Below are 55126 nucleotides of genomic sequence, written 5' to 3' on the forward strand. Positions count from 1 at the left end.
GCTCGGGGTGGTCGCCGGGCGAGCGGTGGAAGTCGGTGACCGGCACGGACCGTTCGCCGTCCAGGCCGTGCAGGTGGACGGTGGCGTCCAGGGCGGCGAGGGCGACGGCCATGTCGGAGGGGTGCGTGGCGATGCAGTGCGGCGAGTGGCCGAGGACGGCGTGGTCGCGGTGGACCCCCTCGCGGGCGCCGCAGCCGGTGCCGGGCTCGCGCTTGTTGCAGGGCATGGCGGTGTCCTGGAAGTAGGGGCACCGGGTGCGCTGGAGGAGGTTCCCGCCGGTCGTGGCGACGTTCCGCAGTTGTCCCGACGCCCCGGCGAGCAGCGCCTGCGACAGGACGGGGTACCGCTCGCGGACGAGCGGGTGCGCGGCGAGGTCGCTGTTGCGCACGGTCGCGCCGACGCGCAGACCCCCGTCGGGCAGGTCCTCGACGGTGTCGAGCGGCAGCCTGCTGACGTCGACGAGGGTCCCGGGCTCCTCCACGCCGTGCTTCATCAGATCGACGAGGTTGGTTCCGCCGGCGAGGTAGCGGGCGCCCGGGCGGGCCGCGTGCGCGGCGGTGGCCTCCTCGACGCTGGTGGCGCGTACGTATCCGTAGGGCTTCACCGGGTCACGTCCTCGACGGCGGCGACGATGTGGGGGTAGGCGCCGCAGCGGCAGAGGTTGCCGCTCAGCCGCTCGCGGATCTCCTCCCGGGTGAGCTCCACCGGGCCCCGCCCGGCCGGGTCCGTGACGTGGGAGGGGTGGCCCGCCGCGACCTCGGCGAACACCCCGACGGCGGAGCAGAGCTGCCCGGGGGTGCAGTACCCGCACTGGAAGGCGTCACGGTCGAGGAACGCCTGCTGGAGCGGGTGCAGCTCGTCGCCGGCGGCCAGCCCCTCGACGGTGGTGACCTCGGCGCCGTCCTGGGCGACGGCGAGGAGCAGGCAGCTGTTGGCGCGCCGCCCGTCGACGAGGACGGTGCACGCCCCGCACTGCCCGTGGTCGCAGCCCTTCTTCGCCCCGGTCAGCCCGAGGTCCTCGCGCAGGACGTCGAGCAGGGTGGCCCGGTGGTCGACGGTGAGGTCTGTCGGCGCGCCGTTGACCCGGAGGGTGACCCGGGACCGGGTGTCGTCGTCGCGGTCCGCGGCGGCCGGGTCGTGGGGCCGGGTGGCGGCCCCGTCCGCGGCCGCGGGGTCGTGGGGCGGGTGCGGGGCGCTCATCGATAGGTCTCGTCGGCCTCGTCGGGGACGGTGTGCACGGCCGCCTCCTCGGCGGACGCGGCGGCGCCCGCGATGCCGACGTCCCGGGCGACGACGTCCTTCTCCTCGTCCTCCCGCACCCCCTCGTCCGGGGCGACGAGACGGCCGGACCGCTCGCGGCCCACCTGGTCGTCGACGGGTTCGCCGTCACCGCCGGGGAGGTCGCCGATGCCGTTGGAGTCGTCGGGCTCCGTCAGGGCCGGGTCGGGCACCTCCTTCGCGAGCCGCTGGTCGAGGGTCTCGCCCTCGCGCTGCTCGCGGGCGGTCGTGCCGACGTGGTCGACGGCGAGGGGCCGCTCGGGCGGGGACCAGCCCTCGTCGTACGGGTCGGCCTCCCGGTCCGACAGCGTGTCCTCGGGGTCGAGGATGCCGTCGTCCTCCCGGCCCTCGGCGTCGTCCGGCTGGTAGACGTTGTCGCCCATCGTGCTCTCGGTGTCCATGGCGTCACTCCCGTGTCTGCTGGTCACGTGTGCTGATCGCGTATCCAGCCTGGATCAGGTCACACATCCCGGCATTCCGGGCGGCGCGGAACGGGAGCGCCGCCCGTGGGCGGCCGCCCCCCGGGTCACTCCGCGTGATCGGCCCCGGAGGCGGACAGGTCCCAGGTGAGGAGCCGCTCGGCCTCCCGGCGGGTGACCTCCGCGAGCGTCTTCGCCTCGCCGGGCACGTCTCCGTGCTCGTCGACGAGCTGGTCGTATATGGGTGAGCCGAGCAGGGCGGGGCGGGTCGTCACGGGAGGTCACTACTCCTGAGGCACGTACGGTTACGGGCTGCCGGGGCGGCCCCGGCGCGGAGTCGTCTGCCCCTGCTCGGCCGGTTCATGCCCGGCCGGTTCCCGCGGGGCCGTGAGCGGTGCCGCCCGTGCCGCGAACCGCTGGAGACGGCGGCCCGCTGGCCCTGCGGCCGGTGGGCGCGACGCGGGCCGGCGAGCGCGTGGAGGTACGGGTCGGGAACCGGCGGCGCGGAGGGTTCCCCGCGCGGCCGGCCGGGCCCCGACTACCACCGGCGGGGGCGCCACCCCGGGTCGGCCGCCCGCATCGCCGCGGTGTCGTCGCGGTCGCGCATGCGGCCGTCGTCGTCGAGCCAGCGGCGGTGCAGGGCGGCGAGGGCCGGACGGTCGAGCTCGACACCCAGGCCGGGGGCGTCGGAGACCGGGAGCCGGCCGCCGCGGAAGACGGGGCGCGGGGTGACGACGTCCTCGGTCTGCCACGGGTAGTGGGTGTCCGAGGCGTGGGTGAGGCCGGGCAGGGTGGCGGCGACCTGGGTCATGGCGGCGAGGCTGATGCCCAGGTGGGTGTTGGAGTGCATGGAGAGCCCGATGCCGTACGTGCGGCAGAGCGCGGCGAGTTCGCGGGTGCGGTGCAGGCCGCCCCAGTAGTGGTGGTCGCAGAGGACGATCCGTACCGCTCCCCGGGCGAAGGCCTCCGGGATCTCCTCGAAGGTGGTCACGCACATGTTGGTGGCGAGCGGCACGCCGGTGCCGGCGGCGACCTCGGCCATGGCGGCGGTGCCGCTCGCCGGGTCCTCCAGGTACTCCAGGACGTCCTCGAGCGCGCGGGCGACGGCGAGCGAGGTCTCCACGGACCAGGCGCCGTTGGGGTCGAGGCGGAGCGGATGGCCGGGAAAGGCCTCGGCGAGGGCGCGGATCGCGGCGATCTCCCGCTCGGGCTCGAAGACGCCGCCCTTGAGCTTGAAGGAGCGGAAGCCGTAGGTCCGCGCGAAGCGGCGGGCCTGTGCGACGACACCCGCCGGATCGAGGGCTGCGCCCCAGTCGTCGGCCGGTCCGCCGGCGCCGGGGTGGGCGGCCCAGCGGTGGAAGAGGTAGGCGCTGTACTCCACGGCGTCGCGGACCTTGCCGCCGAGGAGGGCGTGCACGGGCAGGCCGAGGGTCTTGCCGAGGGCGTCGAGGCAGGCGGTCTCGAAGGCGGAGACGACGGAGAGGCGGAGTTTGGCGGCGGTCCGGACCCCGCGCAGCCCGCTCGCGTCGACGCCGGCGCCGGCCGCCGGGTCGCTCGCTCCGGCCCCGGGACGGGCCGCCCCCGGGCCTGATCCGCCGCCGGCCGCGTCCGCCGCCGACTCGAAGAGGCTGTTCACATGGGTGACCGATCGGCCGGGGAGGGCCTCGGCCAGAGAGCGGGCGATCTCCAGGTAGACGCCGTCGCCGTACGTCTCGCCGAGGCCGACCACGCCTCCCCGGGTGACGACCTCCACCACGAGCCGGGGGGTGAAGGGCTGATGGACGCCCTGGACGTTGAGCAGGGGCGGGTCGGAGATGAGGATCGGGGTGAGCCGGACTTCGTCGACGAGCAGCAGCTTCGCATCCATTCGTGAACGATATTCACGTACACGACCCTCCGGCCAGAGGGCGGACGGAGGTTTCCCGGGCCACCCCTGGACGACATACCGACTGGTCGGTCATCATGAACGCCGACCGAAGCCGACCCGGAGGTACGCCCCATGAGTTCCGCCCCGCCCCCAGGCCTGGACCCGGACCGGCTGCGCCGCTTCCTCGACCGCGAGCGCCCGGGCCTGGTGGCCGGCCCCCTCGAAGCCCGGCTGATCGAGGGCGGCCGCTCCAACCTGACGTACACCGTGACCGACGGCACCGATGGCGGCCGGTGGGTCGTCCGCAGGCCCCCGCTCGGCCACGTGCTCGCCACCGCTCACGACATGCGGCGCGAGCACCGCGTCATCAGCGCCCTGAACGGCACCGACGTCCCGGTCCCCGGCACGGTCGTCCTGTGCGAGGACGAATCGGTCCTCGGGGCGCCCTTCTACGTCATGGAGTTCGTCGAGGGGACCCCGTTCCGCACGGCCCGCCAGCTCGCCCCGCTGGGGCCCGAGCGCACGCGGGCCGCCGTCCTCGGCCTCGTCGACACCCTCGTCGCCCTGCACGCCGTCGACCCGGCGGCGGTCGGGCTCGACGACTTCGGCCGCCCCGAGGGCTTCCTCGACCGGCAGCTGCGCCGCTGGGGCAAGCAGCTGGCCGCCTCACGCGGACGGGAGCTGCCCGGCATCGAGGAGCTGCACGCGGCGCTCGGCCGCGCCCTGCCCACCTCGCCCGCCGCCACCGTGATCCACGGCGACTTCCGGCTCGACAACGTCCTCATCGGCGCCGACGACCGCGTCCGGGCCGTCCTCGACTGGGAGATGTCGACGCTCGGCGACCCGCTCACCGACCTCGGCCTGCTGGTCATGTACAGCACCCCGCTGGACCTGCCGGACTCCCCCGTCTCCACGACCGCGACCGCCGCCGGACACCCGAGCGCCGCCGAGCTGGTCGAGCGGTACGCGTCCGGTTCGGGCCGCGACACGTCCGCCCTCGCCTGGTACACCGCCTTCGCCTGGTTCAAGCTCGCCGTGATCCTGGAGGGCATCCACTACCGGTACACCCTCGGGCAGACGGTCGGCGCCGGCTTCGACCGCATCGGCGACCTCGTCCCCGTCTTCATCGACCACGGCCTGACCACCCTTCAGGAGGGCTGAACCGCCATGGACTTCGCCTACGACGCCCGCACCGAGGACCTGCGCGGCAGGCTCCTCGCCTTCATGGACGAGCACGTCTACCCGGCCGAGGCCGTCGCCCACGAGCAGCACGCCCGCCTCGCCTCCCCCTGGGACACCCCGCCCGTGGTGGAGGAGCTCAAGGCCGAGGCCAAACGGCAGGGCCTGTGGAACCTCTTCCTGCCGGACCCGGAGTACGGCGCCGGGCTCACCAACCTCCAGTACGCCCCGCTCGCCGAGATCACCGGCCGCAGCCCGCACCTGGCGCCCACCGCCCTCAACTGCGCCGCGCCCGACACCGGGAACATGGAGCTGCTCGCCCAGTTCGGCGACGAGGCACAGCGCAAGCAGTGGCTGGAGCCGCTGCTCGCGGGCGAGATCCGCTCCGCCTTCGCGATGACCGAGCCCGAGGTGGCCTCCTCCGACGCGACCAACATCGAGACCCGGATCCGGCGCGCCTCCGACGGCACCGACACGTACGTCGTCGACGGCCGCAAGTGGTACATCTCCGGGGCGATGAACCCGGACTGCCGGATCTTCATCGTCATGGGCAAGACCGACCCCGACGGCGCCGACCCGCGCCGCCAGCAGTCGATGATCCTGGTCCCGCGCGACACCCCCGGTGTCGAGGTCCGGCGCGCCATGCGGGTGTACGGCTACGAGGACCACTCCCACGGCGGCCACGCCGAGGTGATCTTCGACGGGGTACGGGTGCCGGCCGCGAACCTGATCGGCGAGGAGGGCAGCGGCTTCGCCATCGCCCAGGCCCGGCTCGGGCCGGGGCGCATCCACCACTGCATGCGTCTGATCGGCATGGCCGAGCGGGCCGTGGAGCTGATGTGCCGGCGGGCGGTCTCCCGTACGGCCTTCGGCAGGACGCTCGCCCAGCAGGGCGTCGTGCAGAACTGGATCGCGGACGCCCGGGTGACGATCGAGCAGCTGCGGCTGCTGGTCCTGAAGACGGCCTGGCTGATGGACACGGTCGGCAACCGGGGCGCCCACACCGAGATCCAGGCGATCAAGATCGCCACTCCCCGGGCGGTGGTCGACATCATCGACAAGGCGGTGCAGGCCCACGGAGCGGGCGGCGTCTCGCAGGATTTCCCGCTCGCCGAACTGTGGGCCGCCGCCCGGACCCTGCGGCTCGCGGACGGCCCCGACGAGGTCCACCAGCGGTCGCTGGCGCGGCGCGAACTGAAGCGGTACGTGTGACCGGCCGCCCCCGACCGGTCCCGGCGGCTCCGGCCCCGGTCAGGGGCGGAGCGCCCGCAGGAGCAGGTCGGCGAGGTGGCCGGCGACCTGCTCGGGCGTGAGCGGGCCGTCGGGGCGGTACCAGGTGGAGAGGTGGTGGACGGAGCCGAAGTGGTAGTCCACCACCAGGTCGGCCGGGGTCGCGGCGGAGAACACGCCGGAGCGCTGGCCCTCCTCGATCAGGGCGCGGAACCGTTCGTGGTAGCGGCGGCGCTCGGCCCGCACCTGCTTGTTCTTCTCCGGACTCAGGTGGTGCATCGAGCGGAAGAAGATGGCGGCGTCGTCCAGGTTCTCGATGGTCGTGACGACCACGTCGGCGGCGGCCCCGCGCAGGCGCTCCTCGACCGGCGCGTCGGCGCCCGCGAAGGCGTCCAGCCGCTCCTGCTGGAGGCGCAGGACGCGGGCGTAGACCTCCTGGAGGAGATCCTCCTTGGAGCCGAAGTAGTGGTACAGGGCGCCCTTGGTGACCCCCGCGGCCTCCACGATCTCCTGGACGGAGGTCCGGTCGTAGCCCCGCTCCGCGAAGAGCCGGGTGGCGGCGGCCAGCAGCCTCTGGGGGACGGGGGTACCGCTCCCGTCCGTCGTCCTGGCCATGATGCTCCGCCGCCTTCCTTCGTACCCGCCCCGTCCTGCACGACGGGGTTCCCGTCCGTAGATCTTCCCATCCGCCGCGCCGGATGCTAGCGGGCGCCCGTCTCCCAGGCGCGCTGGACCTTGTTCATGGTGCCGAGCCAGCGCTCGGGGTCGGTGGCCCGGTTGCGGTGGTAGTCGGCCACCTCGGGGTGGGGCAGGACGAGGAAGCGGTCGGCGGCGACGGCGTCGAGGAGGGCGTCGGCGACGTCTTCGGGCTCGATGGCCGTGGGGGCGAGGACCAGCTCGCCGGCCGATCCGGCGGCGGTGAGCATGTCGGTGCGCACGCCCTGCGGGCAGATGGCGTGGACCTTGAGGCCGCGGTGCCGGTAGGTGAGCGAGAGCCATTCGGCGAAGGCGAGGGCGGCGTGCTTGGAGACGCTGTACGGAGCGGCGCCGATCATGGTCAGCAGTCCGGCGGCGGAGACGGTGGAGACGAACCGGCCGCTGCCGCGCTCCAGCCAGTCGGGGAGCAGGGCGCGGGCCGCGCGGACGTGGGCCATGACGTTGACGTCCCACGCGGCGGCCCAGACGTCCTCCCCGGCGAAGGCGTCGCCGGGCGAGGAGAGTCCCGCGTTGGCGCACCAGATGTCGACCCTGCCGCCGAGGGCCTCGCGGGCCGCGTCGACGACGGTGGAGGCGTCGCCGGGGACGGCGGTGCCGCCGATCTCAGCGGCGACGGCCCCGGCGCGGCCGGCGTCGATGTCGTTGACGACGACGCGGGCGCCCTCGGCGGCGAAGCGGCGGGCGAGCGCGGCGCCGATGCCGCCGCCCGCGCCGGTGACGACGACCCCGGCGCCGCGTACCGCGTCCCCGGCGCCTCCGCCCGGCTCCGTACCCGTGCCGCTTCCCGTGTTCCCGCTCATGCCGGACCCCACCTCTCCACTGTGACGACCGCAGCAGACTAACCGGTCGGTATGGACTCGTGGAAGACCGGACCGCACGCCTCGTTCCCCGGAGCCGTCAGGGGCGCTAGCGTGCGTGCCCATGTCACGCGCCCCGGCCGGGGACGGTCATCAGGGAGGTTTCCGCATGAGCCTGTCGCGTCGGAGTCTGCTGGCCGCCGGAGGCGCCCTCGGCGCCGCGGCCGTGTCCGCCCCACCCGCCGCCGCGGAGCCCGGCGCGGGGCCCGGCGGGCCCGGCCGTGTGCGGACCGGCTTCGAGCGGCTCGCGGCGGACGGGTACGCCCTGCTGGCCGGCGAGCGGGTCGGCGTCGTCACCAACCCGACCGGCGTCACGCGCGACGCGCGGCACCTGGTGGATGTCATGCACGCGGACGAACGGGTGGACCTCGCCGCCGTCTTCGGCCCCGAGCACGGTTTCCGGGGCACCGCGCAGGCCGGGGGTTCCGAGGGCCGGTACGACGACCCGGCGACCGGCCTGCCCGTCTACGACACGTACCTCAAGAGCGGGCAGCCGCTCGCGGACGTCTTCACCGCCTCCGGTGTCGACACGGTCGTCTTCGACATCCAGGACGTGGGCGCGCGGTTCTACACCTACATCTGGACGCTGTACGACTGCATGGCCGCCGCCGCGCTGGCCGGGAAGCGGTTCGTGGTGCTTGACCGGCCGAACCCGGTCACCGGGCGGGCGGCCCTCGGCCCGGTCCTGGACCGGGCGTTCGCGACCTTTGTGGGCCGGGAGCCGATCGCGCAGGCGCACGGCATGACGGTGGCGGAGCTGGCCCTGCTGTTCAACGGCGAGTTCCTGGCCCGGCCGGTGGAACTGGAGACGGTACGCATGACGGGGTGGCGGCGCGCGGAGTTCTTCGACGCGACCGGGCTGCCGTGGGTGCCGCCGAGCCCCAACATGCCGACCCCCGAGACCGCCCTCGTCTACGCGGGCACCTGCCTCTTCGAGGGCACCAACCTCTCCGAGGGGCGGGGCACCACCCGCCCGTTCGAGCTCCTCGGCGCCGAGGGGATCGACCGGCGGTGGGCGCAGGCCGCGAACGCCCTCGGCCTGCCCGGTGTCCGGTTCCGGGAGGCGTACTTCGCGCCGACCTTCTCCAAGTTCCAGGGCAGGACGGTGGGCGGGGTGCAGCTCCACGTCCACGACCGGGAGGCCTTCGACCCGGTACGGACCGGGATCGCGCTCCTCGTCACCGCCCGCCGCTCGTGGTCCGGGTTCGCCTGGCGGGCGGACCGCTGGATCGACAAGCTGACCGGCTCGACCCGGGTGCGGACCCTGATCGACGCGGGCGCCGGGGTGGACGAGGTCGTCGGGGCGTGGGAGGCGGATCTGGCCGCCTTCCGGGCGGTGCGGCGGGAGTACCTCCTCTACCGCTGAGGGGGCCGGTGCCGGGCCGGTGGTGGGGCACGCTCCACCACCGGAGCGGGTGCGGGCCGGATGTCCCGAGGACCGTGCCGCCGCGCAGGCTTGCCCCATGACACGCAGTCCTTCGCGTTCCGCACGCCGTCGCCGCCTGCCCCTGACCGCCCTGCTGGCCGCCGCCTGCCTCGCCGCCCTCGGCACACCCGCCGCCGCGGGCCCGCCCTCCGCCGTGCGGGCCCCCGCCGCGACCGCCGACCCGGCCCGCGAACTCGCCCGGACCGCCCGCCCGCTGACCGATCCGGTCGCCCTCGACCGGCTGGTCGGCCCGGCGACGGTGGTGGCGATCGGCGAGGCCACGCACAGCTCCGGGGAGTTCTTCACCGCCAAGCACCGCATCTTCGAACAGCTCGTGGAGCACGAGGGCTTCACCACCTTCGCCCTGGAGGCCGGCTGGTCCACCGGACTGCTCGTCGACGCCTGGGTGCGCACCGGCCGGGGCGACATCGAGGCGATCATGCGCGACGAGTTCCAGGAGTCGTACCGGCTCTGGAACACCGAGGAGTACCTCGACCTGTTCCGCTGGATGCGCCGGTACAACCAGTCGCACCCCGACCGTCAGGTCCGGTTCATGGGCAACGACCTCGGCTACGCGGGCCCGAACCTCTTCGACGCCGTCACCGCGCACGTCGGGCGCGCGCATCCCGCGCTGCTGCCCCGCTTCCGCGAGCTGTACCGCGCCTCCCGGCCCGTCGGCCCGATGGAGGCGTGGGTCAAGGGCTACCTGGACCGGCCGCTCGCCGAACGGCAGCGGAGGGCGAAGGAGGTGAACGAGGCCCTCGCCCTGCTGTCCGCGCAGCGGCCCGGGGCCGGTGCGGCGGCGCGGGAGGCGCACGCCTGGGCGGTGCAGCACGCGCGGGCGATCGCGCAGGTCGGCACCGAGTACGCGCACGACTTCGCCGACCCGGCAGGCGTCGCGCGGGCCATGCTCTACCGGGACCGGGTGATGGCCGAGAACACCGTGTGGTGGCAGCGGCGGACCGGCGGCCGGGTGCTGCTGTCCGCGCACAACGGCCACATCGGCTACGAGACGCTCAACCCCGAGCACTACCCGCGCACCCAGGGCGCGTTCCTGCGGGACCTCCTCGGCCCCCGGTACGTGGCGGTGGGCGCCTCCTTCGGGCAGGGCTCGTTCCACGCGCACGACACCGGGGCACCCGGGGAGCCGCTGCGGGTCTTCCACGTCGGCCGGCCCGGTCCGGGCAGTCACGCCGAGACCCTGGACCGGGTCTCTCCCGGCCCGTTCCTGCTCGACCTGAGGCGTACGGCTCCGGGGGCGCGGGCCTGGCTCGCCGGGGCCCGTCCGGCCCACCACATCGGCACCGCCTACCCGTGGCCGGGCGCCACGCCGACGGTGCGGCTGCGCGCCTCGTACGACGCGCTCGTCCACTTCCCGGCCGTCTCGGCGGCCCGGCTGCGCTGAGACGGCCGCCCGAGGGGCCGGGGCACTCCCCCGGCCCCGGAGGGGGCCCGTCCAGGTCTGGCGGAGGCGGCGGGCGGGCATGCTGCGCGTGGAGCCGCCGCCCGCGCACCGCAGAACGTGCGCCCAGGGGCGTCGCGGCCACCTCGACGCGGAGGGACGGTCGGGCCGTGACCGGGATGAGTGTGGAACCGTACCGGGAGCTCACCTTCGACAAGGACGGCGAAGGACCGCCCGGCCAGGCGGCGGAGCTGGTCGCCCTGGCCCGCCGGGGCGTGACGGACCTGGTGGTCCTCGCCCACGGCTGGAACAACACCCCGTCCGGCGCCACCCGGCTCTACTCTGAGTTCTTCGCCCCGTTCCCCGGCCTGTTCCGGGCGGGCGTGGAGGCCGGGTACGCGGGGATCGTGTGGCCTTCGATGATGTTCACGGACGAACCGGTGCCCGACTACCGGGCGCTGGTGACGGTCCTCCCCGGGAAGGAGCGGGTGGCCGCGCGGCTCACCGAACTCCTCGACCTCGCCCCGGCGCGGGAGGAGGCCTTCGCGGAGTTCGGCGCGCTGCTGCGGGAGCTGGCGGACGTGGACCGGGAGACGGTCGCGGCCGGTGAGCCGGTGCCGGAGTTCCTGCTCGCCGACCCGGTCGGGGTCTGCGCGCTGTTCACCGAGGCGCTCGGGGAGCCGGAGACCGGCGAGGAGGCCCTGGGGGACGGGCTGCGCCGGTACTGGAAGGGGGCGCGGGAGGCGCTGCGCCAGGCGACGTACCACGTGATGAAGAAGCGGGCCGGCCACATCGGGGAGTACGGGCTCGGGCCGCTGCTCGTGGAGGTGGCGCGCTCCGCTCCCCGGCTGCGGGTGCACCTGGCGGGCCACAGCATGGGCGCACGGCTCGTCGCGTACGCGCTGCGCGGCCTCCCGACCGGGGTGCGGCCCGTCGCCTCGGTGACGCTCCTTCAGGGGGCTTTCTCGCACTACGCGTTCGCGGCGCGGCTGCCGCACGCCCCGGGGCGCGCGGGTTCCCTGCGGGACATGCAGCTGCGGGTCCGCGGGCCCGTGGTGGCCTGCCATTCGCGGCACGACACGGCACTGGGTGTGATGTACCCGCTGGCGTCCCGCCTCGCGAACGACTCCGAGTCGCTGACGGCGGACGCGCTGGGGCGGGTCGTGGCGCGCGACCCGCGGTGGGGCGCGATCGGGTACGACGGGGTGCTGGCCGTGCCGGGGACACCGGCGCGGACGCTGGCGGAGGTGCTGCGCGAGGGCCTTCCCGGATCGGGGTGCGTGAGCGTGGACGCGGCCGAGGTGGTCCGGGGCCACAGTGACGTGGTCCGCGCGGAGCTGGCCCGGGTGGTGGTGTCGGCGGCCGCGGCGGGGCGGTGACGGGCGGTGGCCCGCGGCCGTGCGGACGCTCCGGTTCCGGCCGGTCGCGCGGCCTCTTCCCGTACCGGTGAGGACTCCCCTCCGGTTTCCCGCCGGCTTCCGGTGGAACACGGCGGCGCTCCCGTTCGTCCCTCTGATGACGCGGAAGGACCATCGACGGAGGTGTCGAGGGATGGCCGGTTTCCGGAGTCTCGCGAGACAGGTGCGCGAGCCGGGGTTCGACACGGCGCTGCGCAGGTATTCGCTGCGGAAGTGTCTGGAGCGGTTCGCGCCGTACGGGCACCGCGCGACCTGGGACCACTTGTGCCGCCGGCACAGGTTCGGCCCGGAGGACCGGGAGCTCGACCCGGAGCGCCTGGTGGCCGCGCTGGACGAGCTGGAGGAGGCGCGGGCGGTGTGGCTCGCGTACGAGGAGCGGTTCGCGGCGCGGCGGCGGCGCGAGAAGCACGAGGGGCTGCGGCGGCTCCGCGCCTTCGACGACTGGCACCGGCGGGTGTGGGGCGGGAACGGCGTGGTGCGGTGCGCCGACCCCGGTCGGCATCCGGCGGATCCGCTGCCGGAGGTGCTGCGGCGGCTGATCGCCGCCTTGGAAGACGGCCCGGGCGAGCGGTGCCCGGTCTGCTCGGGGGCGCGGCTGGAGTGGCGGCACGGTCCGCGGGACGAGTCCTGGTCCGGGCCGGTGTGCGGGGAGTGCGGGGTGGCCGTGCCCAGTGCGGTCCTCACGCCCCGGGCGCTGGCGCGGGCGGACGGCGGGCGGAGACGGCCGCTGGCGCCGGCGGCGTGACAGGAGGCGGGCGCCGGGCGCCGGCGAGCACGCGGGGGCGCGCGGCGAGGACCGGGAACGGGCGGACCGAGCGGGACGCGACGGGGGCCGGGGACCACCGGGCCCGGCGCCGGGGCGGGCGGGCCGTCCCGGGTCTCAGCCGCCGTGGCCGTCGCTCTCCGGGGCCGGGCGGCGCAGTGGGAGCAGGCGGGAGCCCGCCATGCGCTCGCCGAAGGCGTCGTCGGGGTTGGACAGGACGCAGGTCTCCAGGGAGAGGCACCCGCAGCCGATGCAGTCCGTCAGATGGTCGCGCAGACGGCCGAGTTGGCGGATGCGCTCGTCGAGTTCGGTGCGCCAGGCGGCGGAGAGGCGGGCCCAGTCCTCGTTGGTGGGGGTGCGCTCCTCGGGGAGCTGGGCGAGGGCCTCGCGGATGGTGGCGAGGGGGATGCCGACACGCTGAGCGGCCCGGATGAAGGCCACCCGACGGAGGGTGTCCCGGCTGTAGCGGCGCTGGTTGCCCGCGGTGCGGCGGCTGGTGATGAGTCCCTTGCCCTCGTAGAAATGGAGGGCGGAGACGGCGGCCCCGCTGCGGGCGGAGAGCTGGCCGACGGTGAGCTCGTGGATCTTCTCTGGAATCTGCGGCACTCCCCGAACCCTACTGGTCCGTCCGTTGACAGCGACCCCCTCACCCCCACATGCTGAGCAAGCGCTTAGATACCGACCGGAGGGTATGCCGCGTCGGGCGAGTCGGACGTGTCAGAAGGGACGAGGAACATGGCCGAGCCGAGGATCTTCACCTCCGCCGAGGAACTGCGTGCGGGGGTCGGCGAACCGTTGGGCCACAGCGACTGGCTGGAGATCGATCAGAAGCGGATCGACCTCTTCGCCGAGGCCACCGGGGACCACCAGTGGATCCACGTGGACCCCGAGCGCGCCGCCTCCGGGCCCTTCGGCACGACCATCGCGCACGGCTATCTGACCCTGTCGCTGCTGCCGCTGTTCGTCCCCCAGGTGCTCCGGGTGGAGGGCATGAAGATGGGGCTCAACTACGGGACGGAGAAGGTGCGTTTCCCCGCCCCCGTGCCGGTCGGCTCGCGGCTGCGGGCGACCGCCGTCCTGACGAAGGTGGAGGAGGCGGGCGGCGGTGTGCAGGTGACGGCGGCGGTGACCGTGGAGCGCGAGGGCTCCGAGAAGCCGGTCTGCGTGGCCGAGTCGGTCTCCCGCTACTTCTTCTGACCCGCTCCGGGCCCGCTCGCGGACCGTTCCCGGGCGCCGACCATGCGCAGGACGAGGCCGGCGTAGAGCGCGCCGACCTCGTCGGGCGTCCGGCGCCCCCGGACGTTGAACCAGCGCGAGACGTCGATGCAGAGCGAGAGCACCGCGACGGCCGTACCGGAGACGTCCTGCACGTCGAACTCCCCGGCCGTCACGCCCTCCTCGATGATCCGGCGCACGGTCGCGTCGGACTGCCGGCGCAGCTCCACGATCTCGGCGCGGTGCTCGGGACCGAGCGCGTCGAGCTCGTACTGGACGACCCGGGCGGTGGTGTGCCGCTCGGCGTGCCAGCGGACGAAGGAGCGGACGGCGTCGGCGAGCCGCTCGGCGGCCGTGCCGGGGCCGCCGGCCGCCGCGCGAAGGATCTCCAGGGCCTTGTCGTGGCCGATCCGGCTGATCCGGTGGAGGAGCTCCTCCTTGGTCTTGTAGTGGATGTAGAGGGCGGCGGGGCTCATCCCGGCGCGGCCGGCGATGTCCCGGGTGGTGGTGGCGTGGTAGCCGCGCTCGGCGAACGCCTCGACGGCCGCGACCAGCAGCCGCCGGGCGGCCTCGGGCGTGACCTCGCCCCACGGCACGTCCTCGCCGCCGGGCGTCTCCTCCGCCGCGCTCATCGCACACTCCTCCTCGGTCCCGTCAGGACGAACACCATACAACGAAGGTGAGCAAGCGCTTAGACCTTCGGGTGCCGGACCTGCCGCCGGACTCCGGCACGCCGCCCGCGGCGGGGGGCGTCAGAGCTTCTGGAAGGGGTCGTGCTCGGCGAGGAGCTTCTCCAGGCGGGCCTGGTCGACCCGGCTGACGATCTGGCCCGCCTCCTGGCGGTCGCGCACGACCTTGGCGAGCGTGAAGGCGGAGGTGGTGAGGTAGAGGACGGAGACGGCGAGGAACGCCCGCACCCAGGCGCTGGCCTCCAGCTGGTGGACCCCGATGGCCACGGCCGCGAGGGCGATCCCGAAGGAGATGACGGCCTGGGCGTAGTAGGCGGCGGTGTTCTGCTGCTTGACCGGTGTGTCGCTCATGCCGCCCAGCATCGGCCGGAGCGGGCCGCGCCGGTATCCGCGCGGCTACTCAGCCGGGTACTCAGGGAACCGGGGTCCCCGCCGCGTCCGGGGACCCCTCCCCCGCTCAGAAGGCGGAGACTCCCGTGAGGGCGCGGCCGATGATGAGCTTCTGGATCTGGCTGGTGCCCTCGTAGAGGGTCATCACCCGGGCGTCCCGGAGCAGCTTCCCCACCGGGTACTCGTCGATGTAGCCGTAACCGCCGAAGACCTGCAGGGCGTTGTTGGCGCAGCGGACGGCGGCCTCGGAGGCGTACAGCTTGGCCTGGGAGGCGGCGGTGGCGAAGTCCCGGCCCCGGTCGATCAGGTCGGCGACCCGCCAGGTGAGCAGCCGGGCGGCCTCCACGTCGACGGCGATGTCGCTGAGGAGCTCCTGGACGAGCTGGTACGAGGCGATGGGCTTGCCGAACTGCTCCCGCTCGCCCGCGTAGCGCACGGCGGCGTCGAGCGCGGCCTGCGCGATGCCGACGCAGCCGGCGGCGACCGACATGCGGCCCTTGGCGAGGGCGGACATGGCGACGGTGAAGCCCTTGCCCTCGGGGCCGAGGAGGGCGCCGGCCGGGACGCGGACGTCCTCCAGGACCAGTTCGGCGGTGGCCTGGCCGCGCAGGCCGAGCTTGCCGTGGATGGGGCGGCGGGTGAGGCCGGGGGTGTCGGTGGGGACGAGGAAGGCCGAGACGCCCTTGTGCCCGGGGGCGTCACCGGTGCGGGCGAAGATCAGGGCGAGATCCGCCCAGGTGCCGTTGGTGATGAAGGTCTTGGTGCCGGTGAGGCGGTAGCCGTCGCCGTCGCGGACCGCGCGCGTGGCGAGGTTCCCGGCGTCGGAGCCGGTGCCGGGCTCGGTGAGGCCGAAGCAGCCGAGGGCCTCGCCCGCGGTCAGGCGGGGCAGCCAGGCGCGCTTCTGCTCCTCGGTGCCCCAGGCGGCGAGGGTCTTGGTGACGAGACCGAGCGAGACCGAGACGATGCCGCGCACGGAGGAGTCGCCGCGGCCGAGTTCCTCGGTGACGAGGCAGTACGCGAGGTGGTCGCCGCCCGAACCGCCGTACTCCTCCGGGACCGTGAGGCCGAGGAAGCCGAGGTCGCCGAGCTTCTTCACGATGCCCCGGTCGACCTCCTCCGCCCGGTCCCAGGCGACCGCGTGCGGGGCGACCTCACGGGCGACGAAGTCTGCGGCGAGCCGCCGTACGGCCTCCTGCTCCTCGCTCAGCTCCAGATGCACGCCGCACCACCCCTCCTCGGGCTCCGCCCGGCTTTAATTACCACTGCTAGTTTTGAGTGCCAGGCCTACTATGTGCGCCATGGCCCGACCGCGCAAGCCCCTGCTCAGCCGCGACCGCATCGTCGAGACGGCGGGATCGCTCGTGGACGCGGAGGGGCTCGCCGCGCTGTCCACCCGCCGCCTGGCGGCCGAGCTGGGGGTCAGCGGGCCCTCGCTCTACAACCACTTCCGCACCAAGGACGAGATCCTGGACGCGGTCGCGGACGCGGTGAGCGCCAAGATCGACCTGTCGATGTTCGAGGAGACGGACGGCCGCGACTGGCGGACGGCCCTGCACGACTGGGCGGTCTCCTACCGGGCCGCCCTCGCCGACCACCCGCACATCGTTCCGGTCCTCGCCCAGGGCCCGGGCCGCCGCCCGGCGGGCCTGCGGGTCGCGGACGCGGTCTTCGGCGCGATGGTCCGGGCCGGGTGGCCGCCCGCCCAGGCCACGTACATCGGCGCGCTCATGCGGTACTTCGTGACGGGCTCCGCGCTCGGCTCCTTCGCCCGGGGCTTCGTCGACGACGAGACCGCCTACGACCCGGCCGACTACCCGCACCTCGGCCAGGCGCACCTCCTCGCCGAGCACCGGCAGAAGGTGGACGAGGGCGCCTTCCAGACGGGCCTGCGGGCCCTGCTCGACGGGCTCTCGGCGCAGTACGCGACGCTGGACCGGAGGCGGACGCGCACGGTCGGGGGGGACTGACGCCCCCGCCCGCCGGTGCACGGCGCACCCCCCTTCGGCCGGCACCGAAGCACGGATGCGGGGCCCCGGGGCGGCGGGCGGTGAAGGCGCCGCCCGTGGGTGGGCGCGCGCTCCGGGAGGCCCCGGGCGTGGATCCGGCGATATTGCGGTGAGCGCCGCACGGTTCGCCCTCTACGGTCGGGGCATGCAGAAGCGAACCTCCCGTCTCGCGCTCGCGGCCGCCGGTGTCACCGTCGTCCTGTGGGCCTCCGCCTTCGTCTCCATCCGCAGCGCGGGGACGGCCTACTCCCCCGGTCCCCTCGCCCTCGGCCGGCTGCTCGCCGGCGCCCTGGTGCTGGGGGTCGTACTCCTCATACGGCGGGAAGGGCTGCCGCCGAGGGCCGCGTGGCCCGGGATCCTGGTCTCCGGCCTGCTCTGGTTCGGCGTCTACATGGTGGTCCTGAACTGGGGTGAGCAGGAGGTCGACGCGGGCACGGCGGCGATGGTCGTCAACGTCGGACCGCTCCTCATCGCGCTCCTCGGGGCCCGCTTCCTGCGGGAGTCGCTGCCGCCCCGGCTGCTCGCGGGCATGGCGGTGTCCTTCGCGGGCGCCGTGGCCGTGGGCCTGTCGATGTCCGGCGAGGGCCGTGCCTCGGTCCTGGGCGTGGCGCTGTGCCTGCTCGCCGCGGTGGCGTACGCGGGCGGGGTGGTGGCGCAGAAGCCGGCGCTCGCCCACGGCAGCGCCCTCCAGGTGACCACCTTCGGCTGCCTGGTGGGCGCCGTGGCCTGCCTGCCGTTCGCCGGCCGACTGATCGAGGAGGCGGGCCGGGCGCCGCTGCCGGCCACCCTGAACATGCTCTACCTCGGCGTCTTCCCGACCGCGCTGGCGTTCACGACCTGGGCCTACGCCCTGGCCCGTACGACCGCCGGCCGGATGGGGGCGACGACGTACGCGGTACCGGCCCTGGTGGTCCTGATGGCCTGGGCGTTCCTGGGCGAGCTGCCCGGGCCGCTGACGCTCCTGGGCGGTGCGCTGTGCCTGGCGGGGGTGGCGGTCTCCCGGTCGCGGCCGGCCGGGACGGGGGCGGCGGCCCCTTCCCGTACCCCCGAGGCGTCCTCCGGGCCGGGCGGCCGGCGGGAGTCCCGCACCCGCTGACCGCCCTGGCCGGGCCGCCGGTTCGTCAGTCCGGGAAGACCACCAGGGCGCGGCCGCCCCTGCCGGCGAGCATGTTGGTGAAGGCGCCGGGGATGCCCTCCAGGGAGATGCGTTCGGTGACCAGGGCACCGAGGTCGAGCCGGCCGGCCCGGATGTGGCCGGCGAGGACCGGGAGGTCCTTGGCCGGGTCGGAGTTGCCGTAGACGCAGCCGCTCAGGGTGCGGCCCCAGTGGAAGATCTCCAGGGCGTTGAAGGTGACCTGCTGGTCCTTGCCCCCGATGCCGACGACGGTGGTCCGTCCGCCGCGCCGGGTGGAGTCCCAGGCGGTACGGATGGTGGTGGCGCGGCCGACGCACTCCACGGCCACGTCGACGCCGTGGCCGCCGGTCAGCTTCCGGATCTCGCGGGCGGTGGTGTCGGAGGCGACCACGTACGCGGTCGCCCCGGCCGCCCGGGCGAGGGCCTCCTTCTCCGGGGAGACGTCCACGGCGACGATGGTGGAGGCCCCGGCGATCCTGGCCGCCTGGAGGGTGGCGAGGCCCACGCCGCCGACGCCGAAGACGGCGACGGTCTCGCCCGCGCGGACCTCGGCCGAGTGGTGGACGGCGCCCCAGCCGGTGAGGACGGCGCAGCCGAGCAGCGCCGCGTCGGTGAGCGGCACCCCGTCGGGCACGGGCAGCACGCACTTCGCGGCGACGACCGTCTCCTCGGCGAAGGCGGCGACGTTGAGGCCGGGGTGGAGCTCGGTGCCGTCGGCGGTACGGGCGTGGACGGCACCCGCCCCGGTCAGCGCGTCGGCGCAGAGCCAGACCTCGCCGAGGGAGCAGGGGTGGCAGGACCCGCAGGACGGCGCCCAGTTGAGGACGACTCCGTCGCCGGGGGCGACGTGCGTGACGCCCTCGCCGACGGAGACGACGGTGCCCGCGCCCTCGTGGCCGAGGACGGCGGGGACCGGCAGGCGCATGGTGCCGTTGCAGAGCGACAGGTCGGAGTGGCAGACCCCGGCGGCGGCGAGCCGGACCCGGACCTGGCCGGGGCCGGGCTCCGGGAGTTCGACGTCGGTGATCTCCAGGGGGGCTCCGACGGCGGGCAGGACGGCGGCGCGGACGGTGCTCGTGCCCGTACGGGTACGCGTGCTCGTACTGGTGCTCACGTGCGGTGCTCCTCGGTTCAGAACTGGAGGGACTTGGTCTGGAGGTACTCGGCCAGGCCGTGCGCGCCGAGTTCCCGGCCGACGCCCGACTGCTTGTACCCCCCGAAGGGGGCCAGCGGGTTGAAGCGGCCGCCGTTGATGTCGACCTGGCCGGTCTCCATGCGGCGGGCGAAGGCGACGGCCTCCTCCTCGTCGCCCCAGACGGCGCCGGCGAGTCCGTAGACGGTGCCGTTGGCGAGGGCGAGGGCGTGCTCCACGTCCTCGTACCGGAGGATCGACACGACCGGGCCGAAGATCTCCTCCTGGGCGATCGTCATCTCGGGGGTGACGTCGGCGAAGACGGTCGGGGAGACGTAGTAGCCGGTCGCCAGCGGGGCCTGGGGGCCGCCGGCGACGAGCCGGGCGCCCTCGGCGACGCCCTTCTCGATGTAGCCGCGCACGCGTTCGCGCTGGGCGGCGTTGACCAGCGGGCCGAGGCGCTCGCCGGGGACGTACTTCGCGGCGGCCTCGGCGGCGAGCGCCACCGCCTCCTCGTACCGCTCGGCGGGGACCAGCATCCGGGTCCAGGCGCTGCACGTCTGGCCCGAGTTGGACATCACGTTGGCGATGCCGGTGGCGACCGCCCGGGCGAGGTCGGCGCTCGGCAGGATCACGTTGGCGGACTTGCCGCCGAGTTCGAGGGCGACCCGCTTCACGGCCCCGCCGGCGAGGGCGCCGATGCGGCGGCCGACGGCGGTCGAGCCGGTGAACGAGATCAGGTCGACGTCCGGGTGCTCGGCGAGGGCCTGGCCGGCGACCGTGCCGAGGCCGGTGACCAGGTTGAAGACGCCTGCGGGCAGTCCCGCCTCGTGCACGGCCTCGGCGAACAGCTGGGCGGTGAGCGGGGTGTCCTCGGCGGGCTTGAGGACGGTGGTGCAGCCGGCCGCGAGGGCCGGGGCGACCTTGGCCACGATCTGGTGGAGCGGGTAGTTCCAGGGCGTGATCGCGGCGACGACGCCCACCGGCTCGGAGAGGACGGTGGAGTTGCCGACCTTCTCCTCGAAGGGGTGGGTGGCGGCGAGTTCGGCGTACGAGCCGGCCACGGCGATCGGCAGTCCGGTGTGGACGGCGGCGGCCAGCTTGGGCGGGGCGCCGAGCTCGGCGGTGACGGTGGCGGCGATCTCGTCGGCGCGGGCGGCCAGCACGTCGCGCAGGGCGGCGATCCGGGCGGCGCGGTCCGCGGGCGGTGTGGCGGCCCAGCCGGGGAGCGCGGCGCGGGCGGCGCGGACGGCGGCGTCGACGTCCTCGGCGGTGCCGGCCGGGACGTGGGCGATGACCTGCTCGTCGGCCGGGTTGATCACGGGGATCGTGCCCGTGGTGGCCGCGGGGCGCCACTCCCCGTCGATGTACAGCGCGTCGTGGGCCTTCATCCGCTTCCCTCTCCCTCACCCCGCCGACCGGTTCGGCGCCGTCGCCCCAAACTAGCGCTGTTAGTTTTTGGGCGCCAGGGGTTCCGGGAGTGCCCCGGGTCTCATCGCCGGGGCGGTCGCGGGCGTGACGGGCCCCCGGTACCCCGCCGATCGTGCCGGTACGGGTCCGGGCCTGTCCACGGCCGATCCGGACAGTGGTACGGCCCCGGAACTGGCCCCTTCCGCCTTGCCCACGCGCGGGCGCACGGCGAAGCCGCGACCGGGGGCGCCCCCGGGCGGGCAGCAACCCGGCGCCGGGGGTCAGATGGTGCGGGAGATGTCGGTGAGGTGAGCGAAGACCACGATGTTGGCCTCGTAGCCGGTCTTGCGGTCGAAGGTGCCCCCGCAGGTGAGCAGCCGCAGTTCGGGGCGGCCGGTCGCTCCGTACACCTCCTTGTCGGGGAAGTCGTCCTTGGCGTACGTACGGACGCGGTCGACCGTGAAGACGGCGACGCGGCCGTCGGCGCGGGCGACCCGGACGGTGTTGCCGGGGCTGAGCGCGTTCAGGTTGAGGAAGACGGCGGGGCCGGTCCGGGTGTCCCGGTGCCCGACCACGACGGCGGTGCCGCGCTCCCCCGGCGAGGCGCCCCTGGCGTACCAGCCGACGACCCGGGGGTTGTCGACCGGCGGGGTGGCGAGCCGGCCCGCCGCGTCCAGTCCGAGGTCGGTCACCGGCGCCTCGACCGTGATGGCCGGGACGGCCACGGTGGTCGGACGGGACCGGGGAAGCGGCGCGGGCGGCGGGGACGGCCGCGGGGTGGGCGCCGCGGAGCCCGGGCGGGGCTTCGCCTTGTGGTCGGCGGCCGGGCCGCCGCCCCTGGGGGCCGGGGCCGTGGCGGTGTTCCCGGGGGCGGAGCCGGCGGTGCCGCCGTCCGCGGGGGCCGCGGCCCCGGCCGGCCCGGCGGCACCGCCGGGCACGGCCGGGCCGGTGGCGAGGGCCGGACCGGCCGGCTCGTCGTCACCGGCCCACCAGATGCCCCCGGTCACCAGGACGAACGTCACCGTCACGGTCCTGGTGAGCCGGAGGAGCCGCCGTTGCCGGCGCGTGAGGCGTGACCTACGCCGCGCCATCGTTGCGGCGGCGCGCACGGCGGATCAGGACCAGACCGGCCGTGCCGGCGAGGCCGGCGGCGACGGCCGCGCCCACGCCGAAGCTGCTGGAGTCCTCGGCGGCGAGCTCCGCGCTGCCGCCGCCGCCCGCGCCGACCGGGCCGTGCGGGGGCTTGTGGTGGCCGCCGCCGTTGTTCCCGCCGTTGTGGCCGGGCGGGTTGGTCATGTCGTCGCAGTCGACCCGGAAGACCTTGCTCTTCTTGGCGCCGAGCTGGCCGGCCCAGGTCCACTCGACCTTGTACATGCCGTCGGGGAGCTCGATGTCCGGCGTGAAGCCGTTGCCCGTGGGGTCGACGGTGATGACACCGGTCTTGACGGTGCCGCCCTTCGGAGGCTGCGGCGTGATGTTCCAGTTGAGGAGCTGGAGGCCGTCGAAGCCCAGCGCGGAGATGTAGAAGGTGCAGACCTTGGACTCGTTGCGCTGATCGGTCTCCAGCGTCCGGGGCGGCTCGTCGGGGCGCCCGGCGTGGTGGATCTTGACGTCGCCGCTGTCACCCGGGGCGGCGAGGGCGGCGGGGGCGCCGGAGAGGGCGAGGCCGCCGAGGGTGAGGGCGGCCGCGGCGGCCGTCAGGGGCCGGGAGATGCGAACGGACATACGGGTTCCTCCGGGAGGATGGTGTCGGATATTTCAACCGATAATCCGACTATCCGTCATGTCCCGGGTGCGGTCGGTGACGACATGCGCGACGCGGCGCGCATGTCGCCCGTCCGGCCCACGCGGTGCGCCTCCGGCCCGGCCCCGACCCGGCGAGGGACGGTCGGCCGGGCCGGGGCGCAGTGCCGTGCAGCGCTAGACGATGCCGAGGAGGAGGGCCGCCGCCAGGACCACCAGGGAGGTCAGCGCCGCCCACTTCACCGTGAACCGGGTGTGGTCGCCGAACTCCACCTTCGCCATGCCGACCAATACGTACACCGCCGGCACGAGCGGGCTCGACATGTGCAGGGCCTGGCCGACCAGCGAGGCCCGGGCGATCTCCAGCGGGGACACGCCGTGCGCCGCGCCGGCCTCGGCGAGGACGGGCAGGACGCCGAAGTAGAAGCCGTCGTTCGACATGAAGTACGTGAGCGGCAGGCTCAGCACACCGGTGACCAGGGCCATGTGCGGGCCCATGCCCTCCGGAATGGCGCCGACCAGCCAGTCGGCCATGTGCTTCACCATGCCGGTACCGGTCAGGACACCGGTGAAGACGGCGGCGGCGAAGACCATGCCGGCCACGTTGAGGACGTTGTCGGCGTGGGCGGCGATCCGGGCCTTCTGGTCGGCGGGCCGCGGGTAGTTGACGGTGAGCGCGAGAGCCGCGCCGAGCAGGAACAGCACGGGGATCGGCAGCAGTTCCAGGATCATCGCGGCGAGCAGGGCCACCGTGAGACCGGCGTTGAACCAGTACAGCTTCGGGCGGAGCGTCGCGCGGTGCGGGTCGAGGCCCTGGAAGCCCTCGTCGTCGCCCGGGTGGGGGCCGCCGGCGGCGCCTTCCGCCGCGCCCGCGCCCGTACCCGTATCGGAGGAGGAGGAGACGGCGCCGGACAGGGACCCGGGCCGCTTCACGAGGTCCACGCCGCCGCCCGCCGTCACGAGGACGGTCCCGCTCTGCGGGGTCAGGGCCTCGTCCAGGGTGAGGAAGCCGATGCGCCTGCGCTCGCGGAGGCCGAGGACGTACGCGAGGGCGACGACGAAGACGAGGCCGGCGGCGAGGGCGGGGATCATCGGGACGAAGATGTCGGCGGCGTCGAGCTTGAGCGCGGTCGCGGCGCGGGCCGTGGGGCCGCCCCAGGGGAGGGTGTTCATGACGCCGTTGGCGGTGGCCGCCACGCCCGTCATCACGACCAGGCTCATACCGAGCCGCTTGTAGAGCGGGTACATCGCCGAGACGGTGATCATGAAGGTGGTGGAGCCGTCACCGTCCAGGGAGACGATCGCGGCCAGCACCGCTGTGCCCACGACGACCCGCACCGGGTCGGCCTTGCAGAAGCGCAGGATGGCCCGGACGATCGGGTCGAAGAGGCCGACGTCGATCATCACGCCGAAATAGACGATCGCGAACATCAGCATGGCGGCCGTCGGGGCCAGCTTGCCGACGCCTTCGATGACGTAGTCGCCCAGCTGGGCGCCCTGCCCGACCGCGACGCAGAAGAGGGCGGGGATCAGCACGAGCGCCGCGATCGGCGACATCTTCTTCATCATGATCAGGACCAGAAAGGTCGCGATCATGGCGAAGCCGAGGACGGTCAGCATGGAGGACACCTCACGTTCACCCTTGAACAGCCGCCGAGCGGCGGTCCGGATGACCGTAGGTGCCGCCTTCCGCCGTCAGCAAGACGTCGAGGCGTGAGCAATACGAGCAAAACCCCAGGTCACACGAGGGGTACCGGCTCCGGCTCGGGCAGCGGCGCCACCGTGACGGGGAAGCCGTTGAGGACGGCGGTGCCGGAGAGCGGGTCGAGCCGCGAACCGTCGAGCAGCTGGTTGACGTTGACCCCGGGGCGGCTCGCCGCCACCGTGAGCCGGGTACCGGGCCGGTCGTGACCCCAGCCGTGCGGGAGGCTGACCACCCCGGTGCGCACCTCGTCGGTGATCTCCACCGGTACGTCGAGGTGGCCCCCGTCCCCCGCGATCCGGGCGAGGCCGCCGTCGGTCAGCCGTAGCCGGGCCGCGTCCTCGGGGTGCACCTGGAGGACGCAGCGGTTCGAACCTCCGCCGAGTGCCGGGGTGTTGTGCAGCCAGGAGTTGTTGGAGCGCAGATGGCGGCGCCCCACGAGCCGGAGCGTGCCGGGGTCCGGTACGGCGTCGAGCGCGGCGCGCAGCCGGGGCAGATCGGCGGCGATCGGGGCGGGGAGGAGTTCGACGCGCCCGCTGCGGGTCCTGAGGACCTGCGGGAGGCGCGGCTCGAGCGGGCCGAGGTCGATGCCGTGCGGGTGCGCGCGCAGCTCGTCGAGGGTGAGGCCGTACGGGCCGAGCCGGAGCATCAGGTCGAGCCGGCGTTCCGGCCCGGAGGCGCCGGAGAGCTGGGCGGCGAACTCCTCGGGATCACAGCCGTACGCCGGTGAGTGCTCCTGGGTGACCGCCTTGGCGAGGAGGCTGCCGATGGCGAGTTCGTCCACGGTGGACGGCGGGGCCCCGTGCATGCCGGAGACGGCGAGGATCAGCCGGGCGTGGATCTCGCACTCGTCCATGCGGCCCGCTTCGAGGGGGACGGCGGCCGGCGTGTGGCGGACCTGGTTGCGGACGGCGAAGCCGTTGAAGGCGAAGTCGAAGTGGGCGCTCTGGGCGGGCGGGGGCGGCGGCAGGACGACATCGGCGTGCCGGGTGGTCTCGTTGAGGTAGGGGTCGACGGCGACCATGAGGTCGAGGGATGCCAGGGCCGCGTCGAGGCGGCGGCCGTCGGGGGCGGAGAGGACGGGATTGGCGGCGACCGTGACGACCGCCCGGATCCGCCCCTCCCCCGGCGTCTCGATCTCCTCGGCGAGCGCCGCCATCGGGAACTCGCCCTTGACCTCGGGGTGGCGGGAGACCCGGCTGTGGCGGCGGCCGAGGTCGAAGCCCCGGCCGGGGCGGGCCGGGCCGGGCGCGGGGGCGGTGGCCGGGAGCGGGAAGAGGGCGCCGCCGGGCCGGTCGAGGTTGCCGGTGAGGACGTTGAGGACGTCGACGAGCCAGTTGGCGAGGGTGCCGTACGCGACGGTGGAACTGCCCATCCGGCCGTAGACGGCCGCGGAGGGCGCGGCGGCGAGTTCACGGGCGACGGCCCTCAGGGTGGCGGCGTCGACGTCGCAGGCGTCGGCGACGGCTTCGGGGCTGAACTCCTTCACGGCCGTCCGCACGTCCTCCACGCCCTCGGTGTGGGCGGCGAGCGGGCCGAGGTCGGTGAGCCCCTCGGCGAAGAGGGTGTGGACGAGGGCGGCGAGGAACAGCGCGTCGGCGCCGGGCCGGATGGCGACGTGCCGGTCGGCGAGGCGCGCGGTGCGGGTGCGCCGGGGGTCGACGACGGTGAGGGTGCCGCCGCGCCGCCGCAGCGCCTTGAGCCTGCCGGGGAAGTCGGGGGCGGTGCACAGGCTGCCGTTGGACTCGAACGGATTGGCGCCGAGCAGGAGCAGGTGATCGGTGCGGTCCAGGTCCGGGACGGGCACGGCGAAGGGGTCACCGAAGAGCAGCCCGCTGGAGACGTGCTTGGGCATCTGGTCGAGCGTCGACGCGGTGAAGAGGTTCCGGGTGCGCAGCGCGCCGACGAGGAGCGGCGGGTAGAGGGCTCCCGCCATGGTGTGCACGTTGGGGTTGCCGAGGACGACGCCCACCGCGTCCGGGCCGTACCGCTCGATCAGGGGCCGGACGCGGGCGGCGATCGCGTCGAAGGCCTCGTCCCAGGTGGCCTCCCGGAGCACGCCGTCCTCGCGGACGAGCGGGGCGCGCAGCCGGTCCGGGTCGGCGTCGATCTCGGGGAAGGCGGCGCCCTTGGGGCAGATGAAGCCCCGGCTGAAGACGTCGTCCCGGTCGCCCCGGGCGCCGGTGACCCGGGTGCCGTCGAGCGTCAGGACGAGTCCGCAGGTCGCTTCGCAGAGGGGGCAGATGCGCAGGGCGGTGGACATGGCGTCTCCCTGGGGCGGTGGCACACGGCGGTGGGTCACAGCCGTGGCGGGCTGCGACGCCGAGCATACCGACCGGTAGGCATGCGTGGGAGGGGTTACGGCGCCGGGGGCGGCTCCAGGGAGGGGGCGAGGTAGGCGTGGAGCAGTTCCCGGGTCTCGGCGATCAGCGCCCGGTCCCCCTCGGGGTCCACCCGGAAGGCGAGCCGTACGAGGGCGTCGGCCGTCTCGACCCCGACGAGGACCTTGCGGCGCAGGGCCTCGTCGGCGGTCCGGCCGAGATGGGCGGCGAACAGGGCGCAGAGCCGTTCGGCGACGAGGAGGTTCGGATCGTCGACGGGCTCCGCGGTCGTGTCCTCGCCCGGTGCGGCGGCGGGCACGCCGAAGTCGACCAGCGCGAAGCCGGGCACGGTCCGCTTCATCGCGAGGAACTCGTCCAGGACGCCGTCGATGGCTCCGTGCGCGTCGAGGTGCGGTGCCCCGGCGAACCGGGCGGAGACCCGCTCCGCGTACCGGTCGAGGTTGCGGTGGGCGAGGGCTTCGACCATCGCCCGCTTGTTGCCGAAGAAGCGGTAGACGGAGCCGATCGGCACCCCCGCCCGCAGGGCGACCGCGCGGGTGCTCAGCCGCTCGTAGCCGCCGCCGTCGAGGAGTTCGGCGCAGGCGTCGAGGATCCGGGCGAGCCGCTCGGCGCTGCGCCGCTGGACGGGGGTCCGGCGGAGCGGCGCGGACGGGCGCCGCGGGCTTGTCGGGGACACGGGACCATGATGCCGCGCCCCCGGGGGTGTGTCCGGGCCGTCCGCGCGGAGTCGGGACCGTCCCTCCACGCGACCGCGGGCGCCCCTCGTGACGAGGGGCGCCCGTGGTCCGGCCGCCGGCCGGTGGCACCTCAGGGGTGTCCCGGGCGTCCGCCCATGGGGTCAGTCGTCCAGCTCCGGCCAGATGTTGAAGTCGCCGTCGTCGACGACGTCCTCACCGAGCCCGAGTTCCTCCCCGAGCGCGAGGTAGCGCGCGTACCGGGCTTCACCGATCCGTACGAAGTACCCCTTCAGCGCCCGCAGCAGCAGCCGGAAGGCCAGGTCGGGATCGACGTCCACCACCCGACGCAGGGCGGGGACGACGCCGTCGAGCGGGCTGTAGGCGTGGTGGGCCGTGGCCTGCTCCAGGGCGGGACCGACCGACGCGATCTCGGCGGCCACCGCCTCCTTCGCCGCCCCGTCGGTCGCGGACGGGCCGGTGGCGGGGGCGAAGGAGGGGTCGTCGGACCGGATCCTGTCGGTGCAGATGTCCGCGATGCGGCGCAGCCACGCCCGGCCGTCGATCCCGAGGCGTCCCAGATCGAACTCCCGGAAGGTTCCCGCCAGCCACAGGGTCTCGATGTCCCGGCCGGACAGGGGTGAGTCCAGCAGGGCGAGGCAGTCCCGCAGAAGCTGCTGGGCGAACGCCCCGTCGAACCGGTCGGCGACGCTCGCGACGACGTCCAGGCCGGCGGCCTCGCTCGTGACCACGGGGTAGCGGATCCACTTGATCAGCCCGCTGAGCCCGATGTCGACCCCGAGCGCCCGATCCGGTGGTGGCTGCGCCATGTGTCCCTCTCCTCTGCTCTTTCTTCTCCTGTCCCCCTGTGTCGGGCAGGCGGTCTACTTCGGGTAGGCGGTGTAGATCACGAAGTTGTTCGGGACCTTGGCGGCGTCGTCCCCGGCGTGGCTGCTGCCCCGGACCGCCTTGATGTTGATCACCACCCTGTTCCCGGCCGCCACCGGCGCCGTGGCTCCGTCACGGTAGATCTTGCCGAGTGAGCCCTCGCCCCGGAGTTCCCATTCGATGGGGAAGAGGTCGTGGCGCGGATCGAAGATCTGTGACTTCGGCAGCTTGCGCTGATCGTTGATCCACTTCGTGAGCTTCGCCAGGTTCTTCGGGCTGCGCTGCACCCACTGCTGGAAGGCCTCGTTGATGCAGCGCACCGCCGTGTCCTGGTCGTTCCAGACGGTCGCGATGCCGTCCTTGGCGGCCTTGTCCCACGCCTGCCGCTCGTTGAGGACGTGCTCGCCCAGCGTGTGAGCGCCGTTCTTGCCCTCGTCCGCGACGATGTTCAGGCAGTTGTGGACCAGCACGTCCTGGGGACGCGCACCCGTCGCGCGCACGAAGAAGGTGTGCGGACCGTCGACCGTGATGTCGTGCACCACCGTCGGGGCCAGGCCCGTGCGGTCGCGCAGGGCCCGCACCGTACGGACGGCGCCCTCCGGGGTGCGCAGGCGGTCACCGACGCGCAGGTCGGCAACCGTCGTCCAGCCGCGGTCGGCCACGAAGAACTTGTGACCGGCGGTGCTCGTCAGCTTCCCGCCACCGGCGAGGGTGACATCCACCAGACGCTCGGTCCCGTGCCGGAAGGTGGCGGTGACCTTCTGGGTCCGCAGCTCCCCCGAGGCGGGGTCGGCGGCCTTGACCAGATCGCCGATCGCCACCCGGGCGATGGGACGGTAGGTGCCGTCCGCCATCAGCACCGGGGTGTGCCCCGGGAAGCTGTTGCGCACGCAGGAGGTGAAGGCGTCCTCGTAGAGGTTCACCTGCTGCGTGATCCTGGCGAGGGTCGCCGGGTCCAGGCCCTCGATGGCCTTGAGCGCCTTGTAGGCGTCGGCGACGCCCACGCCGGTCTTCATCGCGGCGTCGAGTGCGTTGAGCGCCTCGGCGATCTTGCTGAACGCCTTGCCCGGGACGAAGTTGCTCGCGGCCCAGGCACAGCCGCCCGCGCTGCCCCTCCAGCAGTCGATGAAGTCCTGGATGAGGACGGCCCTGAGGACCTTGTAGACGAGGGTCTGCTCGATGAGGTCCCACTTGCTGAAGTACTGGGTGACCTCCTTCTTCAGGCCCTTGAACGGCCGGCGGTCGATCAGCACGGTGTCGGTCGCCGGGCAGCCGGTCGCCGTGGCCGGCACGTCCGGGTCGGTGCACAGGAAGAAGTCGACCTCGACGTCGAACGTCACGTCGAACGTGACGGTGCAGCCGGTGAAACCGACCTCGATGACGCAGTCGTTCTTCTGCTTGGCGTCGGTGACCTTGACGCTGTCCTCGTCGACGACGAAGAACGTGCCCCCGATCCCGCCGGTGCCCGCGCCGTTCTTGATCTGCTGGTTGGCCTGCTTCCTGGCGGCGGACTCGGCCGCCTCCTGGGCCTCCTTGGCGTACTTCAGCGCGTCCTTGGCGGCCGTCTCCGCCTCGGTGGCGGCGGCGTCGGCGCGGTCGGCCGCCGCTCGGGCGTCCTTGGCGGCCTGCTCGGCCGCGGCCGCGGCGTCGCGGGCGGCCTCGGCGTCCAGGGCGGCCTGGTCGGCGGAGGCGCGGGCCGTCGTGGCGTGGTTCTCGGCGCGTCCGGCGGCGGCGTCCGCCGCGGCGGCGTCCTCGCCGGCCCGGCGGTCGTACTCGACCGTACGGGCCAGGGACTCGGCCGCCTTCGACGCGGCCCGGGCCGCGTCGGCCGCGTACCCGAGCGCCTCCGTCGCGTACCCGCGGGCGTCGGCCGCGTGGGCCGCGGCGTTGGCCGCGTGCACGTAGGCCTGCTTGGCCTCCCCGGTGGCCGCGTCCGCGATGGCCTTGGCGGCGGCGGCTTCCTCCTTCGCGTTCTTGGCGTGGGCGTCGGCGACGGCCTTCTGCTGCTCGGCGATGGTCTTCGACGCCTGGCCGGTCAGGACCACGAGACCGGCGGCCGAGTCGGTCGTGACGTACGGGGAGCCGAGCTGGATCGCGTCGTTGGCCGGCCGGGCGACCTGCGCGGCCGAGTTGCCCGCGTCCACCGCGGCCTGGGCGGTGACGTGGGCGTACCCGGCGGCCCTGGAGGCGGCGGCCAGGGCCTTGGCGGCCTCCTTCTTCGCCTCGTCCGCGTGGGTCCTGGCCTCCTTCGCACTGGCCTCCGCCTCGGCGGCGAGGCGCTGCGCGGTCTTCGCCGCGTCGGCGGCGCGCCGGGAGGCGTCCAGGGCGTCGGCGACGGCGCTGGTCGCCGTCTTCACCGCGGCCTCGGACCGCAGTTTGGCGGCCTGGGCGGCGTCCGCGTCGGCGCGGGCGCGGCCCGCGGCCGCCTCGGCGCGGGTGGCGGCGGCGTCCGCGTCGGCGGCGGCCTGCGTCGCCGCGTCGGCCTCACCCCTGGCCCGGCCCGCCGCCGCCTCCGCGGCGTCGGCATGGGCGTCGGCGGCGTCCGCCGCCTCCCGGGACGCCTGGGCGTTCTCGTCCGACTCGTGCGCCTGGGCGAAGGCTTCCTTGGCGTCGGCCTTGGCGCGGGCGGCGTCGGCCTTCTGCTCGGCGGCCCAGGCGTCGTCCCGCAGGTCGCGGGCCTTGTCCTTGGCCTTCACCGCGGCGTTCTTCTTCTCGACCGCGGTGCCTTCGGCGGTCTCGGCGAGCTTGCGGGCGTCCTGCGCCTTCACCGCCTCCGCCTCGGCGTTCTTGCGGTGCTGTGCCGCCTCGCCCTGTTTGGCGGCGGCGATCAGCTTCTCCTTCTCGGCGGTCTTCTCCTCCGCCTCGGCGGACAGCCTGCGGGCACGGGCATCGGCGGCGGCCGCCTTGGCGGTCGCCTCCGCCTGCACGGCGACGGCGAGCTTGGCCTCGGCGGTCTCCTTCTCCTTCTTGGCGGTGTCGCGCTGGAATTTGGCTCCGTCCGCGGCGGCCTTGGCCTGCCACTCGGCGGCGCGGGCCGCCTCCTTGCGGAACTCGGCTTTCGACAGGGAGGCCTGGGCGAGCGCGCGCTGCGCGATCGTGTCGCTGTCCGCGGCGGCGGCGCGGGTGGCGGCCTCGGCGGTCTCACCGGCCTTCACCATCGCGTCGAGCGCGGCGGCGACACCCTTGGTGACCTGGTCCTTCTGGAGACCCACCAGCAGGCCTCGGCCGCGCGGCGCACCGTTCTTGTCGGCGATGGCGTAGGCGGCCTGCATGGCGGTGTCGGAGGTGGCGACGGCCACCTTGGCCGCCGCGGCCTGCTGCTTGATGACCGCGAGCTGCCCCTTGGCGCCCGCCCGGGCGTCCGCGACGCCCTTCGCCGCCTGGTCGAAGTGGGCCTTGGGCTGCACCTCGCCGTTGTGACCGGACGGCTTGATGGTGAACTGCTGGGAGGCGGCGGTGGCGCAGTTGGCGAGCAGCGCGTCCTTGCCGGCGTCGTACGTGGCGAAGTTCAGGCATTTGCCGGAGCCGACGCCCCTGAGCTGCGTGGTGGCGCGGGGGGTGTACTCCCAGGTCTGAGCCTGCGAGCTGCTGTTGCAGGTCTGGATCTGGATCTTCGTGCCGACGGCCGAGCCGTTGCCGGCGACGTCGAGGCACTTCATCGACTTGACGTTGCGCAGGTGCAGGCCGAGGTCGTCACCCTCCATCTGCCACTGCTGCGCGGACGTGCCGTTGCAGGTGTAGGCCTGGACGGGGGTTCCGTTGGCCGTCCCGCCGCCCTGGACCTCCAGGCACTTGCCCGTGGCACCCTTCAGCTGGATCGTGGACGGGACGTCGCCGATCCAGCCGACGCCGCCCGCGGACCAGTAGTCCTGCCAGCGGGTGAGGTGGTCGGCGACCCAGGAGTGGCCGAGCATCTGGCCGAGCGCCCGGGCGCCGGTCGCGAGCGCCTTGGTGGCGTTCTCACTCGCGTCCACGACCTGGTTGCGCTGGACGGCCTGGGAGGCGATCTCCTGCTGCCATTCGGCCGCGGCGGTGCCGGCGACGGGGCCCATGACCTTGTTCGGGTCGATCGGGTCGCGCCAGGCGCAGGTGGAGAAGCGTGTCTTCAGGTCCTCCACCGCGATGCGGTACTCGGGGCTGCCGGGGACCGGGCCGGTACGGGGGAAGCCGCCGTTGGCGAGGAAGAGGCGGGCGTTGTCCGCGCCGGTGGGCTCGAAGGTGGCCTCCTTGAGCCACTTGAAGCCCTCGTTCTCGGCGACGTCCCGGGCCCAGTCCGTGCTCGTCGTGGAGTCCGGGTCCTTGCCGTAGAGGGGGGTGCCCAGGTCGATGACGGCCTTGCGGGCCTTCGCGTCGGCCGGCGGGGTCGGGTCCTCGTACGGGTCGCCCTCGCTCTTCCAGAACCGGTCCGCGATCCACTTGGTCAGGCCGGTCTGGCTGTGGAAGTCCTCGCCCTCCCGGGTACCGGGCGGCCAGTGGAAGGTCGCGTCGTTGATGCCGGCGACGGTGCTCAGCCCGGCGAGGGGCTTCTCCCAGCTCTCGCGGAGGGCGAAGATGCCCGCCAGCTCCTTGTCGGCGGCGGCCTGGTCCTTCTCGTACGCCGTGCTGAGCGGCGTCTTCTCCCAGTACTTGGGGTTCGCGGCCGTGTGGAGGCCTTCGGGCGGCAGGTCGAGACCGCCCTGGGCGACGCCGGCCATGGCCGGGCCACCCATGCGCAGCACCTCGGCCATCAGGCACTGGTCCTGCCGCAGTTGCTCGGCGGCGGTCTCCTCGTACCAGTCGAAGTCGTTGCCGACGGTGGCCATACGGGGGCCGGTGCCCGGCAGGCCGGGCTGCACGGCCAGACCGCCGAGGACGGCGAGTCCGACCACGGAGGTCGTGAGCGGGGTCAGGACCGCGGAGAACCGCGATCCCGACATGAACGTTCTTGGTCTGGAACGCAAGGGTCGTCCTTCGTACGGAACGAGGGCGTCGGGGGTGCCCGTCAGGAGCGAGGGCGGAGCCGTACGGAATACGCGGACGCGCCGCACCGAGGGAGGCACGCCACCGTGCCGACCTGCGATGCGGGCGCGGTGAGCCGGTGTCGTGGCACGACGAAGCCATCCCTCCCCGTGGCGGCACTGTCCCCCCGGCCGCCGGTGATGTGCGCGCCGCGGCGGAGGAGTCAGGTTCCGCCCGGCGTGCGGGGATCACCATAGCCACAGGCGGAGCCCGATGTTCAAGGGAGTTACCGCCGGTTCCGCCGCCCGGGCGCCGCTTCGGACCGCGCCCGCACGTCCCGGACGCACCGCGGCCGCCGCCGGCCGCGCGCCGGGGCCGCCGAGTCACCGTTGACGGGAGCCGCGCGGAATCCTACGGTCGTACATAGGATTCCCTTGTGGGCTCAGGACAGGAGCGGGCGATGACGACGGAGCAGGCCAGGAAGACGGCCGAGGCGCTCACCTACAGCACCGGGTTCGGCAACGAGCACAGCTCGGAGGCGGTCCCCGGCGCGCTGCCGGAAGGGCGCAACTCGCCGCAGCGTGCCCCCCTCGGCCTCTACGCCGAGCAGCTCAGCGGCAGTGCCTTCACCGAGCCGCGCGCCCACAACCGCCGGTCCTGGCTGTACCGGATCCGCCCCTCGGCGGCCCATCCGCCGTTCACCCGGACCGACAACGGCGCGCTGCGCGGCGCGCCCTTCACCGAGACCGTGCCCGACCCGAACCGGCTGCGCTGGGACCCGCTGCCCGCGCCGGCGGCGGGGACGGACTGGCTGGCCGGCCTGTGGACCCTCGGCGGCAACGGCGACGTGACGCAGCGCACCGGCATGGCCGTGCACCTCTACCACGCCAACGCCTCCATGGAGCGGGTCTTCGGCGACTCCGACGGCGAGCTGCTGATCGTCCCGGAGCACGGCGGTCTGCTGCTCCGCACCGAGCTCGGTCTGCTCGCCGCCCGCCCCGGCGAGGTCGCCCTGATCCCGCGCGGTGTCCGCTTCCGGGTGGAGCTGCTCGACGAGACGGCCCGCGGTTACGTCTGCGAGAACTACGGGGCCCCGTTCCAGCTGCCGGACCTCGGCCCCATCGGCGCCAACGGCCTGGCGAACGCCCGTGACTTCCGCGCCCCCCTCGCCGCCCACGAGGACGTCGAGGGCCCGGTCGAGGTGGTCAACAAGTACTGCGGCAACCTCTGGTCCGCGACGTACGACCACTCCCCGCTGGACGTCGTCGCCTGGCACGGCAACCACACCCCGTACGTCTACGACCTGCGGCGCTTCAACGTCATCGGGACGATCTCGTACGACCACCCGGACCCGTCGATCTTCACCGTCCTCACCTCCCCGTCCGACACCCCCGGGCTCGCCGGCGTGGACTTCGTGGTCTTCGCCCCCCGCTGGCTGGTCGGCGAGGACACCTTCCGCCCGCCGTACTTCCACCGCAACGTCATGAGCGAGTACATGGGCCTGATCGAGGGCGCGTACGACGCCAAGACCGCCGGGAAGGGCGGGTTCGTGCCCGGCGGGGGCTCGCTGCACAACATGATGTCGGCGCACGGCCCCGACCGGGAGACCTTCGACAAGGCGAGCGCCGCGGAGCTGAAGCCGCAGAAGATCGACGACGGCCTGGCCTTCATGTTCGAGACGCGCTGGCCGATCACCGCGACCGGTCAGGCGGCGAACGCCGACCACCTGCAGAAGGGCTACGACGGCGTATGGCAGGGTCTTGAGCGCCACTTCCGGTCGTAGTGTCGTCGTACGGAGAACGCCGTGACCGCCTTCGCCCCCGACTCCCTGGTCCTGAACCGCAAGCTGCCGCTGTGGTACCAGGTCTCGCAGTCCCTCCGCGCCTCGATACTGGGCCGCGCGCCGGACGCCTCGCTGCGGCTGCCCACCGAGGAGCAGCTCGCCGCGCACTACGGCGTGAGCGTGCTGACCATGCGGCAGGCGCTGAAGGAGCTGGAGGAGGAGGGGCTGATCAGCCGCCACCGGCGGCGCGGCACCTTCATCGAGCCGGGCGCGCGGCGCTCCACGCCGCGCCGCCTGCTCGGTTCGATCGACGCGATCGTGGCCCAGCAGTCGGGCGAGCGGACCACCGTGCTCGGACACGGCGCCGAGCCGGTGCCCGGTGAGCTCGCCGAGCACTTCCCGGGCGTGCCGGAGGTCGTCACGTACCGGCGGCTGCGCGCCGACGGGGAGAGCGGCGAGCCCACCAACTGGGCGGAGAACGCGGTCCTTCCGGAGCTGGCGGCCGCGATCGACCCGGTGGATCTGGAGCGGTGGCCGATGACGAAGGTCCTGCGGGACGTGGTCGGGGTGCGGATCAGCCGGATCACGGACACGGTGGAGGCCCGCCTGGCCGACCCGGAGACGGCCGGCCTGCTCCGGGTCCCGCTGCTCTCGCCGATCCTGCACTACACCGGCGTGACCTACGACGCGGACGGGCGGGTGGTCGACGTCGCGCGCATCCGCTACCGGGGTGACCGCTTCTCCTTCACGGTCACGGTGGAGGCCGACTAGGCCGTGTCTTTTGGATCAGGCCGGATCAGGGAGCGGCGTCTGGCGCCGTGCGTCGCAAGGCGGAGGAGGGAGTCCATGCGGAGCATCGGCGACCGACGACAACGCTGGGGGCACCTCCCGTGCCCGAAGGGCCACGGGGGAGAGGCGCGGTGCCAGGCGCCGCGAGCCCGGCAAGATCCGAAAGACACGGCCTAGGCCACGTCCGGGACCTCGGAACCGGAGGGCCGCGGCGCCGGGAGCCCTCGCCCGGGCAGGCTGGAGCCGCCCGGCGGGGGTGGTTAGCATGCGGGGCGTGACGCAAGCCCCGGGTCCGGACGAAGCGCCCCTGCTGGACGAGCTGATGCCCTGGTCCGTCGCACCGCTCCGGTTCGGGCGGTCCTGGATCGCGGCGCCGGACGCGCGCACGCTGCGGGCCCGCTGGGACCGGCTGGTGGCGGCCGGGGGCGCCGAGCGGGAGGCGCTGTTCCGGCCGAGCCGGGCGCGGACGCCGTCGAGCGCGGTGGCGGCGCTGCCCGGGCAGCGCACCGGCACGGTGCGGTTCGCCCGGGAGTCCGGGCCGTGCCCCGAGCCGGTGCGGGTCGCGCGCGGGCCGTTCGACGAGCAGTGGCTGCTCCCCGACCACCGGCTGATCGACGTGGCCCGCCCCGAACTCTGGCGGGTCGCCGGCGCGCCCCAGGTCTTCGCCGTGGAGCAGGGGTACGTGCCCGGTGAGGCGGCGGGGCCGGCGCTGCTCGTGACGGCGGCGCTTCCGGAGGGCCGCTCCCCCGCCGGCCGGCCGGGCCGGATCCGGCCCCTGTTCCGCCGCCCCGGCGGCCGGGAGCCGAACCTCGCCCCCGGCCTGCTGCCCTTCCTGAGCGAGCGGTACGGCCGCGAGGTGGACGCCGGGGACTGGCTGGCGTGGGCGCTCGCCGCCGCCTCCCCCTCGCCGGCCGGGTGCCGGGTACCGCTGCCGGAGGACCCGGAGGTCTGGTCGGCGGGCGTGCGGCTGGGCCGGGAGCTCGCCGACGTCCAGCTCGGCGGGGCGCTGAGCGGGGCGCGGCCCCGGCTGCCGGGCGGGCGGCGCCCCTACGTGCGGGCGGCGGTCCCGGCGCGCCCGGCGGATCTGTCGTACGACCCGGGCGCGGAGGTCCTCGGTGTCGGTGAGGGCCGGATCTCTCCCGTGCCGGTGGAGGCCTGGGAGTTCCGGGTGGGCGGTGTGCGGGTCCTGGAGCAGTGGTTCGAACGGCGGACCGCGCCGGCGGAGCCGGGCTCCCTGGAGGCGATCGGTCCTGCGGCCTGGCCGCAGGAGTGGACCTCGGAGCTGCTGGGCCTGGTGACGGCGCTGGCCCTGCTGGGCGCGCGGGAGCCGGAGCGGGCGGTGTTCACCGCCGGGGGCGGCGGCCGGGCGGCCCTGACGGCGGCCGGGGTGCTGCCGGTGCCGGTCCGGGCCCGCCGCCCCGCGTCCGTACTGGACCATCAGGAGGAGGGCCCGGAGGGGCAGTTCATGCTCCTGTGACGGGGGGCGCGAAGGACTCCAGGAGGCGGGCGATGGTCGTGTCGAAGATCTCGTCCGGGTCGGCGGGAGCGGGCTGCGCGGCGAGCAGCTCCGCCAGGTGCGGGTAGCGGCCGCCGGCGGCCTGCCGGGCGAGGTAGGCGGTGCGGACGGCCTGTTCCTGCTCCTCGGACCAGGGCAGCGAGCGGGCGCGTTCGGCGAGGGCCTGCTCGTTGACGACGGTGGCCATGACCGTGCCGTTGACCATGGCGATGAGCTGCATCTTCAGGCCGGGCTCGATGTCCAGGGGCGCGAGGCAGCCGAGGCACCAGTCCAGGTAGCGCAGGGCGTTCGGGCTGAGGCCGTAGGCGGAGTTCATCAGCCGGGCGAGCCAGGGGTGGCGGTACATGAGGGCGCGGCCCTGGTGGGCGAGCGCGGTCATGTCCGCGCGCCAGTCCCCGCTCGGTTTCTCGGGCAGGTCGTACTCGCCGCTGACCGCGTCGACCATCAGCTCGTACAGGTCCTCCTTGCGGGGGACGTAGTTGTAGAGCGACATGGTGCCGCAGCCGAGTTCGGCGGCGACGCGGCGCATGGAGACCGCGTCGATGCCGTCCGCGTCGGCGATGCGGACGGCGGTGTCCGCGATCTCCCGCCGGCTGTAGGCCGGTTTCGGGCCTCGGCCCGTGCGCTCGGGGCGCGCCCAGATCACTTCGGGTTCGGCCGCTCGGCCCGCCATGGATCATCACCTCGCCCCCCATCGTAGTTACGTACACCGTACGTAGTGCGCTATGGTCACCACATGACAACTACGTACGCTGTACTTAGTGAGGGCCTTGGCAAGCGGTACGGCGAGGTCCACGCCCTGCGCGGGTTCGACCTCGCCGTCCCCGAGGGCACGGTCTGCGCCGTCCTCGGGCCCAACGGCGCGGGCAAGACCACGGCCGTGCGCGTGCTCACGACGCTCGTCGCCCCGGACGCGGGCAGCGCCCTGGTCGCGGGCCACGACGTGGTCCGGGACCCGGCGGCGGTACGGAGCCGGATCGCCGTCACCGGGCAGTACGCCTCCGTCGACGGCGACCTCACCGGCGCCGAGAACCTCCGCCTCTTCGCCCGGCTCCTGCGCGCCCCGCGCTCCCGCGCCGACGAGCTCCTGGAGGAGTTCGGCCTCACGGAGGCCGCCGGGCGGCCCGCGCGCACCTACTCGGGCGGCATGCGCCGCCGTCTCGACCTGGCGGCCAGCCTGCTCGCGCGGCCCGCCGTCCTCTTCCTCGACGAGCCCACCACCGGGCTCGACCCGCGCAGCCGGAACGGGATCTGGGACGCCGTACGGGGGTTGGCGTCCCAGGGCACGACCGTGGTGCTCACCACGCAGTACCTGGAGGAGGCCGACCAGCTCGCCGACGACATCGTGCTCGTCGAGGACGGCCGGGCCGCCCACCGCGGCACCCCGGCCGAACTCAAGGCGCTCATCGGCGGCTGGGCCGAGGTGGTCGTGGCCGGCCCCGGACCGCTGGACGCCGCCGCTGCCGTCCTCGACCGGCTCACCGGCAACGCCCCCGTCCTCGACGCCGAGCGGCGCACGGTCGGCGCGCTGACCACGGACCCCGCGCTCACCCTGCCCCGGATCGTCCGGGAGGTGGACGCGGCCGGTGTCCCGATCGTGGACGCCTCGCTGCGCCCACCCACCCTGGACGAGGTGTTCCTGCGCCTCACCGGCCGGACGGAGGCGGCGGCATGACGACCCTCGCGTACGACGGCGCCGCGGTCCTCGGCCGCCACCTCCTGCGGATCCGGCACGCCCCGGCGATCACCGTCATGACGCAGACGATGCCGATCGTCTTCCTCCTCTTCTTCGGTTACGTGTTCGGCGGCGCGCTCGCCATGCCGGGCGCCGAGTACCGGTCCTTCCTGGTGCCCGGCCTGCTCGTCGCCACGGCGGCGGGCGGCCTCATGACCGGCATGTTCCAGGCGGCGCAGGACGCCCACCGGGGCGTCATGGACCGCTTCCGGACGCTGCCGATGAGCAGGGGCGCGGTGCCGCTCGGGCAGGCCCTCGCCGACCTGGTCGCGTGCGCGGCCGGCACGGTCCCGATGATCCTGGTCGGGCTCGCCATGGGCTGGCGGATCGAAGGGTCCGTGCCGGAGGCCCTGGCCGCCTTCGGACTGCTGCTGCTGTTCCGTTTCGCCATGACCTGGGTGGGCATCCTGCTCGGCCTGGCCTCACGGAGCGAGGAGGCGGCCGGCCAGCTCGGCAGCGCGACCTTCGTCCTGCCGCTGCTGTCGAACGCGTACATCCCCACCGACGGCATGCCGGACCACCTGCGCGCGGTGGCCGAGTGGAACCCGATCTCGGCGGTGACGACGGCGGTGCGCGTCCTCTTCGGCAACGCGCCCGTCCCGGCGGACGCGGCCTGGCCGGTGGCCCACCCCGTGGCCGGGGCGCTGCTCTGGTCCCTCGCCCTCGTCGCCGTCTTCGCCCCGCTCGCGGTACGGCGGTACGGCCGCGGCGGGTGAGGGACGGACCGGAGGGGCCGAGGCGCCCGGATACGGGAGCCGATACGGGGGCCGGGTGACAAGGGTGCCGCCGGCAGGGTAGGCAGGGCTGCCATGAGCACTCAGCCACTCCCCCTGGAGGGGATCACGGTCGTCGCCGTCGAGCAGGCCGTCGCCGCGCCCTTCGCCACCCGGCAGCTCGCCGACCTCGGGGCCCGGGTCGTCAAGATCGAGCGCCCCGACGGCGGTGACTTCGCCCGGGGGTACGACACGGCGGCCCGCGGCCTCGCCTCGCACTTCGTCTGGTGCAACCGCGGCAAGGAGTCGGTGGCGGTCGACCTGAAGGACCCGCGCGGCATGGCCCTGGTACGGCGGATGGTGGCGGGCGCCGACGTCTTCGTGCAGAACCTGGCGCAGGGGGCGGCGGCCCGCCTCGGCCTGGACGCCGCGACGCTGTGTGCCGCGCACCCCTGGCTGATCGCGGTGGACGTCTCCGGATACGGCGCGGACGGCCCGTACTCCCGGAAGCGCGCCTACGACATGCTCGTCCAGTGCGAGGCGGGCCTCGTCTCGGTGACCGGGACGCCCGAGCGGCCGGTGAAGTCCGGCATCCCGGCGGCCGACATCGCGGCCGGGATGTACGCCTTCTCGGGCGTCCTCGCGGCGCTCGTCCGCCGGGGCACGACCGGCCGCGGCGGGCCCGTGGAGGTGTCGCTCCTGGACTCGCTCGCCGAGTGGATGGGGCACCCGCTGCACCACGGGATGCATGGGGGCGCGGCCCCGGCGCGCACGGGGCTCGCCCATGCCGTGATCGCGCCCTACGACGCCTATCCGACGGCCGACGGCGGCATGGTGCTGCTGTCGGTGCAGAACGACCGCGAGTGGCGGCGGCTCGCCGAGCGGGTCCTCGGCCGTCCCGACCTCGCCGGCGACCCGGCCTTCGCGACGAACGCGGCCCGCGTGGCGGGGCGCGCGGCGACGGACGCGGTGGTGGCACGGGCGCTGGCCCCGCTGTCGGTGGAGGAGGCCCTGGCGCGCCTCGACGCGGCGGGCATCGCTTGCGCCCGGCTCAACTCGGTCGCGGAACTGGCGGACCATCCGCAGCTCGCGGCCCGGGACCGGTGGCGGGAGGTGGAGTCCCCGGTGGGGCCGCTGCGGGCGCTGCTCCCGCCGGTGGTCTTCCCGGACGCGCCGGAACCGCGCATGGGCCGCGTCCCGGCGCTCGGGCAGGACACCGACGAGGTCCTGGCGGAGCTGGGCGTGCCCGGGGCGGAGGTGAAGGAACTGCGGGAGGCGGGCGTGATCGCCTGACACCGCGCGGTCGGCTCCCTGTCTCGAGGTGCCGCACGGACGGCCTTCCGGCGCCCCGGGCCGGGTGGGCGTCGGCGGCACGGTGACGGGCCTCGCCGCTCCCCGGGCCGAAGGGGCGCCGGACGCGCGGGGCGGCGCGGCGAGCGGCCGTCGGCACGGGAGCGGCCCCGCACGACAGAGGCGCGCGGCACCGCCCGTGGGGCCCACGTAGGAGGGCCGCCGGCACCGCAGTCGGCGGGGCCGGGCACGACGAGCGCCGGACAGGCGGGGACACGTCCGGCGGAGTCGTGGTCGGTCGGCGTACGGGCGGTGCGCCGGGGCGGGCGGGATGCGTCGGGGAACGCGGGGTCCGGCGACGCCGGGACAGGAGGCGCCGTGTCGGCCCGCCGGATCCGGCGAGGCCGGCGCGGCACTCCTTCGCGGGGTGTCGCGCCGGTCGCGCCGGATGCCGGCGCGACCGGTGCGGCGCCGCTAGTGGCGCGTGCCGAAGAGCGAGCGGCGCAGGCGGCGGAGCGGGGCGAAGAGGGAGACGCGCGCGCTCCGGCTGCGGTGTCCCCGCACCGGCGAGGCCGCCGGCGGACGCGTCGTCAGCTCCCGCATCAGCAGGGTGGCCTCGGCCACCTCCCGCTGGGGCAGGGCGGGACCGCCCAGCACCGCGAGATGGCGGTCGAGCCGCGAACTGGTCGCGCTGCTCCCGCAGGTGATGGCAGGCACACGCGGCCTGCTGCGCATTGCTATCTGTTCCATGTCACTCCCCACCCGTACAAGGGCACCCGGCCCGGGCAGGTTAACCCTATCGCTCCACTGTGACACTCGTGTATCCCGCCGACGCGATTCGACGCCCCCGCACGGGGATTGACGATCACTGTCCGAATCCAACTGCCTCCAGGCCGAGTTGGACAGGCGTGGAACACCTGCCGAACCGTCACGAACCGTGCGGCGCCGCCCCCGGGACGCACGGGCGGGGCCACGGTGTGTGATCTCCGCCACCAAGATCGTCCGGGCGGGTCGTTCCGCAAAGGGGGCGGGCGGGCGCCCCTCGGCTACGGTGGTTCCATGACGGTGATCGCGGGACGTTACCGGCTGCTCGACCTCCTCGCGGAGGGCGCCACGGGGGCCGTCTGGCGCGCCCGGGACGAGGAACTCGGCCGGGACGTGGCGGTCAAGGAGGTCCAGGCCCCGCCCGGCCTCGGGGACGCGGACGAGCGCCTTCTGTACGAGCGGATCGCCCGCGAGGCGCGGTCGGCGACAGGGCTGCGGCATTCGGGGGTCGCCCGGGTGGACGACGTGGTGGTCGACCGCGGCAGGCCCTGGATCGTCATGGAGCTGGTCCCGGGCCTCACCCTCGCGGAGACCGTGGAGGCGGACGGGCCCATGCCCCCGGGGGAGGCCGCCCGGATCGGGGCGGAGGTGCTGGCGGCGCTGCGCGCCGCCCGGGAGGCCGGGGTGCCGCACCGGGACCTGAGCGCCGACCGGGTGCTGCTCGCCAACGACGGGCGGATCGTCGTCACCGGCTTCGGCACGGTGACGGGCGCCGCCGCCCGGGACGGGCGGCCGCAGGAGGCCGGCGCCCCAGGATCCGACGCCGAACTCCGTGCCCTGGGCGTGCTGTTGCGCACGGCGGTCGGTGGGACGGGCGGCGGGCCGCTGGCCCCGCTGATCCGAGAGCTGCTGCGGGAGGACCCCGAAGGCCCCGCACCCGTGGAGCGGGTCGAGCGGGAGCTGCGCCGGCTGGCCTCGGGCGGCCCGGCCGGCGGCGCGCCCTCGCCCGCCCCGTACGGCTCGGGCGAGGGGGGCCGCGGGACCGCGCGCGGACGTGCGGACGGCGACGGGGAGGAACGCGGCGGGAGCGCGACCGCGGAGGCGCCCCCGGCCGGGCACCGGCCGGAACGCGCCCCTGCGGGGCCGCGGCGGGGTGTGGTCCTGCTCGCCGGGCTGCTGGGCGCGCTCCTGCTCGTGGCGGCGCTGGTGTTTCACTTCGTCAGGTAGGGGAATCGGGCGCCGGTCCCGGGGGACGCGGCGCCACGGTCAGGGGAGTGGGGGTCGGGGGCGGGGGTCGGCGGGGTCAGGGATGGGGGACGGAGTGCGGCGGCCGGGCTGCGGACCGGTCAGAGCACGTTCCGGAAGCTGGGCAGGTATCCGCCGGACTGCCCGGCGGCGGTCGGGTGGTACGACTCCCCGATGTTGAGCCAGTTGACGCTGTGCAGCCAGGGGGAACCGGAGCAGATCTCGTGGCCGGTGAAGGCCGGGACGACGCTCGCGAAGGTATAGCCGTGATCGGCGGCGCGCTTGGCGGTGGCCGCGTTGAGGTGGTCGGCGGCACCGTTGATGGCCTTGCGCTCGTTCTCGCTGAGGCCGGCGACGCAGCTGCCGCTCAGCTGGTAGAAGCGCGGGTAGCCGAGGACGACGACACGGGCGGCCGGTGCCTTGGAGCGGATGGCCGAGTAGACGGAGTCGAGCTTGCCGGGCAGCGTGGTGTCGACGTAACTCTTGGCCTGATTCACTCGGTTGATACAGGTGGATTCGGACTGCAGCACACAGGTGGTCATGACGTCCGCGAACCCGGCGTCATTTCCCCCGATGGTGATCGAGACGAGGTCGGTGGCGGAGGAGAGCGGGCCGAGCTGACCGGCGGTGACATCGCCCGTCCGGGCGCCCGAGCAGGCGGTGAAGGCGAAGGTCGACGGGGCGTTGGCGTTGGCCCACAGCCGCGGGTAGGCCTTGGTGGAGCGCTTGCAGTCGCCGCTGGCGCTGTCGTAGCTGCCGGCCCCGACGCCGGAGGAGTACGAGTCCCCCAGCGCCACGTAGTCGAGGGCGGCGGTCTCGGCCGCTTGTGCCGCGCCCGCCCCGGTGAGGGTGAGGACGGCACCGAGCAGGAGCGAGGACGAGAAGGCCGCGAATCGGGACAGTTTCATGGAACCTCCCTGGAGCAGGATCTCTGCGCTACCAGGTAGTAGCATCGGATCCGGCCGCCCGGAAGTGTTCATGTCAAAACTTCCCGGCCGTCCGGCCGATCTCCCGTCATCAACCGTCGAGTTCGAGCCACTCCACCGCACGACCCCACCGGGAAGCGGAACTTCCGGTCCCACGGCAGGGCCGCGCGCGATCACGGGACGATCGCGCAACAAAGCACAGAGGCATGATCGTGCCCCACTTCCCGCACGCCACAAACGGATTGAGCGAATCCGATCAAGACGGTTACACATCCGACCGCCGAAGCTTCGCCAATCTACGGAAAAGCGGGTCACCGATCCGATACTTGCCCTACAGTCCCCTTCATCAATACCGTCGTACATCTCACCCGCACCGGTCCGTCCAGTACAGCAGCTCAGGGGAGGGCTCCAGCGTCGCGACGGTCCCGGGGCGGGGCGCGGTAGGGGGGTGCCGTGCTCGGTGTCCGAACGTGCGCCGAGTCGCGGATGCCGCGCGGCCAGCCATGCCAACTTGCCGATCCCGTGCGGATGTCAGCGCCGTGCGGGCGGGGTGAGAACCCCCCTTTCGAACCGGACACACCATCGGGACCGCCCCAGGGGTGGGCGGCCCACCGGACGAGAGGGAAACCTGACCCATGAGCTCGTTCCTGCGCCCGGCCGCGGGCCAAGAATTCACCGAGCCGAGTCGAATAGCCGCCCAGTACCGGGCCATCACCTCGCATTTGGCGATCACTCCCCCGGTGAGTGTCGTCATCCCGGCAATGAACGAGGCGGAAAATCTTCCGTACGTCTTCCGGACGCTTCCGGAATGGATTCATGAAGTCGTCCTGGTGGACGGAAATTCCACCGACGACACGGTCGACGTGGCCCGCGCGCTGCGGCCGGACGTCAAGGTCGTCAAACAGGTCGGCAAGGGCAAGGGCGACGCACTGATCAGCGGCTTCGCCGCCTGCACCGGCGACATCATCGTCATGGTCGACGCGGACGGCTCCGCCGACGGTCAGGAGATCGTCTCCTACGTCTCCGCCCTCGTCGGCGGCGCCGACTTCGCCAAGGGCTCCCGCTTCGCCAACGGCGGCGGCACGGACGACATGACGCTCATCCGGAGACTCGGCAACTGGGCCCTGTGCACCCTCGTCAACCGCAAGTTCGGCGCGCGGTACACCGACCTCTGCTACGGCTACAACGCCTTCTGGCGCCACTGCCTCGACAAGATCACCCTCGACTGCACCGGTTTCGAGATCGAGACCCTCATCAACATCCGGGTGGTCAAGGCCGGCCTCAGGGTGCAGGAAGTGCCCAGCCACGAGTACCTGCGCATCCACGGCGTCAGCAACCTCAACGCGGTCCGCGACGGCATCCGGGTCCTCAAGGTGATCCTCAAGGAGAAGGCCGTGAGCCGGTCGGCCCGCCGGCGGCCGGCCGCCTTCTCCGTCAACGTCCCCCGGGGAGAGGTGTCTTGAGCGACCGCACGGCTCCGCTCCGCTTCTCCGTGGTGATCTGCGTCTACACGGAGGAGCGGTGGCGGGACATCCTCGCCGCCGTCGACTCCGTACGGAAGCAGTCCCTGGCCCCGCTGGAGACCCTGCTCGTCGTCGACCACAACGCGCGGCTGCTGGCCCGGCTGACCGAGCAGTACGCGGACGAGCTGCTGACCGGGGAGGTGCGGGTGCTCGCCAACGCGGGCCCCCGCGGCCTCTCCTCCGGCCGCAACACCGGCATCGCCGCCGCCCGCGGGGAGTTCGTCGCCTTCCTCGACGACGACGCCGTCGCCGAACGGGACTGGCTCCACCACCTCGCCGCCGCCTACGACGACCCCCGGGTCATGGCCGTCGGCGGCCGGACCCTGCCCGCCTGGGCCTCGGGCCGCCGGCCGGCGTGGTTCCCCGAGGAGTTCGACTGGGTGGTCGGCTGCACGTACCGGGGGCTGCCGCCCGGCCGCGTCCGGGTCCGCAACGTCCTCGGCGGCAACGCCTCCTTCCGCCGCGGCGCCTTCGCCGCGGCGGGCGGCTTCGCCACCGGCATCGGGCGCGACGGCGACCGGCGGCCCCTCGGCTGCGAGGAGACGGAGCTCTGCATCCGGCTCGCCAAGGCCCTGCCCGAGGCGGTGCTCCTCATCGACGACCGGGCCGTCATCCACCACACGGTGCCCCCGGCCCGCGAGCGCTTCGGCTACTTCCGCACCCGGGTCTACGCCGAGGGCCTGTCCAAGGCGCTCGTCGCCCGGAGCGTCGGCGCGCAGAAGGGCCTGGAGTCCGAGCGGCGCTACACCACCCGGGTGCTCCCCGCCGGAGTGGTACGGGGCCTCAAGGACGCGCTGCGCGGCCGGGCCGGCGGGGCGGGGCGGGCCGGCGCGATCCTCACCGGCGTGACCCTCGCGGCGGGCGGCTACGCCCTCGGCACCCTTCGCGCCCGCCGCGACGGGCCCCGCTTCTCCTGGGGGCCGATCGCCGGCCTCGCGCCCGCCGGAGGCCCGGCCGTACCGGGTCCCGGACCGGCCACGGGCGCGGAGGCCGTCGCGTGAGCGGGAACGTCCCCGGCGTGCCGGGCACGGCCGCCGCCGTACCGATCCTGATGTACCACGCCGTCGCCGACGACCCCGCGCCCGCCGCCCGGGGGCTCTCGGTCTCCCCGGCGGCCTTCGCCGCGCAGATGGAGGTGGTGGCCGAGCGCGGCTTCACCCCGGTGACCACCGCCGCGCTCGCCGCGGCCTGGCGCTCCGGCGGACCGCTGCCCGCCCGCCCGCTCCTCATCACCTTCGACGACGGGTACGAAGGCGTGCACCGGCACGCGCTGCCCGTACTCGCCCGGCACGCCTTCGCCAGTACGGTCTTCGTCTCCACCGGCTGGCTGCGCGGCCGGTGGCAGGAGGGGGGCGCGCTCGACACCATGCTCGACTGGGCGCAGGTGCGGGAGCTGGCCGGTGCGGGCACGGAGATCGGCGGGCACAGCCACACCCACCCCCAGCTCGACCAGCTCGACGCCGGCCGGCTCCGCTTCGAGGCGCTGCGCTGCCGCGAGATCGTCGCCGAGGAGCTGGGGACCGCCCCGGTCTCCTTCGCCTACCCCTACGGGTACTCCAGCCGACGGGTGCGCACGGCGGTGCGGGAGGCCGGGTTCGCCCAGGCACTGGCCGTCGGCAACGCGCCGGCCCGCCGCCGCCAGGGGCCGTACGCCCTCGAGCGGCTGACCGTGCGCCGTTCCACCGGGATCGGGGAGTTCACCCGGCTCGTCGAGGGACGGGCCCTCGGGCGGGACTTCGCGGCCGACCGGGTCCTGACGAAGGGGTACGCGGTGGTGCGGCGGGCCCGGGGCGCGGTGCGGGGGCACTGGATCTGACGCCCGCGCGCACCGGCCCAAAATCCGGTGCGCGCGCCGCGGGGGTGGCGGATCATGGGCGCCATGCCTGACACTCCTCCGGTTCCGTCCGGTCCGCGGCGGCCGCTGCCCCTCGTCATCAACCTCGACGACAGCGACTCGCCGTCGGACGTCATCGACGCGCTGTTCGTCGACCGGTTCGCGACCGGGGAACAGCCGCACGCCCACAGCACGACCCTGGACCGCGCGAAGCCGGAGGCCACGCTGCTCCCGGCCGGCGCGCGGGTGCTGAGGATGTCGAAGGACGACGACCGCAGCTCCGTGCTGGCCGAGGGCGAGGGCTGGACGCTGCTCGCCTCCCGCTGGAACCACCGCGCCGACGTGACCGTCACGGCCACCGACGCGGAGCTGGCCGAGCGCATCCTGAAGGAGGCGACGGACGGGGCGAAGGACGAGCCGGAACCGGAGCCGGGGAACGTGACGATGGGCTTCTGGCACGTGGCGCCGCAGCGCGGGCCGCGCCGGACGACCCGGCAGATCGGCGCGGAGACGTGGGAGGAGATCCGGTCCAACTACTCGGCGCCGGTGGCCGCCTCGATGGACCGGCTGATGGGGACCCGGCCCGAGGACGTCACGGGCCGGCTCCTGCTGCTGCACGGTCCGCCCGGCACGGGCAAGACCTCGGCGCTGCGGACGCTCGCCCGGTCCTGGCGCGACTGGTGCCAGGTGGACTGCGTCCTCGACCCCGAGCGGCTCTTCACCGACGTCGGCTATCTGATGAACATCGCCATCGGGGAGGACGAGGGCACGGAGAACGGCCGCTGGCGGCTGCTGCTCCTGGAGGACTGCGACGAGCTCATCCGGGGCGGGGCGAAGCACGAGGCCGGGCAGGCCCTGTCGCGGCTGCTCAATCTGACGGACGGTCTGCTCGGGCAGGGCCGCAACGTCCTCGTCGGCGTCACCACCAACGAGGACCTGGAGCGGCTCCACCCGGCCGTGGTCCGCCCGGGCCGCTGCCTGGCCCGGATCGAGGTGGGCCCGCTGACCCGGGCGGAGGCGGTGTCCTGGCTGGGGAGGGAGGAGGACGTGCCGCACGACGGCGCGACGCTCGCGGAGCTGTACGCGCTGCGCCGGGGTGCCCCTGCCCCCGGCCTCCCGCAGCCCCGCGAGGCCGCCTCCGGCCTCTACCTGTAGGAGCGGGGGCCGGGGCGGTCAGACGGTGTCGTAGGCGGCGCGCAGCGCCTCGCGCACGGCCGCCTCCGCGTCCTCGCGGCTGAGGCCCAGGCGGTGGGCCTCCTCGGCGTACTGGGCGGCGGCGGTGGCGGCCCGCCGGCTGGCCGCGTCGCCGGCCGCCGCGACGAAGGTGCCGTGCCGGCCCCGCGTCTCGATCACCCCGTCCGCCTCGAGTGCCTTGTACGCCTTGGCGACCGTGTTCGCGGCGAGCCCCAGCTGCTCCGCGAGGCCCCGTACCGTCGGCAGCTTGTAACCGACCGGCAGTCTGCCCGACCTGGCCCGCTCCGAGATCTGGGCACGCAACTGTTCGTAGGGAGCGGTGGTGGACCGGTGGTCCACGGCGAATGTCAGTGTCACCCCGCCGATTCTGCCCCCACCGCACCCGAAAATGGGAGGCGGTGACAGGCCGCTCCCCCGTAGCGTGCGGGGCCATGACTGTGATCGTCCGTGACGTACGGCCCGAGGACGCCGAGGGTTTCGCCCGGGCCCGCCGGGCCGCGCTGCCGTATCTGCTGGCCACCGCCGAACAGACCGCCTACGACTGGGCGCACGCCCACCCCGACAGCCACGCCCGTCCGCTGGTCGCCGTCGCGGAGGACGGCGAGGTCATCGGCACGGCCGAGGTGGGTCTCGCCCACGAGGCGCCCGAGCCGGGCATCGGTGAGCTCAACGTGTACGTCCATCCGGCCCACCGGGGGCGCGGCGCCGGGGCGCTGCTGGCGCGCGCCGCCGAGGAGCACCTGGCCAGGCACGGTGCGACGACCCTCTACAGCTGGGTCCTGGACGAGCCGGCGGGCCGTGGCTTCGCCGAGCGCCGCGGGTACGCGCCGAGCCGTTCGGCGCACTTCCTGCGGCTCGACCTGGCCGCGGCCGAACTGCCGCCGCTCGGGGAGCCGCCGGCCGGGGTGGAGATCCGTGCGGCGGAGGACTTCGCGGACGACCCGCGGCCGCTGTTCGCGCTGGACGCGGTGACGACGGCCGACGAGCCGGGTGACGTGGGGGCCGAGCTGGACGACTACGCGCACTGGCTGGAGACGACCTGGAACCATCCGCTGCTCGACCGCACGCTGACGACGGTCGCCCTGGTCGACGGGGTGCCGGCGGCGTTCAGCGCGGCCAGGACGGACGGTCTGGGGCGATACGGCTCCGCGATGACCGGTACGGCCCCGGAGTTCCGGGGGCGCGGGCTGGCGAAGCTGGCCAAGAACGTGTCGCTGCACCGGGCGCGGGCGGCGGGCCACGTGGAGGCGTTCACGGGGAACGACGCCCGCAACGGGCCGATGCTGGCGATCAACAGGTGGTTCGGGTACGAGGTGCGCGCGACGGAGGTGCGGTATGTCCGGGCGGTCGGTTGAGATCACCCTGAGGAAGGCGGGACGGACGAAGATCCGCTACCCGGCGGAGGTGCTGGCGGAGCGGGAGGCCCGGCTGTCGGTGCGGGCGCCGTGGGCGGCCGAGGGGGTGCGGGACTTCGGCTTCGTGCGGTTCGAGCCGGGTGACGTCTTCGTGGAGCACTACTGGCGCGACCGCTGGTACACGGTCAAGGAGGTGTGGTCGGCGGACGGGGCGCTCAAGGGCTGGTACTGCGACATCACCCGGCCGGCCGAGATCGGCGGGGCCGGGGTGGTGGTGGAGGATCTCGATCTCGACCTGTGGGTGTCGGCCGACGGCAGTGAGGTGCTGCGGCTCGACGAGGACGAGTTCGCGGCGAGTGGTCTGACCGCCTCCGACCCGGAGGCGGCGGAGCGTGCCGTGGTCGCCCTCGACGAGCTGGCGCGGCTGGGCCGGGACGGTCTGGTGGAGCTGCTGCGCTGACGACGGCCTACCGGGCGGGCACGGTCCGGCGGAGGGTGACGTCCGCGTCCTGCACGGCGAGGAAGCCGGGCTGAGGGAGGCCCGTGTCGGAGGTGCCGAGCTGGAGGAGGGCGGCGCGTACGAGGGCGGTGCCCGGCCGGAAGACGGATTCCTTCAGGGTGGCGGTGTTGATCCAGGTGTGGAGGTGTCCGTCGCAGACCGCGCGGGTGCCGCCGATGCTGGTGGAGCGGCCGTCCTGGTCGAGGGTGGAGGTGACGAAGACGGGTCCCTTGCTGTCGTCCAGGCAGCGGTAGGTGCCGGAGAGGGTGACGGCGGTGCCGGGGCCCAGGGTTCCCTGGGTGTCGACGGAGAGGCCGTTGGCCCCCTCGGCGTGGGCGAGGGGGGCTCCGGCGGCGGCCAGGAGGGCGGCGACGGCGGGGGCGAGTCGGACGCGCATGGTCGGTTCCCTTCGGTGTGGGGGGAGGGTGCTGCCCGCCAGGCATACCGGATTCGGCCATCGATTGACCGAATCTCACCCCTTCGGGGGCGCGTTGGCGGACCGCCGCGCCCCTGTCGTACGGCCCGCCCCTCCCCCGGGTACGTCACTGTCCGGCGGCCCTCCGCCCGGTGGCCGCCCTGCGCAGCAGGGGCCACGCGAGCAGCAGCGCCACGACGGCGTAGACGGTGACCGAGAACGGGGTGTTCACCAGGCCGGTCAGGGAGCCGTCGCTGATCTGGAGGGCGCGGCGGAGCTGCTGTTCCGCGGCCGGGCCGAGGATGACCCCGATGACGGCGGGCAGCACCGGCAGTCCGTACCGCCGCATGCCGAACCCCAGCAGGCCGATGACGAGCAGCACCACCAGGTCGAGCGCCTCGCCGCCCACCGCGTACGCCCCGACGGCGGCGAAGAAGAGGATGCCGGCGTAGAGGTACGGGCGCGGGATGCGCAGCAGCCGGGCCCAGACCGGCGCGAGCGGCAGGTTGAGCGCGAGCAGCAGCACCATGCCGACGAACAGCGAGGCGATCAGGCCCCAGACCAGCTCGGGCTCCCGCTCGAAGAGGAGCGGGCCGGGCTGGATGCCGTAACTCTGGAAGGCGGCCAGCATGACGGCGGCGACGGCGGTCGTCGGCAGGCCGAGGGTCAGCATGGAGACGAGGGTTCCGGCCGCCGAGGCGGACGCGGCCGACTCGGGCCCCGCCACGCCTTCGATGGCCCCCTTCCCGAACTCCTCCTTGTGCTTGGACAGCCGCTTCTCCATGACGTACGACAGGAAGGTGGGGATCTCGGCACCGCCGGCCGGGATCGCGCCGAACGGGAAGCCGATGAGCGGGCCGCGCAGCCACGGCTTCCAGGTGCGCCGTACGTCGTCCCGGCCGAGCCAGGGGCGGCCGGCGGGCAGGGCCTCGCCCGTCGTGCGGCGGAGGTGGGCGGCGACCCACAGGGCCTCGCCGATGGCGAAGAGGCCCACCGCGACGATGACGACGTCGATGCCGTCGGCGAGCTGGAGCGAACCGAAGGTGAGCCGCTGCTGCCCGGTCATCTGGTCGAGGCCGACCAGGCCGAGGGTGAGGCCGATGAGGAGGGAGGCGAGGCCGCGGATCCGGGAGGAGCCGAGGACCGAGGTCACCGCGATGAAGGCGAGGACCATCAGGGCCAGGTAGTCGGGCGCGCCGATGTCGACGGCGAGCGCGGCGACGGCCGGGGCGAGGGCGACGAGCAGCACCGTGCCGATCATGCCGCCGGCGAAGTGGCCGACGGCCGCCGCGGCCAGGGCCTGCGCACCGCGCCCGGCCTTGGCCATCGGGTTGCCCTCGATGGCGGCGACGACGGCCGCGCTCTCCCCCGGGGTGTTGAGGAGGATGGAGGTGGTGGAGCCGCCGAACATGGCGCCGTAGTAGATGCCGGCGAACATGATGAACGCGCCGGTCGGTTCGAGTCCGTAGGTGACGGGCAGCAGCAGGGCCACGGCCATGGCGGGGCCGATGCCGGGCAGGACGCCGACGGCGGTGCCGAGGAGCACGCCGAGGGCGGCCCACAGCAGGTTCACCGGGGTGAGCGCGGTGCCGAAGCCGTCGATCAGGGAGGTCAGGGAATCCATGGGTCAGAGCACTCCCATCAGCGGGCCGCCCGGGAGCGGCACTCCGAGCAGCCGGTCGAAGACGGCGTAGGTGAGGAGCGAGAGGACGGCGGCGATCAGCGGGTCGCGGTGGAGGTTCCGGCTGCCGAGGACGAAGGCCGCGCCCCAGAAGAGGAGCGCCCCGGCGACGGGGAAGCCGAGCGGGCCGATGAGGACGGCGAAGGCGAGGAACGCCCCGGCGAGGAGGAGGACCGTGCGCCGGTCGGCGGGTTCGGTGAGGTCGACGTCCTCGCCGCCCTCGGCCTCGCCGCGGCCGCCGCGCAGGACGTCGGCGGTGAGGAGGACGGCGACGAGGAGGAGACCGCAGCCGACGACGAGGGGGACGGTGGCGGGGCCGACGGGGCCCCGGCCGGCGAGGTCGGCGTCGAGGGTGAGGGCGTCGGTGAGGACGAGGACGCCGAGGAGGAAGAGGAGGACGCCGACGCCGAGTTCGGAGCGTCCGCGCAGCCGTTCCTTGAGCGGGGTGGTCACAGGCCGAGCTCCTTCAGGACCGTATCGACGCGGGCGTTCTGCTCGGTGAGGAAGGCGCCGAACTCCTCACCGGGAAGGAAGGCGTCGTTCCAGCCGTGGGTCTCCAGCGACCGCTTCCACTGCGGGGAGGCGTGGAGCGCGGTCACGAGGCCGACGAGCTTGTCGCGTTCGGCGTCGGTGAGGCCGGGCGGGGCGACGACGCCGCGCCAGTTGGTGAACTCGGTGTCAAGGCCGGCCTCGCGGAGCGTGGGCGCGTCGAGTCCGGGGACCCTCCGGGGCCCGGTGACGGCGAGGAGCCGCAGTTCGCCCGCCTTGATCTGGTCGAGGTACTCGCCGACACCGGAGACGCCGAAGGCGACCTTGTTGCCGAGGATGGAGGCGAGGAGTTCGCCGCCGCCGTCGAAGGGGACGTAGTTGACCTCCTTCGGGGGGATGCCGGCGGCCTGGGCCATGAGCATCGGGGCGAGGTGGTCGGGTCCGCCGGGCGAGGAGCCGCCGCCGACGGGCAGCTTGCCGGGGTCCTTCCGCCAGGCGGCGAGGAGGTCCTGGAGGGTCCGGTACGGGGAGTTCCTGCCGACCACGACGATGTCCTGCTCCTCGGTGAGCCGGGCGATCGGGGTGGTGTCGGCGAGGGTGCGGGGCGTCTTGTTGGTGTGGACGGCTCCGACGACGCCGAGGCCCATGGACATGGCGAGGCGGCCGTTGCCGCGTTCGCCGACGAGCCGGGTGAGGCCGACGGTGCCGCCCGCGCCGGGCAGGTTGAAGACCTCGACGTCGCCGGTGAGCCCGGCCTCCTCCGCGTCCTTGGCGGCGGTGCGGGCGGTGATGTCGTATCCGCCGCCGGGCGTGTTGGGAACCATGAGGCGCAGGCCGGGGATGTGGGTGCCGGTGTCGGAGCCGCTGCCGGGGGTGAGCAGCGGCGGCCCCACGAGCACCAGCAGTGCCGCTCCCAGGAGGGCGAGGGGGGTGCGTGGACGCAAGGGTGCCGCCTCTCGGTAGGTGGTGGTGAAGTGGCCCACATGTTGCCCGCGCGTGAGGAAGCTGTCTCTGTTCCGCAATCAACGGACGTTGTGGTCGTTGTGGTCGCGTCCTAGCGTGGGTCGGCGTGACGAACGTGCTGGTGGTGGACGACGACTTCATGGTCGCCAAGCTGCACTGCCGCTATGTGTCGGCGGTGGCGGGCTTCTCGGTGGCGGGGGTCGCGCACAGCGGCGCGGAGGCGTTGCGGGAGGCCGAGCGGCTGCGTCCCGATCTGGTGCTGCTCGACGTGTTCCTGCCGGACATGGACGGGATCCGGGTGCTGCGGGAGCTGCGCGCCGCCGGGCTCGGGGTGGACGCCCTCTTCATCACGGCGGCGCGGGACGTGGGCACGATCCGGTCGGCGCTGCGGGCCGGGGCCCTGCACTATCTGATCAAGCCGTTCAGCCAGGCGGCGCTGCACGAGCAGCTGCGGCACGTGGCCTCGGTGCGCAGCCGGCTCGACGACCGGGACGAGGTGCGGCAGGAGGACGTGGACCGGATCTTCGGGGCCCGGCCGCGCGGCTCGCGCGAGCTGCCGAAGGGGCTGGCGGCGCACACGGCGGAGCTGGTGGACGGCATTCTGCGGGCGCACCCGGAGGGGTTGTCCGCGACGGAGTGCGCGGTGGCGGGCTCGCTGTCCCGGGTGAGCGCGCGCCGGTACCTGGAGTACTTCGCGGAGACGGGCCGGGTGGAGGTGTCGCTGCGGTACGGGGGGACGGGCCGCCCCGAACGGCGGTACCGGCGGCTGGCCTGAGGCGTTCACGGCGCCTTTTCCGATGCGGCTCTTACCCCCGCCTTAACGCGGCCCTAAGAATCGCCCGCGCCCTGCCTCGACCGGCTTTTCGGCGGCCGGTGGCGGCTAGCTTTCCGGTGTCCCCCACCCCTCCCGCCGAAGGAGCTGTCCCCGTATGTCCCCTCGCCGTACCGCCGCGTCCGCCGTCACCGTCACCGCCGCCCTCGCCCTGGCGGGGCTCACCGCCGTACCGGCCGCCGCGCACGGGTCGATGACGGACCCGGTGAGCCGGGTCTCGGCCTGCTACGCGGAGGGGCCCGAGTCCCCGGACTCGGCGGCGTGCCGGGCGGCCGTGGCGGCGAGCGGCGCGCAGGCCTTCTACGACTGGAACGCGGTGAACATCGCGAACGCGGCCGGGCAGCACCGGCGGCTGATCCCGGACGGCGAGCTGTGCAGCGCGGGCAACGACAAGTACCGGGGCCTCGACCTGGCGCGCGCGGACTGGCCGGCGAGCCGCCTCACCCCCGGCACGCACACCTTCCGTTACAAGGGGACGGCCCCGCACCGGGGTTCGTTCGCGCTGTACGTGACGAAGGACGGCTACGACCCGTCGAAGCCGCTGGCCTGGTCGGACCTGGAGGCGGAGCCGTTCGTGACGGTGACCGACCCCCGGATGGAGAACGGCGAGTACGTCTTCGAGGGGACGCTGCCGAAGAGGTCGGGGCGGCACCTCGTCTACTCGGTCTGGCAGCGGTCGGACTCCCCCGAGGCGTTCTACACCTGCTCCGACGTCGTCTTCGGACGGGACGGCGGCAGCGGCGGTACGGCCCCGGCGCC

52 protein-coding genes (2 of these 52 running past the window's edge) are annotated in these 55126 nt (G+C 74.2%); 24 read left to right on the forward strand and 28 right to left on the reverse strand.

Annotated features, from left to right (window positions below):
- The 5 genes from ACFY60_RS18105 to ACFY60_RS18125 form a co-directional block, all read right to left on the reverse strand.
- On the reverse strand, window positions 1–604 hold the 5' portion of the coding sequence (locus ACFY60_RS18105) for an FAD binding domain-containing protein (protein WP_388612662.1). It extends 389 nt beyond the left edge of the window; the window shows 604 of its 993 coding nt (coding positions 1–604); its start codon is at window positions 602–604; its stop codon lies off the left edge, out of view.
- Entirely contained in the window at window positions 601–1200 is a 600-nt protein-coding gene (locus tag ACFY60_RS18110) for a (2Fe-2S)-binding protein (RefSeq protein WP_388612660.1), read from the reverse strand. Before ACFY60_RS18110 ends, ACFY60_RS18105 begins: the two co-directional genes overlap by 4 nt.
- On the reverse strand, window positions 1197–1679 hold the full coding sequence (locus tag ACFY60_RS18115) for a DUF5709 domain-containing protein (protein ID WP_388612658.1): 483 nt from the start codon (window positions 1677–1679) through the stop codon (window positions 1197–1199). Before ACFY60_RS18115 ends, ACFY60_RS18110 begins: the two co-directional genes overlap by 4 nt.
- 125 nt (window positions 1680–1804) lie before the next feature.
- Window positions 1805–1972 carry a hypothetical protein gene (locus ACFY60_RS18120; protein ID WP_388612656.1) on the reverse strand — a complete coding sequence of 56 codons (168 nt, stop codon included), beginning with the start codon at window positions 1970–1972 and terminating at the stop codon, window positions 1805–1807.
- A 263-nt stretch (window positions 1973–2235) separates the two neighbouring features.
- Window positions 2236–3564, reverse strand: a complete 1329-nt coding sequence (locus ACFY60_RS18125; protein WP_388612654.1) for an enolase C-terminal domain-like protein — start codon at window positions 3562–3564, stop codon at window positions 2236–2238.
- Window positions 3565–3696: 132 nt separating this feature from the next.
- Here ACFY60_RS18125 and ACFY60_RS18130 point away from each other — a divergent pair, with 132 nt between their 5' ends.
- Together ACFY60_RS18130 and ACFY60_RS18135 are read left to right on the forward strand one after the other, a co-directional pair.
- Window positions 3697–4725 carry a phosphotransferase family protein gene (locus ACFY60_RS18130; RefSeq protein WP_388612652.1) on the forward strand — a complete coding sequence of 343 codons (1029 nt, stop codon included), beginning with the start codon at window positions 3697–3699 and terminating at the stop codon, window positions 4723–4725.
- 6 nt (window positions 4726–4731) lie between these two features.
- A complete protein-coding gene (locus ACFY60_RS18135) occupies window positions 4732–5955 on the forward strand; it encodes an acyl-CoA dehydrogenase family protein (RefSeq protein WP_388612650.1) in 1224 nt (407 codons plus the stop codon).
- 39 nt (window positions 5956–5994) lie between these two features.
- On the opposite strand, the gene ACFY60_RS18140 is transcribed toward ACFY60_RS18135, so the two are convergent.
- On the reverse strand, window positions 5995–6588 hold the full coding sequence (locus tag ACFY60_RS18140; RefSeq protein ID WP_309053148.1) for a TetR/AcrR family transcriptional regulator: 594 nt from the start codon (window positions 6586–6588) through the stop codon (window positions 5995–5997).
- Between the two features lie 86 nt (window positions 6589–6674).
- Complete coding sequence (locus tag ACFY60_RS18145) at window positions 6675–7490, reverse strand: SDR family oxidoreductase (RefSeq protein WP_388612647.1); 816 nt, start codon at window positions 7488–7490, stop codon at window positions 6675–6677.
- Between the two features lie 166 nt (window positions 7491–7656).
- On the opposite strand from ACFY60_RS18145, the gene ACFY60_RS18150 reads away from it, so the two are divergent.
- The 4 genes from ACFY60_RS18150 to ACFY60_RS18165 all read left to right on the forward strand — a co-directional run bounded on the left by ACFY60_RS18150 (window position 7657) and on the right by ACFY60_RS18165 (window position 12538).
- Window positions 7657–8913, forward strand: a complete 1257-nt coding sequence (locus ACFY60_RS18150; RefSeq protein ID WP_388612645.1) for an exo-beta-N-acetylmuramidase NamZ domain-containing protein — start codon at window positions 7657–7659, stop codon at window positions 8911–8913.
- A 97-nt stretch (window positions 8914–9010) separates the two neighbouring features.
- The gene (locus ACFY60_RS18155) at window positions 9011–10378 is read left to right on the forward strand and encodes an erythromycin esterase family protein (RefSeq protein WP_388612643.1); all 1368 of its coding nucleotides are present in this window, start codon (window positions 9011–9013) and stop codon (window positions 10376–10378) included.
- 176 nt (window positions 10379–10554) lie between these two features.
- Window positions 10555–11754: a serine-threonine protein kinase gene (locus ACFY60_RS18160; protein WP_388613012.1), complete on the forward strand. Its 1200-nt coding sequence runs from the start codon at window positions 10555–10557 to the stop codon at window positions 11752–11754.
- Window positions 11755–11926: 172 nt separating this feature from the next.
- Complete coding sequence (locus ACFY60_RS18165; protein ID WP_388612641.1) at window positions 11927–12538, forward strand: hypothetical protein; 612 nt, start codon at window positions 11927–11929, stop codon at window positions 12536–12538.
- 135 nt (window positions 12539–12673) lie between these two features.
- Here ACFY60_RS18165 and soxR read toward each other — a convergent pair whose 3' ends face one another.
- Entirely contained in the window at window positions 12674–13162 is a 489-nt protein-coding gene (gene soxR / locus ACFY60_RS18170) for a redox-sensitive transcriptional activator SoxR (protein ID WP_309053927.1), read from the reverse strand.
- Window positions 13163–13291: 129 nt separating this feature from the next.
- On the opposite strand from soxR, the gene ACFY60_RS18175 reads away from it, so the two are divergent.
- Window positions 13292–13753: a MaoC family dehydratase gene (locus ACFY60_RS18175; RefSeq protein ID WP_309053926.1), complete on the forward strand. Its 462-nt coding sequence runs from the start codon at window positions 13292–13294 to the stop codon at window positions 13751–13753.
- On the opposite strand, the gene ACFY60_RS18180 is transcribed toward ACFY60_RS18175, so the two are convergent.
- From ACFY60_RS18180 to ACFY60_RS18190, 3 genes are all read right to left on the reverse strand, one after another.
- Window positions 13741–14403: a TetR/AcrR family transcriptional regulator gene (locus ACFY60_RS18180; protein ID WP_388612638.1), complete on the reverse strand. Its 663-nt coding sequence runs from the start codon at window positions 14401–14403 to the stop codon at window positions 13741–13743. The genes ACFY60_RS18175 and ACFY60_RS18180 overlap by 13 nt on opposite strands.
- A gap of 120 nt (window positions 14404–14523) precedes the next feature.
- Complete coding sequence (locus tag ACFY60_RS18185) at window positions 14524–14811, reverse strand: YiaA/YiaB family inner membrane protein (RefSeq protein ID WP_309053924.1); 288 nt, start codon at window positions 14809–14811, stop codon at window positions 14524–14526.
- A 106-nt stretch (window positions 14812–14917) separates the two neighbouring features.
- A complete protein-coding gene (locus ACFY60_RS18190) occupies window positions 14918–16069 on the reverse strand; it encodes an acyl-CoA dehydrogenase family protein (protein WP_388612635.1) in 1152 nt (383 codons plus the stop codon).
- A 79-nt stretch (window positions 16070–16148) separates the two neighbouring features.
- Between ACFY60_RS18190 and ACFY60_RS18195 the strand changes: the two genes are divergently transcribed.
- Both ACFY60_RS18195 and ACFY60_RS18200 read left to right on the forward strand, forming a co-directional pair.
- The gene (locus tag ACFY60_RS18195; RefSeq protein WP_388612633.1) at window positions 16149–16817 is read left to right on the forward strand and encodes a TetR/AcrR family transcriptional regulator; all 669 of its coding nucleotides are present in this window, start codon (window positions 16149–16151) and stop codon (window positions 16815–16817) included.
- Between the two features lie 184 nt (window positions 16818–17001).
- Window positions 17002–17952, forward strand: coding sequence for a DMT family transporter (locus ACFY60_RS18200; RefSeq protein ID WP_388612631.1), 951 nt, complete (start codon window positions 17002–17004; stop codon window positions 17950–17952).
- Window positions 17953–17977: 25 nt separating this feature from the next.
- Here the strand turns inward: ACFY60_RS18200 and ACFY60_RS18205 are convergent, their stop codons facing one another.
- From ACFY60_RS18205 to ACFY60_RS18245, 9 genes are all read right to left on the reverse strand, one after another.
- Window positions 17978–19105 carry a zinc-binding dehydrogenase gene (locus ACFY60_RS18205; protein WP_388612629.1) on the reverse strand — a complete coding sequence of 376 codons (1128 nt, stop codon included), beginning with the start codon at window positions 19103–19105 and terminating at the stop codon, window positions 17978–17980.
- 17 nt (window positions 19106–19122) lie between these two features.
- Entirely contained in the window at window positions 19123–20514 is a 1392-nt protein-coding gene (locus tag ACFY60_RS18210; protein WP_388612627.1) for an aldehyde dehydrogenase family protein, read from the reverse strand.
- A 300-nt stretch (window positions 20515–20814) separates the two neighbouring features.
- Window positions 20815–21555 carry a class F sortase gene (locus ACFY60_RS18215; protein WP_388612625.1) on the reverse strand — a complete coding sequence of 247 codons (741 nt, stop codon included), beginning with the start codon at window positions 21553–21555 and terminating at the stop codon, window positions 20815–20817.
- Between the two features lie 55 nt (window positions 21556–21610).
- On the reverse strand, window positions 21611–22258 hold the full coding sequence (locus tag ACFY60_RS18220; RefSeq protein ID WP_388612623.1) for a hypothetical protein: 648 nt from the start codon (window positions 22256–22258) through the stop codon (window positions 21611–21613).
- Window positions 22259–22453: 195 nt separating this feature from the next.
- Window positions 22454–23896, reverse strand: a complete 1443-nt coding sequence (locus tag ACFY60_RS18225) for a CitMHS family transporter (protein WP_388612621.1) — start codon at window positions 23894–23896, stop codon at window positions 22454–22456.
- 119 nt (window positions 23897–24015) lie between these two features.
- On the reverse strand, window positions 24016–26241 hold the full coding sequence (locus tag ACFY60_RS18230; protein ID WP_388612619.1) for a molybdopterin-dependent oxidoreductase: 2226 nt from the start codon (window positions 26239–26241) through the stop codon (window positions 24016–24018).
- 95 nt (window positions 26242–26336) lie between these two features.
- A complete protein-coding gene (locus ACFY60_RS18235; protein WP_388612617.1) occupies window positions 26337–26996 on the reverse strand; it encodes a TetR family transcriptional regulator in 660 nt (219 codons plus the stop codon).
- Window positions 26997–27158: 162 nt separating this feature from the next.
- Window positions 27159–27824 (reverse strand): hypothetical protein, encoded by a 666-nt coding sequence (locus tag ACFY60_RS18240; protein ID WP_388612615.1) that lies wholly within the window; start codon window positions 27822–27824, stop codon window positions 27159–27161.
- A 54-nt stretch (window positions 27825–27878) separates the two neighbouring features.
- Window positions 27879–32798: a ricin-type beta-trefoil lectin domain protein gene (locus tag ACFY60_RS18245; RefSeq protein ID WP_388612613.1), complete on the reverse strand. Its 4920-nt coding sequence runs from the start codon at window positions 32796–32798 to the stop codon at window positions 27879–27881.
- Window positions 32799–33280: 482 nt separating this feature from the next.
- On the opposite strand from ACFY60_RS18245, the gene hmgA reads away from it, so the two are divergent.
- The 3 genes from hmgA to ACFY60_RS18260 all read left to right on the forward strand — a co-directional run bounded on the left by hmgA (window position 33281) and on the right by ACFY60_RS18260 (window position 36869).
- Entirely contained in the window at window positions 33281–34603 is a 1323-nt protein-coding gene (hmgA, locus tag ACFY60_RS18250; RefSeq protein WP_388612611.1) for a homogentisate 1,2-dioxygenase, read from the forward strand.
- Window positions 34604–34624: 21 nt separating this feature from the next.
- A complete protein-coding gene (locus ACFY60_RS18255) occupies window positions 34625–35374 on the forward strand; it encodes a GntR family transcriptional regulator (protein ID WP_388612609.1) in 750 nt (249 codons plus the stop codon).
- Window positions 35375–35657: 283 nt separating this feature from the next.
- Window positions 35658–36869 (forward strand): type ISP restriction/modification enzyme, encoded by a 1212-nt coding sequence (locus ACFY60_RS18260; protein WP_388617189.1) that lies wholly within the window; start codon window positions 35658–35660, stop codon window positions 36867–36869.
- On the opposite strand, the gene ACFY60_RS18265 is transcribed toward ACFY60_RS18260, so the two are convergent.
- Window positions 36856–37581: a TetR/AcrR family transcriptional regulator gene (locus ACFY60_RS18265; RefSeq protein WP_388617191.1), complete on the reverse strand. Its 726-nt coding sequence runs from the start codon at window positions 37579–37581 to the stop codon at window positions 36856–36858. The two genes, ACFY60_RS18260 and ACFY60_RS18265, sit on opposite strands and share 14 nt — an antisense overlap.
- Before the next feature lie 63 nt (window positions 37582–37644).
- Here ACFY60_RS18265 and ACFY60_RS18270 point away from each other — a divergent pair, with 63 nt between their 5' ends.
- The 3 genes from ACFY60_RS18270 to ACFY60_RS18280 all read left to right on the forward strand — a co-directional run bounded on the left by ACFY60_RS18270 (window position 37645) and on the right by ACFY60_RS18280 (window position 40649).
- Window positions 37645–38583: an ATP-binding cassette domain-containing protein gene (locus tag ACFY60_RS18270; protein WP_388617194.1), complete on the forward strand. Its 939-nt coding sequence runs from the start codon at window positions 37645–37647 to the stop codon at window positions 38581–38583.
- Window positions 38580–39359, forward strand: coding sequence for an ABC transporter permease (locus ACFY60_RS18275; RefSeq protein WP_388617196.1), 780 nt, complete (start codon window positions 38580–38582; stop codon window positions 39357–39359). Before ACFY60_RS18270 ends, ACFY60_RS18275 begins: the two co-directional genes overlap by 4 nt.
- Window positions 39360–39452: 93 nt before the next feature.
- A complete protein-coding gene (locus ACFY60_RS18280) occupies window positions 39453–40649 on the forward strand; it encodes a CaiB/BaiF CoA transferase family protein (RefSeq protein WP_388617200.1) in 1197 nt (398 codons plus the stop codon).
- Between the two features lie 471 nt (window positions 40650–41120).
- Here the strand turns inward: ACFY60_RS18280 and ACFY60_RS18285 are convergent, their stop codons facing one another.
- Window positions 41121–41396 carry a hypothetical protein gene (locus ACFY60_RS18285; RefSeq protein ID WP_309057808.1) on the reverse strand — a complete coding sequence of 92 codons (276 nt, stop codon included), beginning with the start codon at window positions 41394–41396 and terminating at the stop codon, window positions 41121–41123.
- A gap of 309 nt (window positions 41397–41705) precedes the next feature.
- Here ACFY60_RS18285 and ACFY60_RS18290 point away from each other — a divergent pair, with 309 nt between their 5' ends.
- Window positions 41706–42638 (forward strand): protein kinase, encoded by a 933-nt coding sequence (locus ACFY60_RS18290; protein WP_388617203.1) that lies wholly within the window; start codon window positions 41706–41708, stop codon window positions 42636–42638.
- 119 nt (window positions 42639–42757) lie between these two features.
- Here the strand turns inward: ACFY60_RS18290 and ACFY60_RS18295 are convergent, their stop codons facing one another.
- Window positions 42758–43564: an SGNH/GDSL hydrolase family protein gene (locus ACFY60_RS18295; RefSeq protein ID WP_388617209.1), complete on the reverse strand. Its 807-nt coding sequence runs from the start codon at window positions 43562–43564 to the stop codon at window positions 42758–42760.
- 653 nt (window positions 43565–44217) lie between these two features.
- Between ACFY60_RS18295 and ACFY60_RS18300 the strand changes: the two genes are divergently transcribed.
- Genes ACFY60_RS18300 through ACFY60_RS18315 form a run of 4 tightly spaced genes read left to right on the forward strand, consistent with a single transcriptional unit; the run spans window position 44218 to window position 48094 of the window.
- On the forward strand, window positions 44218–45045 hold the full coding sequence (locus ACFY60_RS18300) for a glycosyltransferase family 2 protein (protein ID WP_388617212.1): 828 nt from the start codon (window positions 44218–44220) through the stop codon (window positions 45043–45045).
- A complete protein-coding gene (locus ACFY60_RS18305) occupies window positions 45042–46106 on the forward strand; it encodes a glycosyltransferase family 2 protein (protein WP_388617215.1) in 1065 nt (354 codons plus the stop codon). The genes ACFY60_RS18300 and ACFY60_RS18305 overlap by 4 nt, the downstream gene beginning before the upstream one ends.
- A gap of 50 nt (window positions 46107–46156) precedes the next feature.
- Window positions 46157–46921 carry a polysaccharide deacetylase family protein gene (locus ACFY60_RS18310; protein WP_388617394.1) on the forward strand — a complete coding sequence of 255 codons (765 nt, stop codon included), beginning with the start codon at window positions 46157–46159 and terminating at the stop codon, window positions 46919–46921.
- Between the two features lie 54 nt (window positions 46922–46975).
- Complete coding sequence (locus tag ACFY60_RS18315; RefSeq protein ID WP_388617218.1) at window positions 46976–48094, forward strand: DUF5925 domain-containing protein; 1119 nt, start codon at window positions 46976–46978, stop codon at window positions 48092–48094.
- Between the two features lie 18 nt (window positions 48095–48112).
- Here ACFY60_RS18315 and ACFY60_RS18320 read toward each other — a convergent pair whose 3' ends face one another.
- Entirely contained in the window at window positions 48113–48490 is a 378-nt protein-coding gene (locus ACFY60_RS18320; RefSeq protein WP_388617220.1) for a GntR family transcriptional regulator, read from the reverse strand.
- Between the two features lie 74 nt (window positions 48491–48564).
- Here ACFY60_RS18320 and ACFY60_RS18325 point away from each other — a divergent pair, with 74 nt between their 5' ends.
- Both ACFY60_RS18325 and ACFY60_RS18330 read left to right on the forward strand, forming a co-directional pair.
- Window positions 48565–49488, forward strand: a complete 924-nt coding sequence (locus ACFY60_RS18325) for a GNAT family N-acetyltransferase (RefSeq protein WP_388617223.1) — start codon at window positions 48565–48567, stop codon at window positions 49486–49488.
- Window positions 49469–49948: a DUF402 domain-containing protein gene (locus ACFY60_RS18330; RefSeq protein ID WP_309056395.1), complete on the forward strand. Its 480-nt coding sequence runs from the start codon at window positions 49469–49471 to the stop codon at window positions 49946–49948. Before ACFY60_RS18325 ends, ACFY60_RS18330 begins: the two co-directional genes overlap by 20 nt.
- A 7-nt stretch (window positions 49949–49955) precedes the next feature.
- Here the strand turns inward: ACFY60_RS18330 and ACFY60_RS18335 are convergent, their stop codons facing one another.
- The 4 genes from ACFY60_RS18335 to ACFY60_RS18350 all read right to left on the reverse strand — a co-directional run bounded on the left by ACFY60_RS18335 (window position 49956) and on the right by ACFY60_RS18350 (window position 53516).
- The gene (locus ACFY60_RS18335; protein WP_388617226.1) at window positions 49956–50384 is read right to left on the reverse strand and encodes a DUF6299 family protein; all 429 of its coding nucleotides are present in this window, start codon (window positions 50382–50384) and stop codon (window positions 49956–49958) included.
- Window positions 50385–50529: 145 nt separating this feature from the next.
- On the reverse strand, window positions 50530–52026 hold the full coding sequence (locus ACFY60_RS18340; protein WP_388617229.1) for a tripartite tricarboxylate transporter permease: 1497 nt from the start codon (window positions 52024–52026) through the stop codon (window positions 50530–50532).
- 3 nt (window positions 52027–52029) lie between these two features.
- Window positions 52030–52536, reverse strand: a complete 507-nt coding sequence (locus ACFY60_RS18345; protein ID WP_388617232.1) for a tripartite tricarboxylate transporter TctB family protein — start codon at window positions 52534–52536, stop codon at window positions 52030–52032.
- On the reverse strand, window positions 52533–53516 hold the full coding sequence (locus ACFY60_RS18350) for a Bug family tripartite tricarboxylate transporter substrate binding protein (protein WP_388617235.1): 984 nt from the start codon (window positions 53514–53516) through the stop codon (window positions 52533–52535). Before ACFY60_RS18350 ends, ACFY60_RS18345 begins: the two co-directional genes overlap by 4 nt.
- Window positions 53517–53641: 125 nt before the next feature.
- Here ACFY60_RS18350 and ACFY60_RS18355 point away from each other — a divergent pair, with 125 nt between their 5' ends.
- Window positions 53642–54310, forward strand: coding sequence for a response regulator (locus ACFY60_RS18355; RefSeq protein WP_388617237.1), 669 nt, complete (start codon window positions 53642–53644; stop codon window positions 54308–54310).
- A gap of 154 nt (window positions 54311–54464) precedes the next feature.
- Window positions 54465–55126: the 5' portion of a lytic polysaccharide monooxygenase gene (locus ACFY60_RS18360; RefSeq protein WP_388617240.1), read on the forward strand. Its footprint extends 391 nt past the window's final position; only the first 662 of its 1053 coding nucleotides appear in the window; it begins with the start codon at window positions 54465–54467; the stop codon falls past the right edge of the window.

This window comes from Streptomyces sp. NPDC012827, assembly GCF_042900905.1.
GTDB classification, from domain to species: domain Bacteria; phylum Actinomycetota; class Actinomycetes; order Streptomycetales; family Streptomycetaceae; genus Streptomyces; species Streptomyces gulbargensis.

Excerpts from the sequence above, each read along its gene's own strand:
- ACFY60_RS18110 (WP_388612660.1), bottom strand. The coding sequence starts at position 1,200 with ATGAGCGCCCCGCACCCGCCCCACGACCCCGCGGCCGCGGACGGGGCC.
- ACFY60_RS18115 (WP_388612658.1), bottom strand. The coding sequence starts at position 1,679 with ATGGACACCGAGAGCACGATGGGCGACAACGTCTACCAGCCGGACGAC.
- ACFY60_RS18125 (WP_388612654.1), bottom strand. The coding sequence starts at position 3,564 with ATGGATGCGAAGCTGCTGCTCGTCGACGAAGTCCGGCTCACCCCGATC.
- ACFY60_RS18130 (WP_388612652.1), top strand. The coding sequence starts at position 3,697 with ATGAGTTCCGCCCCGCCCCCAGGCCTGGACCCGGACCGGCTGCGCCGC.
- ACFY60_RS18135 (WP_388612650.1), top strand. The coding sequence starts at position 4,732 with ATGGACTTCGCCTACGACGCCCGCACCGAGGACCTGCGCGGCAGGCTC.
- ACFY60_RS18140 (WP_309053148.1), bottom strand. The coding sequence starts at position 6,588 with ATGGCCAGGACGACGGACGGGAGCGGTACCCCCGTCCCCCAGAGGCTG.
- ACFY60_RS18145 (WP_388612647.1), bottom strand. The coding sequence starts at position 7,490 with ATGAGCGGGAACACGGGAAGCGGCACGGGTACGGAGCCGGGCGGAGGC.
- ACFY60_RS18150 (WP_388612645.1), top strand. The coding sequence starts at position 7,657 with ATGAGCCTGTCGCGTCGGAGTCTGCTGGCCGCCGGAGGCGCCCTCGGC.
- ACFY60_RS18155 (WP_388612643.1), top strand. The coding sequence starts at position 9,011 with ATGACACGCAGTCCTTCGCGTTCCGCACGCCGTCGCCGCCTGCCCCTG.
- ACFY60_RS18160 (WP_388613012.1), top strand. The coding sequence starts at position 10,555 with ATGAGTGTGGAACCGTACCGGGAGCTCACCTTCGACAAGGACGGCGAA.
- ACFY60_RS18165 (WP_388612641.1), top strand. The coding sequence starts at position 11,927 with ATGGCCGGTTTCCGGAGTCTCGCGAGACAGGTGCGCGAGCCGGGGTTC.
- ACFY60_RS18175 (WP_309053926.1), top strand. The coding sequence starts at position 13,292 with ATGGCCGAGCCGAGGATCTTCACCTCCGCCGAGGAACTGCGTGCGGGG.
- ACFY60_RS18180 (WP_388612638.1), bottom strand. The coding sequence starts at position 14,403 with ATGAGCGCGGCGGAGGAGACGCCCGGCGGCGAGGACGTGCCGTGGGGC.
- ACFY60_RS18185 (WP_309053924.1), bottom strand. The coding sequence starts at position 14,811 with ATGAGCGACACACCGGTCAAGCAGCAGAACACCGCCGCCTACTACGCC.
- ACFY60_RS18195 (WP_388612633.1), top strand. The coding sequence starts at position 16,149 with ATGGCCCGACCGCGCAAGCCCCTGCTCAGCCGCGACCGCATCGTCGAG.
- ACFY60_RS18200 (WP_388612631.1), top strand. The coding sequence starts at position 17,002 with ATGCAGAAGCGAACCTCCCGTCTCGCGCTCGCGGCCGCCGGTGTCACC.
- ACFY60_RS18210 (WP_388612627.1), bottom strand. The coding sequence starts at position 20,514 with ATGAAGGCCCACGACGCGCTGTACATCGACGGGGAGTGGCGCCCCGCG.
- ACFY60_RS18220 (WP_388612623.1), bottom strand. The coding sequence starts at position 22,258 with ATGTCCGTTCGCATCTCCCGGCCCCTGACGGCCGCCGCGGCCGCCCTC.
- ACFY60_RS18225 (WP_388612621.1), bottom strand. The coding sequence starts at position 23,896 with ATGCTGACCGTCCTCGGCTTCGCCATGATCGCGACCTTTCTGGTCCTG.
- ACFY60_RS18230 (WP_388612619.1), bottom strand. The coding sequence starts at position 26,241 with ATGTCCACCGCCCTGCGCATCTGCCCCCTCTGCGAAGCGACCTGCGGA.
- ACFY60_RS18240 (WP_388612615.1), bottom strand. The coding sequence starts at position 27,824 with ATGGCGCAGCCACCACCGGATCGGGCGCTCGGGGTCGACATCGGGCTC.
- ACFY60_RS18245 (WP_388612613.1), bottom strand. The coding sequence starts at position 32,798 with ATGTCGGGATCGCGGTTCTCCGCGGTCCTGACCCCGCTCACGACCTCC.
- hmgA (WP_388612611.1), top strand. The coding sequence starts at position 33,281 with ATGACGACGGAGCAGGCCAGGAAGACGGCCGAGGCGCTCACCTACAGC.
- ACFY60_RS18260 (WP_388617189.1), top strand. The coding sequence starts at position 35,658 with ATGCGGGGCGTGACGCAAGCCCCGGGTCCGGACGAAGCGCCCCTGCTG.
- ACFY60_RS18265 (WP_388617191.1), bottom strand. The coding sequence starts at position 37,581 with ATGGCGGGCCGAGCGGCCGAACCCGAAGTGATCTGGGCGCGCCCCGAG.
- ACFY60_RS18270 (WP_388617194.1), top strand. The coding sequence starts at position 37,645 with ATGACAACTACGTACGCTGTACTTAGTGAGGGCCTTGGCAAGCGGTAC.
- ACFY60_RS18275 (WP_388617196.1), top strand. The coding sequence starts at position 38,580 with ATGACGACCCTCGCGTACGACGGCGCCGCGGTCCTCGGCCGCCACCTC.
- ACFY60_RS18280 (WP_388617200.1), top strand. The coding sequence starts at position 39,453 with ATGAGCACTCAGCCACTCCCCCTGGAGGGGATCACGGTCGTCGCCGTC.
- ACFY60_RS18285 (WP_309057808.1), bottom strand. The coding sequence starts at position 41,396 with ATGGAACAGATAGCAATGCGCAGCAGGCCGCGTGTGCCTGCCATCACC.
- ACFY60_RS18290 (WP_388617203.1), top strand. The coding sequence starts at position 41,706 with ATGACGGTGATCGCGGGACGTTACCGGCTGCTCGACCTCCTCGCGGAG.
- ACFY60_RS18295 (WP_388617209.1), bottom strand. The coding sequence starts at position 43,564 with ATGAAACTGTCCCGATTCGCGGCCTTCTCGTCCTCGCTCCTGCTCGGT.
- ACFY60_RS18300 (WP_388617212.1), top strand. The coding sequence starts at position 44,218 with ATGAGCTCGTTCCTGCGCCCGGCCGCGGGCCAAGAATTCACCGAGCCG.
- ACFY60_RS18310 (WP_388617394.1), top strand. The coding sequence starts at position 46,157 with ATGTACCACGCCGTCGCCGACGACCCCGCGCCCGCCGCCCGGGGGCTC.
- ACFY60_RS18315 (WP_388617218.1), top strand. The coding sequence starts at position 46,976 with ATGGGCGCCATGCCTGACACTCCTCCGGTTCCGTCCGGTCCGCGGCGG.
- ACFY60_RS18325 (WP_388617223.1), top strand. The coding sequence starts at position 48,565 with ATGACTGTGATCGTCCGTGACGTACGGCCCGAGGACGCCGAGGGTTTC.
- ACFY60_RS18330 (WP_309056395.1), top strand. The coding sequence starts at position 49,469 with ATGTCCGGGCGGTCGGTTGAGATCACCCTGAGGAAGGCGGGACGGACG.
- ACFY60_RS18335 (WP_388617226.1), bottom strand. The coding sequence starts at position 50,384 with ATGCGCGTCCGACTCGCCCCCGCCGTCGCCGCCCTCCTGGCCGCCGCC.
- ACFY60_RS18340 (WP_388617229.1), bottom strand. The coding sequence starts at position 52,026 with ATGGATTCCCTGACCTCCCTGATCGACGGCTTCGGCACCGCGCTCACC.